This window comes from Paractinoplanes bogorensis (assembly GCF_018829635.1).
Classification (GTDB): domain Bacteria; phylum Actinomycetota; class Actinomycetes; order Mycobacteriales; family Micromonosporaceae; genus Actinoplanes; species Actinoplanes bogorensis.
Genome location: NZ_JAHKKG010000003.1, coordinates 112738 through 170253 on the forward strand (window position 1 = coordinate 112738; position 57516 = coordinate 170253).

A 57516-nucleotide genomic window follows, 5' to 3' on the forward strand; every position below is an offset into this window, starting at 1 on the left:
GCCGGCCGAGAGCAGGTTCCAGCCGCGCTCGTCCGACACCCGGGCCAGGTGCATGGTCATGAGCAGGTTGGCGAGCTTCGAACGGGCGTACGCGGCGGTCGGGTTGTAGTGGCGCTCCCAGTTCAGATCGTCGAAATCGATGCGGCCCCGGGCGGCCATGCCGCTCGACATCGTCACCACCCGGGGCGAAGACGCGGCGAGCAGCAGCGGCAACAGCCGGACGGTGAGCGCGAACGGGCCGAGGTGGTTGCTGCCGAACTGCAGTTCGAAGCCGTCGGCGGTCTCGTGGCGTACCGGCGGGAACATCACCCCAGCGTTGTTGAGCAGCAGGTCGAGCGGCCGGCCGTCGGCGATCAGCCCGTCGGCGAACTCGCGGACGGATGCCAGATCGGCCAGATCGAGGCGGCGCACCTGCACGTTCGCGTCCGGGTGGGCGGCCAGGATCTCGGCGCGGGCCTGCTCGCCCTTGGCCGGCGTGCGTACCGCCAGCACCACGTCGGCTCCGGCCGCGGCCAAGGCCTTGGCCGCCTCTTTGCCGGTGCCGCTGTTGGCCCCGGTCACCACGACGTTCATGTTTGCCCCACTCCCTAAAGACCGGCGGTCTCTTCACTTCCGACGCTAACAGACCGCCGGTCTCTTCAGCAAGAGACCTGTGGTCTATAAGATCGCGGACGTGGACTTCAAGCGTGCCAACACCGATGAGCAGCGGGCCGAGCGGCGGCAGCAGATCCTGCGCACCGCGGCGACCATGCTGACCGAGATGCCGGTGGCCCGGCTGAGCCTCAACGAGCTGAGCCGCCGCGTCGGCCTGGCCAAGTCGAACGTGCTGCGCTACTTCGAGTCCCGCGAGGCCGTCCTGCTCGACCTGCTCGACGCGGAACTGTGGGAGTGGCTCGGCGACCTCGACCGCACCCTGCAGCCCGGCGACGGTTCCGCCCGCGACCGAGGCGACCGCCTGGCTGCGGCGCTGGCCGATTCCCTCGTACGGCGTCCGGTGCTCTGCGACCTCACCAGCGCCCACGCCGGCGTCCTCGAACACAACGTGTCGGCCGAGGTGGCGCTGCAGCACAAGCGGGCCACCGCCCGGGCCATCGCCGAGCAGTCTCGCCTGATGCGCCGCTGCCTACCCGAACTCGGCCCACACGACGCAACCTCGCTGGTTGCCCTGACGACGTTGCTGACCAGCGCCTCCTGGCCGTACAGTCAGCCGCCCGAGGCGCTCCTGACCGCCTACGCCACCGACCCCGCGGTCGCCGCGATGCGGGTCGACTTCACTGCTCTGCTGACGCAGGCTTTGGCCGTGACCATCTCGGGTCTGCTGGCCCGGCAGGAGGATCGGCCATTCGGGGCGGCGCTCTGACCGCACGGCGTGCGGGCGTGCGGGCGTGCGGGCGTGCGGTCGTGCGGTCGTGCGGTCGTGCGGTCGTGCGGTCGTGCGGTCGTGCGGTCGTGCGGTCGTGCGGTCGTGCGGTCGTGCGGCGTGCGGTCGGAGGCTACCCAATTTCGTCGTTGTCGCCGTCCGGCTCCCCCAATTTTTCCGTAATCTCCTCGACCGCCCTCTGGTTCGTTTCTTGAGCATTCCTGTCTCGCGTCATGCGAGGGTGGCCCATCGAATTTCGCTGAGACGCACAGACCCCCGGTTTGATCCCGGCCGACCATTCTTGTCGAGGTTATTGATGCGACCGTTCACCGGTGCTTTGGCTGCGGCCGAACTGGCGATCGTGCCCTTCGCCTACGCCGCAGACGAGGGTCTCCGCAAGGGTCGTGTGCAGCACCTGAACGACTGGCAATCGGCACGTCCCGTCAGGGCTCGTGGTGGGTCGATCATGTTTGGTTGAGGAATTTCTTCCTGGGTTCCGGATTGGCATGATCGAATATTGGCGCGCGCTGTCCGGGGTCCAGAATAATTGTCCTCATGCGATACCAGCAGCTTTCATTCTTCACTCGGCCGGCGACTGAAGTAATGCGGGATCGCACGAAAGCGCGCAATTATTCGCCGAGCCGGCAAGAGTTTCGTCGTGACCATGCGCGTCGCCGCGACTGGGGTCTCGCCCGGCGCCATGGCTGGAAGTTGTGCCGGTCGCGGGGTTGCTCCCGGCTGTGCGGCGAGCTGGGTCTGCATGACGAGTTCGAGGCGTTCCCGCCGTTGATCTGGCCGGAGGGCACCACCAGCGAGCGGCCGTCGCCGACCTCCGACGTCGACGAGCCGACCAACGTCACACGGCCCGACTGCGGTCCGGTTCTCGCCGGCCAGGCGTTCGTTCCGGCACGGGTGGAACCGCCCGCCCTTCGATCCAACTCGGTGTCCCAGGGCGGCTCCTCGGCTCACGACGAGCCGGCGCCTCCCATGCGAGCCGGTGTCCGGGTGCTCTCTACGCGAGGCCGTGTCCCGTTGCTCCTCCTGAGAGAGGCCCGTGTGGCTGGGGTGCGAGTGGGTGTTCCGGTGTTCTCTGCGCGAGGCGGTGTGCCGTTGCTTCTCCTGAGAGAGGCCGGTGTGGCTGGCGTGCGGGTGGGTCCTCCGGTGTCCTCTGCGCGAGGCGGTGTCTCTTTGCCTCCGACGCGAGAGGTTCCCGTGACTGCCGTGCGAGTTGGTGTTCGGGTCCCTTACGCGCGTGTTGGTGTCCCGGCGCGTTCACCGCGAGACGGTGTCCCGGATCTGGTCGCGCACCGAGGGAGCCCAATGGGCCGGGCGCACAGTGTGTTTCGGCGTCGGGAGCATCCGATGGCCGGCAACCTCAGCGGTGCGACGCTGGCGCGCCGGCCGGGACTCCATCACCGCCTCGTCGGGCGGGCAGTCTGCTCGGCTCAGGCTGGCGAGCAGTCCGAAGGCCGGAGGCCGCGGACCGGGCAACGTGCTCTTGTGCGAACTCGACTGCGGCCGTCATCAGGCCTGCCATCGCCGGCGGCACCACCCTGACCGCGTCGGGCGCCTGCTCGCGGCGGGCTCCCTGCGCGACCGGTCGGAGCCTGCGTCCGAGCTAATCCGGCCCGACCGGTCGGAGTCGGCGTCCGAGCTTGTCCGGCCCGACTGGTCGGCGCCGGCGGTTGAGCTCGTCCGGCATGGCTAGCGGTGACAGCCCGTGGACCGCCGCCCGATCCTTGGTCTCTCGACAGTAAGTCGAACCGGTAAGGGCCCGCCGCCGGGACGGCTTCCCGAGTGTCGAGTCCTTTGGGTATTCCGCTGCGGGGCGTGCTGGGTGTGCCCGGCGGCGCGGGTGCGTGGTGGGCGCTGACGGCGGGGTGTGGGTGTTGGCGGTGGTGCGGCGACGGCGCGCTGCGGTGGTCACGGCTGTTTGGAGGCTGCGCGGTGCCAGGCGCGGTTGGAGAGCAGGCGCAGGCCGTTCAGGGTGACGATGATTGTGGAGCCCTCGTGGCCGGCTACGCCCAGAGGGAGTGGGAGGTGGCCCAGCAGGTCCCAGGTTGCCAGCGTGATGATGAACGTGCCGGCGATGGTCAGGTTGGCGATCACCAGGCGGTGGGCTCGGCGGGATAGAGCGATGACGGCGGGCAGCGCGGTCAGGTCGTCGCGGACCAGGACGGCGTCGGCGGTCTGCAGAGCCAGGTCGGAGCCGTGTGTGCCCATGGCTACGCCCAGGTCGGCGGTGGCCAGGGCGGGGGCGTCGTTCACGCCGTCGCCGACCAGCAGCACCCGGTGGCCGTCGGACTGTAAGGCGCGGACATGGTCGGCCTTCTCCGACGGGAGCAAGGCGGCGTGGACCTCGGTGATGCCGGCCTCGTCGGCCAGGTGGGCCGCGGCGCCGGGGTTGTCGCCGGTCAGCAGCACCGGGCGGGTGCCGGTGAGCGTGGTCAGCTCGGTGACGGTGTTTGTCGCGGCGGGGCGGATGCGGTCGGCCAGCGCCAGAATTCCAGCCGGCACGCCGTCGACCAAGACGACCACAGCCGTCTGCCCGGACGCCTGCACCTCCTCGACCAGGGCGAGGGTGCGGCCTGTGACACCTTCAGCAGCGGCGGGGACGTGACCACTGAGCGCGAGTTCCGCAGTCAGGACCTGAGGGCTTCCGACCTGAACCACGTGGCCGTCCACAGTGGCTTCGACGCCGCGGCCGGGGGTGGACCTGAAGGCGGTGGCGGCCGGTACGGGGATGACGCGCTCGCGGGCGGCGGTGACGATGGCTTTGGCGATCGGGTGCTCGCTGGCCTGTTCGGCTGCGGCGGCCCACCGCAGGAGAGAGGGCGTCGGGGAAGAGAGCAGGCGCGGTGTGCCCTCGGTCAGGGTGCCGGTCTTGTCGAAGGCGACGATCGTGGTTTCGGCCAGCTTCTCCATGACTACGGCGGATTTGATCAGGACGCCGTGGCGGCCGGCCAACGCGATCGCGGACAGCAGCGGCGGCATGGTGGCCAGGACGACCGCGCACGGTGAGGCCACGATCATGAAGGTCATCGCGCGCAGCAGGGTGGGCTGCAGGTCGGCGCCGAAAGCCAACGGGATCGTGAACAGGGCGAGCGTGGCCAGGACGACGCCGGCCGAGTAGCGCTGCTCCACCTTCTCGATGAAGAGCTGTGTCTTCGCCTTGCTGGCCGAGGCCTGCTCGACCTGGAGGACGATCCGGGCCAGCACCGAATCGGCGGGGGCGCGGTGCACGCGGGCGACCAGGGTTCCGGTGCCGTTGAGCGTGCCGGCGAAGACCTCGTCACCTTCGGTCTTGGCGGCGGGTAGCGGCTCGCCGGTGATGGTGGCCTGGTCGACATCGCTCGCCCCCTCGACGACGATCGCGTCGGCGCCGATGCGCTCGCCGGGGCGGATCCGGATCAGGTCGCCGACCTGCAACTCGGCCGTGTCGACCTCAGTCTCCGAGCCGGCGCGGGAGAGGCGGTCGGCAAGGTCGAGGCGGTCGGCCGGGGTGAGGCGGTCGGCCGGGGTGAGGCGGCCGGGAAAGGCGGGGCGAGCAGCGTCGGGGGTCAGTCGGGTGGCGCGTTCGGGGGTGACGTCGAGCAGGGCCCGTACGGAATCGGCGGTGCGGGCGGTCGCGAATGCCTCCAGCGCGCCGGACGTGGCGAAGATGACGATCAGCAGTGCGCCGTCGAAGACCTGACCGATCGAGGCGGCGCCGATCGCGGCCACGATCATCAGCAGGTCCACGTCGAGGGTGCGGTCGCGTAACGCCCGCAGCCCGGCCCGGGCCGGCTCCCAGCCACCGGCCGCGTAGCAGGCCAGATAGAGCGCCCACCACACCGGCGAGGGGGCGCCGGCCAGCTGTGTCACGCCGCCGGCGGCGAACAGTGCGGTGGCCGTAGCGGCCCAGCGGATCTCGGTGACGGCCAGCAGGCGGCGGGTCGGGCTCATGGCGAATCACCGTACCTGCGCACTAACGTAGATAAGAAGGTGCGTAGGCATATGAATAGAGTGATGACCGCTACTCTGGGGGTGTGCACACGTCGCTGCCTGATTTCCGGATGCCCGACGAGGAGCAGGTCCAGCTCGCCGCCGAGGGTTTCCGGCTGCTCGCCGACCCGACGCGCATCAAGATCCTGTGGGCGCTGCTGCAGGGCGAGACGTCGGTGGCGTGCCTGGCCGAGCTGGTCGGGGCGGCCCCGACCGCGGTGAGCCAGCATCTGGCCAAGCTGCGGCTGGCCGGCCTGGTGCGGGGGCGTCGCGAGGGGACGTTCGTGCACTACTCGGCGGCTGATCCGCATGTGCGGGCGCTGCTGACCGAGGCGCTTTTCCACACGGAGCAGGCCCGAAGCGACACGTAACAGAGCAGGCCCGAGGCGACACGAAAAAGGGCGCGTGACATACCCCCGTACGGTGGGAAGCGTGTTTTTGATTTTCGGTCTGCGCAGCAAGGACAAGTTTCTCGGATCGCGGCTCGGCCATTGCGAGGTCTGCGGGGCCACGGCCGCGCAGTCGCTGATTCGGCGGACGACCAAGTTCAGTCTGTTCTTCGTGCCGCTGTTTCCGGTTCGGCCGGCGCGCTACTTCGTTGCCTGCACGAACTGCGGGCGCCTCCGGGGCGCTGCCGCGCATGAGATGGCCGCGGCCTAGAGGCTGCCGCCGCCCGCGGCGATCACCACCACCGAGATGACCAGGGCCGACAAGCGGAAGTCGGCCGGGCGCAGCTTGTGCCGGGGCAGATGGGTGCGGGCGACCGGGCCGCCGCGGTCCAGCTCCCAGGACGTTGGTCAGCCAGACCTGCCCGGCCGCGACGAGCTGTTCGACCGCCCGGGAACTGTCGGTGGTGACCAGCCGGCGCAGCAACAGCACCAGGGCGACCAGGGTGAGCCCATCGCTGAGGGGAGCCGCGCCTTGACGTCACGGGAACGAACACCCGTTTGCACGGCGCCGCTCCGGAAACTCAGCAGACATGCCAGCCGGAGCGAGTCCCAAGCGCGAACGCCAGTACGAGCACATCAAGGAGAGCGCCGAGAAACGCGGCGTACCCGGGAAGGTCGCCACCGAGATCGCCGCGCGCACCGTGAACAAGGAACGCGCCCGCGCCGGGGAGTCGCGGACGGCGAGCCGGTCGTCGCTGGACGACGTGTCCTCCGGGCACCGGGGCGGCAAACGTTCGCACGCCGGCGCCCAGGGGCGTACGAAGGAACAGCTTTACAACGAGGCCAAGAAGCGCAACATCAAAGGGCGCTCGGCGATGACCAAGGCGCAGCTGGAGAAGGCTCTCACGAAGTCTTGAACGGGTCGTGCTCGTTGAGCAGCTTGTCGATGCGGGCCTGGTCGACGCGGCGGACGGTGGTGCCGACCTCCTGTGCGTCGCGGATGGTCTTGGCCAGCGTGAACGCCGACGTGACGACGTAGGCGAGGCCGACGCCCAGGAACGCCCGGATCCAGCCGCCCACCGGCAGGTAGAAGATGCCGGCGGCGAGGGCGATCAGCGCGATGGCGAACGAGGCCGCGGCCTGCACGTAGAAGGCGGCGGTGACTTTCGGCGAGGCAGGGATGTCCATGGCGCTCATCGTTGCCGCGACGCGGCCGGGTCCGCTTGAGTCCCGATACTCAAACCGTGCCGGTGCTCGTCGTGCAACCGGCCGTCGCCGAAACGCTTGTTCGCGGGCAGGATGGCCTCGAGCGCGAACCCCGCCTTCTGCGCGACCCGGCACGACGCCGTGTTCTCGACGGCGTGGGTCAGTTCGATCCGCTCCAGCTCCAGCGGGCCAAAGGCCCAATCCACCACCGCCCGTACGGCCTCGGCCGCCAGCCCCCGACCACGCGCCCACGGCGCGACTCGGTAGCCCACCGCCGCGCGACGCCCGGCCCGGTCGATGTCGTGCAGCGTCACCGTTCCCGCGTAGCGGCCGTCGTCGACGATGATCGAGAAGGTGACCGCCGTCTCGTCCGGGATGCGGCTGCGCGGATTCCACATCACCACGTCGGGATCCTGGACCAGCTCCCGTACGGCCTGCAGGTCCTCATCCCGGGGCGGCCGGAGGAGAGCTTTCGGCGTACGGAGCATGGCGCGAGTTTGGCAGGATCACGCGCATGCCGCTGCCCCTGGATGTGGATGCCGTGGTCTTCGACTGCGACGGCCTGCTCGTGGACACCGAGAGCGCCTGGACCCGCGCCGAGACGAGGATCTTCGCCGAGCACGGGCACGGCTTCGGCCCCGAGCAGAAGGCGATCGTCATCGGCACCACGCTGGCCGCGGCGGGCGAGGCGATGGCCGGCTGGTTCGGGCGGCCCGGCGACGGTGAGCGGCTGGCCCGGCGCCTGCACGAGCTGGTGGCGGTCGAGCTGGCCGGCGGCGCCGACGCCCGGCCCGGTGCCCGCGAGCTGGTCGAGCGGCTGCGTGGGCGGGTGCCGATCGCGGTGGCCAGCAACAGCCCGCGGGTCTTCGTCGAGGCGGCCCTGCGCACGGCCGGTGTCGACGACCTGTTCGAGCACATCGTCACCGCCGACGACGTGGTGCACGCCAAGCCGGCCCCCGACCTCTACCTGGCCGCGTGTGCCGCGTTGGGCGGTGCCGACCCGGCCCGCAGTGTCGCGTTCGAAGACTCGGCGACCGGCGCGCGGTCGGCCCGGGCGGCCGGCCTGTACGTGGTGGGCGTGCCCTCGCTGCCGGGGGTGACGCTCGAGGTGGACGTAGTCTTCGAGGCGCTTACCGACCCGGCCCTGACCGGCTGGGCGCCGGTGGTCAGCCGGACTCGGGACCGAAGCGCAGATGCTGGGTGAGGCGGTAACGGTCGCCGCGGTAGACCGACTGGGCGTGTTCGATCACCCGGCCCGCCGCGTCGTGGGTGGTGCGCTCGAACCGCAGCGCGGGGGAGTGCACCGGTACGCCCAGCAACTCGGACTGCGCGGCGTTGGTCACTGTGGGCTCGGTGGTCTGCACGGCCGAGGCGGGGACGACGCCGTGGTGCTCGCGCAGTCGTTGATAGAGCGGCTCGGCCACGAAGTCCTGCTCGGTCAGTCCCGGAGCGACGGCGAGCGGCACGACGATCTCCTCGATGGCCATCGGAGCGCCGTCGACGATGCGCAGCCGCACCGCGCGGACCAGGCCCGCCGTCGTCACGGCGTACTCCAATAATTCGCTCTGCCAATCGCCCTCGGCCGGGGGCAGGTCGGCCGACGACGGGACCTCCTGGGAGATCTTGCGGAGGTTGCGGAACGTGCCGCGGCCGTGGCGGCGCACCAGCAGGCCCTCGCGGGTCAGTTCCTCGATCGCGATCCGGACGGTCGGCCGGGACGTGCCCAGCTGGACGCTGAGATCGCGCTCGGAGGGCAGCGGATCGCCCGGCAGCACCGTGCCGACGAATGCGCGCAGCCGCTCGCTCACCTCACCCCGCCTCATCGGCCCCACTCTGCCGGGCATCGAAGGGCAAGTCACCTGTGCCACGCCTTAAATCGCGACGAGCATATTGACGTACGCCGTTGTCGTGGAGTTGCTTTACCAGTGGTAAACATCCCCCGTCAGCCTCGTCAGCAAGGAGCCCCACCCCCATGGGCCGGAAACGCAGCGCCGTCGTCGCCGTCAGTCTCGCCGTGGCCACCACCGCCGCGGGCATCGTCGCCGCCTCCACCAGCGATGCCGCCACCGCGTGCGGCGCTCTCTTCGACGACTTCAATTACTCTTCCCGTACGGATCCAGCCCTCACCAAGCGCGGTTGGAGCATCCGCACCCAGACCGGCGGCCCGGGCGTCCCCGGTGCGGGCTGGCGCGCCGACAACGTCGCGTTCCCCACCGTCGACGGCCAACGCGTGGCGCAACTGACCGCCACCACCGACGGCACCGCGGCCGGCACCACGCACGCCGAGTTCTCGCAGAGTCAGCGCCGCTTCCTGGCCGGCACCTACCTGGCCCGCGTCAAGTTCGCCGATGCCCCGGTCAGCGGCCCGGACGGCGACCACGTCAACCAGACCTTCTACGCGATCTCGCCGCTGGCCGCGCCGCGCGACCCCAGCTATTCCGAGCTCGACTTCTCCGAGTACCTGCCGAACGGCGGCTGGGGCGAGGCCGGGCCGATCAACTACCAGACCAGCTGGTACACGTACGTGCCCGAACCCTGGTACGCCGACAACCAGCACGATCAGCAGGCGCGCAGCATCGCCGGCTGGCACGACGTGCAGGCCACGGTGGGCGACGGCCACGTGAAGTACTACATCGACGGCACGCTGGTCGGCGACCACTCGGGCAAGTTCTATCCCCGGCAGGCCATGTCGATCGACTTCAACCAGTGGTTCATCGACCTGGCCGGGCGGGCGGCGGGCGCTCCGGCGGTCTGGCAGCAGTCGGTCGACTACGTCTTCCACGCCAAGAACCAGGTGCTGACCCCGGCTCAGGCGACCGCGGCGGTGGCGTCCTACCGCTCGGCCGGCACCACGCACACTGACACGGTCTCCGCCGCCGGCGACTGCACCGTGACCGCCCCGCAGCCGACGACCACGACCAGCCGGCCGGCCACCGCGCCGCCGACGACCCAGCCGGCCACGCCCGCCCCGGGTGGGACCGCCTGGGCCCCCGGTGTCGCGTACGCCCGGGGTCAGGTCGTCACCTATCAGGGCGCCCGCTACGAGTGCCGGATCGCCCACACGTCGCTGGTCAGCTGGGAGCCCCCGAACGTCCAGGCCCTCTGGCTGGCGCTGTAGGGACCCGAATTGCACCCGGTTCGCAACTGACGGGTTCGAAGACCGGGCGTTCCGCCACCGATGGGCAGTTCATGGCCCCCGTGCGTGCGCGTTCCTCCCGGCTGCTGACGGCGTCCGTCTGGGGGGCGGGTGCGCTTCTCGGGCTGATCCTCGTGCAGTTCTTCACCGGCTGGGGCAGTGCCGGCCAGGCCCAGCTGCTCAACGACCTCGCCTACATCCCGATCACGCTGCTGACCGCCGCCCTCGGGCTGCGCCTGGTGGTGCGGGGCGGGCTGGAGCGGCCGGAGCGGCGGGCCTGGATCCTGCTCGAGGTGTCGTTCGTCCTGCAGGTCGTCGCGCACGCGGTGTCGCTGGCCCAGAACTTCGTGCCCACCACGCCGGTCTACCCGGCCGTGTCCGACTACCTGTACGCGGCCGGGATCCCGTTCGTCGTCGCCGGCCTGCTGGTGATGCCGGTGGCCCGCCGCAGCGGGGCCGAGCGGGTCAAGCTGCTGATCGACTCGCTGATCGTGGTGGCCGGCGCCTGCATGGCGCTCTGGTATCTCGAGATCGGCCCGCTCATGCAGGAACGCGGCGCCGACCCGGTCGTGATCGCCTTCTCGTCGGCCGTGCCCGTGCTCGACCTGCTGCTGCTCTTCGCGCTCATCACGCTGCTGCTGCGCCGCCCGGAGGCGGGGGCGGCGATGGGGCTGCTGGCCGGCTCGATGGCGCTCAAGGTGGTCGCCGACAGCACCTACACCATCGCGGCCGTGCAGCTCGGGGTCTATTTCCGGCCCGGCGACTGGCCATTCGTGCTGTGGGCCCTAGGCGCCGCCCTGTCGCTGTTCGCCGTGCACCATCGGCTGCGCGCGGACGAGCAGACGGCCGGCCGGCAGCACTCCCGTCGTGGCCGTCTGGCCTGGCTCCCGTACGTCGCGGTCGCCCTCGCCTACGGCCTGCTCGCCTTCGCCGCCCGGGACCAGTCGCTCTACCGGCTCGGCGGGATGGTCGTCGGGGCGGTCGCGCTGACCGGCCTGGTCATCGCCCGGCAGATGTTCGCGCAGCGGGAGAACCGCCGCCTCGCCGTCACCGACCCGCTGACCGGGCTGTCCAACCGCATGCTGATCGCCGAGCGCCTGGCCGAGGTGGTCCGTCAGCCGATGCGCGAAGGACGGCACAGCGCCGTCATCCTGATCGACCTGGACCGCTTCAAGCCGATCAACGACACGTACGGGCACGAGGCCGGCGACGCCGTGCTCAAGGCGGTCGCGGTCGCCCTGCGTACGGTGATCCGCTCGGGCGACACCGCGGGCCGGCTCGGCGGTGACGAGTTCGCCGTCGTGCTGCCCGCGCTGCCCAGCCGGGCCGCCGCCGAGAGCATCGCGCAGCGGCTGGTCGACGCGCTGCGCACGCCGGTGATCTTCGGGGAGCTGGTGCTGGCGGTCGAGGCGAGCATCGGGATCGCCTTCCGCGACGAGACCACCACCGAGACGCTGCATCTGATGGTGCACGCCGACGCGGCCATGTACGCGGCCAAACGGGCCGGCCGGGGCCAGTACCGCGTCTTCACCGCCGACATGGACACCCGCGCCCAGGACGCCGAGCTGCGCCGTGCGGTCGAGAACGACGAGCTCGTCGTGCACTTCCAGCCGGTCGTCGACCTGAGCACCGGCACCATGGTGACGGTCGAGGCCCTGGTGCGCTGGAACCACCCGGCACGCGGGCTGCTCATGCCGGGCGCCTTCATCGAGGTGGCCGAGGAGACCGGCGCGGTGATCCCGCTCGGCGAGTGGGTGCTGCGCGACGCGTGCCGGCAGGCCGCCGCCTGGCGGGCCGAGTACCCGGCCGAGGCCGACGCGCTGTGGCTCAGCGTCAACCTCTCGGCCCGGCAGGTGGTGCTGGCGAGCCTGGTCGACACCATCCGCGGCATCCTGGACGAGACCGGCTTCCCGGCCGACCGGCTGGTGCTCGAGCTGACCGAGAGCGTGGTGCTGCAACCCGACGAGCCGACCGTGGCCCGGCTCAACACGCTGCGCGAGATGGGCATCGGCATCTCGGTGGACGACTTCGGCACCGGGTTCGCCGCGCTCAGCTATCTGCGTCTGCTGCCGGTCAGCGTGCTCAAGATCGACCGCTCGTTCGTCGACGGCATCGACACCGACCCGGACGCGTACGCGGTGGCCGAGGCCGTGGTGCGCCTGGCCCAGGCCTACCGGCTGCACGTGGTGGCCGAGGGCATCGAGACCGCCGAGCAGGCCCGCTGCCTGGCCGAGATGGGCTGCGGGTACGGGCAGGGCTACCACTTCGCCCGCCCGATGCCCGGCCCGGCCCTGGCGTCACTGCTGGCCGAGCGCCAGTCGTCGCCGGTGCTCACCAAGTCGTGAGCAGCAGGTGGTTGACGGCCAGGGCGACGACGGCCTGGGCGGCCAGCCAGAAGCGCCGCCGATCGGCCGGGATCAGCGCCGCGCCGGCCGTCAGCCACCACGCGAACGGCAGCCAGATGCGTTCCACCTCGGCCTTGCTGTAGCCGGACAGGTCGGCGGCCAGGATCGCCACGGCGGCGCTCAACGGCAGCAGCCAGACCGCCCGGCGGGGACCGGTGGATGCCCGTACGGCCCGGCGCACGATCACGGCGGCCACGGGACCAGCGCTGACCGCGAGCACCGCCAGATTCGCCCACACCCAGTAGGCGTACGGGCGGATCGAGGCGATGCCCTGGTAGTAGCGCCGGCCCACCAGGTGATAGCCGTCGAGCCACCAGAAGCCGTACGCGGTGAAGGTGACCACGACCGCTGCCACACCGGCCGTTGCCCACAGCGCCGGGCGCCAGGAGAAACCGGCCGCAATCACCACACCGGCCACGACAAAAACCATCAGGACCAGCCCGTACGAGAGATAGCAGCCCACGCCGAGCAGCAGGCCCCCGGCCAGCGCGATCGTGCCGGCGCGCCGGGTCAGTCCGTGGGCCAGCAACGCCACGCCGCTCGCGGTGACCCCGGCGAACAGGCCGTCGGCCGACACCCCGGCCCACACCGCACCCGGGAAGAGCACGGCGAACGGCACGGCGGCGCGGGCCGCGTCCTCGGCTCCCAGCAGGTGGAGCGTGTGCGGCACGGCGACGGCGGTGAGCGCGCCGGCCGCGATACAGACGAGCCCGGCCCAGCCGCCGCCGGACAGGCCGATCCGGTCGAGCGCCACGAAGGTGAGCAGCGCCCCGGGTGGATGGCCGGACACGTGGGTGGTCCACGAATCGGCGTTGCCGTCCAGGATCCTCGCGGTGAACCCGCGCAGCATCGCCGGGATGTCATGGACCCCGGTGACCTCGTGCAGATATTCGGGCTGGGTGGTGAGGCGGCCGGCGATGCCGCGCGTCCAGCCGTCGATCAGGGCCAGCGACAGCGACCAGGCTACGGCGGTCGCGTAGGCGAGGCCGGACAGCCGGGACCACGACAACCGAGCGGCGAGCATCGGCCCGCGCCACCACACCAGCACCGCCACCACGACCGCGAGGGGCGTGCCCGGGCCCACATGCGGGAGCCAGTGCGCGAACAGCGGCGCCGCGCTGGCCTGCACCGGCCGCCCGTTCAGGTAGAGCACCGCCGCGACAGCCGACGCGACGGCGAACAGCCCGAGGGCGACAGTGGCGGCCACCAGATCGGCCCGGGCTGTCGTGCGCGTGGCGTCCGGGCCTCTCGTGCGCGCGGTGTCGCGGGGTCTCATCCGCGTAGGGGGGCGTGGGCGAAGGCGGCGACACCCTCGGCCAGGCCGACCGCCGCCCGGAAGCCGAGTTCGGCATCGGCGCGGGCCGGGGAGGCGACCACGTGCCGGACGTCGCCCAGCCGGAACTCGCCGGTCACCACCGGGGCCGGACCGTCCGCGGCCCGGCTCAGTTCGGCCGCCATGTCCCCGATCGTCGCCGGGCGCCCGGACGCGACGTTGTAGGCCCGCCAGCCCAGGTCGCGACGGGTCGCGGCCACGGCGGCCACGTTCGCCGCCGCGACGTCGTGCACGTGGACGAAGTCGCGGCGCTGCCCGCCGTCCTCGAAGACGTGGGGCGCCCGGCCGTCCGCGAGGGCCGACCGGAAGATCGCGGCCACCCCGCTGTACGGCGTGTTCCGCGGCATCCCGGGCCCGTACACGTTGTGGTAGCGCAGGGCCACGACCGAACCGCCGGTCTGCCGCGCCCACGCCGCGCTCAGATGTTCCTGCGCGACCTTGGTTGCGGCGTACACGCTGCGCGGGTCGAGCATGGCGTCCTCGGTGATCAGTCCCGGGGTGAGGTCGGCCGAGCAGTCCGGGCAGCGGGCCTCGAACCGGCCGGCCATGAGGTCGGCCGCCGATCGGGCCGCCGGGCGCACCGAGCCGTGCCGCGCACACGTGTAGGCGCCCTCGCCGTAGACCACCATGGAACTCGCCAGCACCAGCCGCGAGACGCCCGCGCGGGCCATCGCCGCGAGAAGCACCGCGGTGCCCAGGTCGTTGCAGCCGACGTACTCGGGAAGGTCGTCCAGATCGACGCCCAGACCGACCATCGCGGCTTGGTGCACGACCACATCCACACCGGACAGCAACGCGGCCACGGCCGGGCGGTCGCGCACATCCACCCGGTGCACCGGCACGCCGTCGACGGTCGCGGGCGGGGGCGTGCGATGCGCGAAGTCGTGGCCGACGTCGAGCGCGGTGACGTCGTCACCGCCCTCCCGGAGGGCGTGCACGACGTGGGATCCGATGAAACCGGCGCCGCCGGTCACGAGTACGTGGGTCACCCGGCCGACGGTAGGGCCGGTCGGCGGGATCCGGCCGCGATCCGCCCCGGACGTCCGCGGATCGTAAGAACCAGCTGGTCACGTCACTGTTTCGTAAGATCTCGTCACCGCGCGGTAAGCCCTGGCGGGTCCGGTTCTCACTAGCGTCCGGATCATGACCGATGTCGTGCTGCCCTGCCGCAACGAAGCGCCGGCCCTGCCCGCCCTGCTGACCCTGATGCCGCCCGGCTACCGGGCGATCGTCGTCGACAACGGCTCCACCGACGGCACGGCCGGGGTCGCCCGCGAGTTCGGGGCCGAGGTCGTCACGGTGACCGAGCCCGGGTACGGCGCGGCCGTGCACGCCGGGATCCTGGCCGCCGATCCGGACGACGGCGTGGTCTGCGTGATGGACGCCGACGGCTCGTTCGACCCCCGGGAGCTTCCGCGTCTGGCTTTTCCCGTACGGGTGGGAGCAACCGACCTCGCGACGGCTCGCCGTCGTCCGGCCGGGCGCGGGGTGTGGCCGGTGCACGCCCGGCTGGGCAACGCGGTGCTGGCTCGTCGGGTTCGACGGCGCACGGGCCTCTCCGTGCACGACATCGGACCGATGCGCGCCGTACGGAAGGAAGCTCTGCTCGGTCTCGGCCTGCGGGACCGGCGCTTCGGCTATCCGCTCGAGCTGCTGCTGGCGGCCGGGCGGGCCGGTTGGCGGGTGACCGAGGTCGACGTCGGCTACCACCCGCGGGCGGCCGGCACGAAGTCCAAGGTGAGCGGCTCGGCGCTGGGCACGCTGCGCGCGGTCCGCGACATGAGCGCGGTGCTGGCCCGATGAGCGGCCGGGTGATCGTGCTGGCCAAGGCGCCGGTGCCGGGCCGGGTCAAGACGCGGCTCTGCCCGCCGTGCACCCCGCAGCAGGCGGCCCTGGTCGCGGCGGCCGCACTCGCCGACACGCTGGCCACCGTGTCTGCTACCGCAGTGGGCCGACGGGTGCTGGCGCTGGACGGCGAACTCCCGGAACCGCCCGGCTGGCAGACGATCGCGCAGCCCCCGGGAACCCTCGGCGACCGGCTGGCCGGGGCCTTCGCCTCCGGCGTCGCGCCGTCGGTGCTGGTCGGGATGGACACGCCGCAGCTGACCCAGGCGCACCTGCATGACGCGCTGGACCTGGACGAGGCCGATGCGACGCTGGGCCTGGCCGAGGACGGCGGCTGGTGGGCGCTCGGTCTGCGCGACCCGGCCCGCGCCGAGGTCCTGCGGGCGATCCCGACCTCCACCCCGGACACCGGGGCCGACACCCGGGCCGCCCTCGTACGGCTCGGCCTGACCGTGCGGATGCTGCCGGTCCTGCGCGACGTCGACACCGCGGCCGACGCCCACGCGGTCGCTGCGCAGTGCCGGCCGGACAGCCGGTTCGCGGTCGCGGTACGCCGGCACGTGCCGGCTCCGGCGGCGATGGCCCGGTGACCGGCGTGGCCCTCTTCGACGCGGCGCTGCGGCGGGCCGCGACCGGACGGTCCGCGTCCTTCGCGGTGCGCGACCCGTTCGGCGAACTGCACCCGTTCGACCCGGCCGCGTGGTGCCGGGACGAACTGCCGGGCGATACCACGCTGCTGGACCGCTGCACCGGGCCCGTGCTCGACGTCGGCTGCGGCCCCGGCCGCCTGGTCGGGGCGCTGGCCGCGGCCGGATTCAGCGCCTTCGGCATCGACGTGAGTGCGGAGGCTGTCCGCCTGACCCGCGAGCGCGGCGCCGCGGCCCTGCGGCGAGACGTGTTCGGCTCGGTACCCGGCACCGGCCGGTGGCGCGACGTGCTGCTGGCCGACGGCAACATCGGCATCGGCGGCGACCCGGCCCGCCTGCTGCGCCGGTGCCACCAGCTGATCGCCCGCACCGGCCGGGTCCACGCCGAACTGGCCCCGCCCGGTCGCCCGAGCTGGTCGGGATCGGTCGAGGTGCACACCACCGGTGGCCCCGGCGCCCGGCTGGCCTGGGCCGCCGTGTCCGCCGACGACCTGGCGCGCGTGGCCGCGGAGGCGGACCTGCGTGTGCTCGACGTGCGAACGGAGGCGGACCGATGGTTCGGGACCCTCGCCCGGCGCTGAGGCGACTGGCCCGATGGCTGCTCGCGCCGCCGGACAGCCTGCGGAAAGGCCCGTTCGAGCCGGGCGCTTTCCCGTCCCGGCTGCGGTCGGAGCGGCTGACCAGCCTGCTCGGCATCGCGCTCGGGGTGGCGTTCGCCGTCTGCTTCGGCACCGGTCTGCTCAGCCACCTGATCCAGCACCCGCCCGGCTGGTTCTGGTGGCCGTCCCGCCCGGTGGGCCTCTACCGGTTCACCCAGGGCCTGCACGTGGCGACCGGGCTGGCCTGCGTGCCGCTGCTCGGAGCCAAACTGTGGTCGGTCTACCCGCGACTGTTCACGTGGCCGCCGGTGCGGTCGCTCGCCCACGCGGCCGAACGCGGGAGCGTGGCCCTGCTGGTCGCGGCCGCGCTGTTCCAGGTGCTCAGCGGCGTGCTCAACGTCGCCCACTGGTACGCACCCATGCCGTTCTTCTTCACCACCGGCCACTACCGGGTCGCCTGGCTGGTAGCGGGAGCGATCCTGGTCCACATCGGTGTGCAGTTGCCGGTCGTGCGCGCCGCCCTGCGCCGTCCTCCACGAGCGGTGCCGGCCGGCGATCCGGCGGTGGACGGGCCTCCGATCGACCGTGCAGACTGCGTTCCGGGAGTCGGCTCGGCGGGATCCGCGGACGTCGCCGGGACGCAGCGGCGGCGGCTGCTGGTCGCGGTGGGCGCCGCGGTAGGCCTGATCACGGTGACCACGGCCGGGCAGACGATTCGGCCGCTGGACGCGCTGGCGTTGCTGGCGCCCCGACGCCCGGACCTGGGCCCGCAGGGGCTGCCGGTCAACAAGACCGCTGCGGCGGCGGGAACCTCGGTCCTGGACATGTCGGCCTACCGGCTCGTCGTGGACGGGCCGGGTGGGAGCGTCGAGCTGGATCTGGCCGCGCTCAACGGCCTGCCGCAGCACGCGGTCGACCTGCCGATCACCTGCGTCGAAGGGTGGAGCGCGGACGCCCGCTGGAGCGGTGTGCGCCTGGCCGACCTGGTCCGGCAGGTCGGCGCCGATCCGCGGCACGCCTCGGTGCTGGTCGAGTCGCTCGAGGCGGGCGGGCGCTACCGCAGCTCGACCGTCGCCGCGCCGCACACCCGCGACCCGGCGACCCTGATCGCGCTGCGGCTCAACGGGGAGGTGCTGCACCCGGACCACGGCTATCCGGCGCGGCTGATCGCTCCCAACCGGCCGGGCGTGCTGCAGACCAAGTGGGTGGGGCGTTTGACCGTACGGGCGGAATCATGACCCGGATCCGCCGTGCGTTGATCGTCGCCGGGGCGCTCGTGACGGCGTACGGGCTCGCGGGTGTGCTCTTCGATCCTGGTGTCCTGCTCTTTCTCGCGGCGGTGGTCGTCTTCCACGACCTGGTGTGGATGCCGGTCGTGCTGGCGTTCGGTGCGCTCGTGGCCCGTCCGGTCGCGCGGTTCGTGGCGATCGTCGCGGCCTCGGTGCTGGTCGTCGGCGTGCCCCTGGTCGTCGCGCAACCGCCGGCCGGCAACCCGTCGGTGCTGCCGCTCGACTACGGGCGCAACCTGTTGTTCGTGCTGGCCGCGTTGCTGGCCGCGGCCGTGCTGGTGGCCGCCTACCGCCGCCGGCGCCGCGTGCCGCCGCGAGGGAGGTGAGTGCTCACTTACCGCGGTCGAGCCGGTCGGCGAGCGGAGCGGCGCGGCCGTAAGCGAATGGAAAGAACTGCGAAGCGCGCGGATCGGTAGCGTGGGAAGCGTGGAGCATCAGGTGCTGGTCGTGGACGACGACCCGACGGTCAGCGACGTCGTGCGCCGGTATCTGGAGCAGTCGGGCTGCCGGGTCCGGCTGGCCGGCGACGGTTCGGCCGCGCTGGCCGCGGTGGCGGCGGAACGACCGGATCTCGTGGTGCTCGACGTCATGATGCCGGGGCTGGACGGTCTGGAGGTCTGCCGGCGGCTGCGCCGCGACGTGCCCGACCTGCCGGTGGTCATGCTGACCGCGCTCGGTGAGGAGGCCGACCGGGTGCTCGGGCTCGAGATCGGCGCCGACGACTACGTGACCAAGCCGTTCTCGCCGCGCGAGCTCGTGCTGCGCATCCGGTCGGTGCTGCGCCGGGCCGGGGGAACGACCGCGGAACCGGCGGCGGCCGCGATGCTGACCGACGGCGACCTGACCGCCGACACCGCCCGCCGGATCGCCTGGCGGCGGGGCGAGCCGCTGGCGCTCACGGTGCGCGAGTTCGACCTGCTCGAGTTCCTGATGCGGCATCCGGGGCAGGCCTGGTCGCGGACCCAGCTGCTGGACCAGGTGTGGGGCTGGCAGATCGGCGACCATTCCACGGTCACCGTGCACGTCCGCCGGCTGCGCGAGAAGATCGAGGACGACCCGGCGGCGCCCCGGCGCATCCTCACCGTGTGGGGCATCGGCTACCGCTACGAGGCCGAATGACCGACATGCTGCTGATCGGCCTGTACGCGCTGGCGGCGGGCGGTGTGGTCGCGGCGGCCGGGGCCGGCGCGCTGCGGTTGCTGCGTGACCGTTCGATCCTCGTGCACATCGTCGTGCTGCTGTCCGTCACCGTGACCGCCGTCGTCGCCGGGGTGGCCGCCGTCGCCCAGGCCATGTTCCTGTCGGCCCACGACCTGCGGGTGGTGCTGGTGACGGTGAGCGCCTCGGCCGCGGTCAGCCTGGTGGTCGGTGTGGCCTTCGGGCGGCGGCTGGCCGCCTCGGCGGTGTGGGCCGACCAGGCGCGGGAGCGGGAACGCCGGCTCGAGGCCGGTCGCCGCGAGCTGGTCGCGTGGGTCTCGCACGACCTGCGGACACCGCTGGCCGGCTTGCGGGCGATGGCCGAGGCGCTGGAGGACGGCGTCGTCGCCGACCCGGCCACGGTGGGCGAGTACCACCGGCGGATCCGGCTCGAGACCGACCGGCTGACCCAGCTGGTCGACGACCTGTTCGAGCTGTCCCGGATCAACGCCGGTGCCCTGCGCCTGGCCCCGACGATCGTGCCGCTGCGCGAGGTGGTGTCGGACGCCCTGGCCGGGGTCGCCCCACTCGCGGCCCGGCGCGGGATCACGCTGCGGGCGGCCGAGAGCGGCTGGCCCCGGGTGCGGGCGGGGGAGCGTGAGCTGGCCCGGGTGGTGAGCAACCTGCTGATCAACGCGGTCCGTTACACCCCCGAGGACGGCACCGTGCAGGTCGACGCGGGACTCGAGGCGGGCGACGTCTGGCTGGCCGTGTCCGACACGTGCGGCGGCATCCCCGACGACGACCTGCACCGGGTGTTCGACGTCGCGTTCCGGGGCGAGCGGGCCCGCACCCCGGACTGCGGGGCGGGCGGCGGGCTGGGCCTGGCCATTGTGCGCGGCCTGGTCGAGGCGCACGGCGGGCTGGTCGGCGTGCGCAACACGGGGGCGGGCTGCCGCTTCGAGGTGCGCCTGCCCGCGGCGTGATCGGGCGCCGGCGCCGTCCGAAGGTACGCCGGACGACGACGCGGTCAGCGAGTGTCGGACCCGATGGCTAAGATCGCCCCCGAACTACGGGGGAAAATGAACGACTTGAATGACACCCGGCGTCTGCGGCCTTCGCAGAAACCGGTGTTCGTGGATTGGCGGGGTTCGCGCCGCCGGGCCGTCGTCATCGGCGGCACGCTCATCGGGGTGGTGCTGGCCGGCTGGCTCGGGCTCATCGTGACCAGCATTGTGCTGGCGTCGTGGCCGGGGAGCGTCTGACTCAGTGCCCCGGCACCGCAACTCCGGTCGCCCCCGGGCGCACTGGTCGATCTTCGCGCTGGCTCTGACCGCGCTGGTCGTCACGCTCTTCGTCGACGACTTCGCCCGCGAGACCGGCGGCGGCACCGTCTCGCCCGGCAAGACCGAGATCGTGGACGGCGGGTCGGCCGTCGACGGCCCGATCATCCACCCTTCGACAAGGGCCGAGCGACTGCCGGCGCGTACGGTCGCCCTGACCTTCGACGACGGTCCTGACCCGGTGTGGACGCCGCGCATCCTCGACGCGCTGCGCCGGCACCACGCGCGGGCCACCTTCTTCGTGGTCGGCGCCCAGGTCAACAAGCATCCCGAGCTGGTCCGCCGGATCGTCGCCGAGGGCCACCAGCTCGGCCTGCACTCGTTCACCCACCGCGACCTGACGACCATGTCGGAGCCGCGCCGGCGCCTCGAGTTCGAGCTGACCCGCAACGCCGTCGCCCACGCCACCGGCCAGGACGTGCGGCTGTTCCGGCCGCCCTATCTGGCCTCGCCGGCCAAGGTGGACCGGACGGCGCTCGACCTGATCGAGGACGCGGGCCGCGCCGGCTACACGACCGTGCTGGCCGACCGGGACACCACCGACTGGCGCCGGCCGACCGCCGCGACCATTGCCAACCGGGCCATGCCGCCGAGCACGGCCGGGGCCATCGTGCTGATGCACGACGGCGGCGGGGACCGGTCGGCCACCGTCGACGCCCTCGATCTGCTGCTGCCCCGGCTGGCCGCGCAGGGCCGCGTCGTGACCACGATCGGTGCGCCCGAAGCCACGCCGGCCTCGGGGCAGGCCAAGGCGCAGGGGGCGGTCTTCGCCGTCGTGCAGCGGGGCGCGGGCTGGACGCGTACGGGAATGTTCTGGTTGATGATCTTTGCCACCGCCCTGGCCGGGACGCGGATGGCGATCCAGGCGGTCTCGGCCTGGCGCCACGCCCGCCGCAGGCGAAAAAACCCGCTTTCCCCGTACGCCGTACCGGTCTCGGTCATCGTCCCGGCGTTCAACGAGTCGGCCAACATCGTCGCCACCGTGCGCTCGTTGCTGGCGAGCACCCAGGCCGACGTCGAGATCATCGTGGTCGACGACGGTTCCACCGACGGCACCGCCGACCTCGTCGAAGCCCTGGACGAACCAACCGTACGGGTGCTGCGCCGCCCCAACGGTGGCAAGGCGTCCGCACTGCGGGCCGGGGTGGCCGCGGCCCGGCACGACATCCTGGTGCTGATCGACGGCGACACCATCGTCGAGCCGGACACGATCGAGATGCTGGTCCGCTCGTTCGCCGACCCGGCTGTGGGGGCGGTCGCGGGCAACGCCAAGGTGGCCAACCGGCGGGGCGTGATCGGCCGCTGGCAGCACCTCGAGTACGTGGTCGCGTTCAACCTGGACCGGCGCGTGTTCGAGATGGCCGACTGCATGACGACCGTGCCCGGCGCGCTGGGCGGCTTCCGGCGGGCGGCCCTCGAAGCGGCCGGCGGCGTACGCAGCGACACCCTGGCCGAGGACACCGACCTGACGATGGCGATCGTGCGGGCGGGCTGGCGGGTGGTCTACGACGACATGGCCTGCGCGTGGACCGAGGCGCCCGGCACCTGGTCGGGCCTGTGGCGTCAGCGGTACCGGTGGTGCTACGGGACCATGCAGGCGATGTGGAAGCACCGCCGGGCGCTGGTCGAGAAGGGCCCGGCCGGCCGGTTCGGGCGCCGCGGGCTCGGCTACGTCGGGGCGTTCCAGATCCTCCAGCCGCTGCTGGCCCCGATCATCGACGTCTACCTGGTCTACGCGCTGCTGTTCCGGCCGCCCGGCCTGGTCGCGCTGCTCTGGCTCGGCCTGCACGCGGCCCAGCTCGCCGTCGCCGCCTACGCGTTCCGGCTCGACAAGGAGCCGGCCGGGCCGCTGTGGTCGCTGCCGCTGCTGCAGATCGGCTACCGCCAGCTGATCTATCTGGTCACCATCCAGTCCGCGGTGACCGCACTGGCCGGCACCGGGTTGCGCTGGCACGCCTCGACCCGGACCGGTCATGCGGCCGCACTCGACGCGTCGGCCGCGACCTCGGACCCGAAGGCCGCCCGCACCCGGGAACTGGTCCGCCAGCTGCGGCTCGGCCTCTACCGCGACCCCCGCTGGGCCCGCTGGAGTTTCCGCGCCGGGCTGGTGCTGGTGCTGCTCAGTGGCAGTGCCTGGGTCGGCGGCACGCTGGTCACCGGCCGGTACGCGGGCGCGGTGGCCCGGGACGACCTGCTCGGCGACGCCGCGGCCTATCACGTCGCGCCGGACGGGTGGAGCCTCGACAAGGCGCTCAACATCCTGCTGATCGGCGTGGACTGGCGGAAGGGCCAGACCGGCATGATCCGCTCGGACACCGTGATGGTCCTGCACGTTCCCCGGGCCAAGGACCGCGCCTACCTGTTCTCGCTGCCCCGGGACACGATCGTCGACATCCCGCCCCTGCCCGAGACCGGTTTCCGCGGCGGCCGGGACAGACTCAACAGTTCTTTCGCGTACGGGGCGGGCCTCGACCAGGATCGGGCACAGGGCGGACGGCTGCTGGCCGCGACCGTACGGAAGCTGACCGGCCTGCCCGGGCTCGACGCCGCCGTGCTGATCGACTTCTACGGCTTCTCCGACGTGGTCAAGGCGCTCGGCGGCCTGCGGGTGTGCGTGGACGCCGACACCCGTTCGATCCACACCGGCCGGGTGTTCCCGGCCGGGTGCCGCCGGATGACCGGGGACGAGGCGATCGACTTCCTGCGCCAGCGTAAGACGGTCAAGGGCAGCGACTACGGCCGTCAGCACAATCAGCAGCAGTTCATCGCGTCGATCGCGGCCGAGGCGAAACGGCAGAACCTGGCGGCCAACCCGGTCAAGCTGGACGCCCTGCTGCGCGCGGCCGGGTCGGCGATGACCGTGACGACCGGGCCGGCCGAGCCGATCGACCTGGTTTTCGCGCTGCGCGGGATCGATCCGGGGCGGGTCACCATGCTGCGCACCCCGGGCCACGGCCGGCACGACGGGGCCCGCAACTATCTCGGGGAGGCGCTCGACCCGGCGGCCTTCGAGCTGTTCCGGGCCGTACGAGAGGAGAAGCTGCCGCAGTTCGTGGCCGCTCACCCTGACCTGGTGAGCGGGTCCTTCGCGGCGCAGTAGTCTCCACGAGTGGACAGCCGACGGACCTGGCAACCTCCCCGGCCGGCGGGCCGCGGGCGCGCCGACCACACCGCCATCGTGGGCTGCGACCTGATCGTCGACGGCACCGCCGTCGAGAGTCCCGGCCCGGCGGCCGACCTGGCCCAGCTGCACCGGGCCGCCCGCGAGCGCGAGGGCGCCTTCGTGTGGCTCGGCCTGCACGAACCGACCGAGGCCGCGCTCACCCGGGTCGCCGAGGAGTTCGGCCTGCACCCGCTCGCGATCGAAGACATCCTGCACCGCGAGCAACGGGTCAAGATCGAACGCTACGACGACGTGTTCTTCCTGGTCGTCCGGGCCGCTCAATACGTCGAGCACGAGCGGGTCACCGCCACCAGCGAGATCGTCAGCACCGGGTTCGTCCGGCTCTTCGTCGGCCCCGATTTCGTCATCACCGTGCGGCAGGGCACGGTGATGGAGCTCAGCTCGCTGCGGGCCGACCTGAGCTCCGACCCCGAGGCGCTGTCGCACGGGCCGTGGTCGGTGGTGCACGCGATCCTCGACCGGCTGGTCGACGTCTACGTCGACATCGCGGCCGCCGTGCAGACCGACATCGAGCTGACCGAGGCGGCCGTGTTCGCGCCCCGCAACCCGATCTCGGTCGAGCAGATCTATCAGCTCAAGCGCCAGCTGATGAAGTTCAAGGCAGCCGTGCTCCCGCTCCAGCGGCCGCTGGCCGCGCTGTCCGGCAAGCAGAACACCGACCTGCCCAAAGAGATCCGGCGCTACTTCAGCGACGTCGCCGACCACCACACCGCCGCTGTGGAGCAGGTGCTGTCGTTCGACGACATGCTCAACGCCCTGCTCCAGGCCCGGCTCACCCAGCTGACCGTCGAGCAGAACAACGACATGCGCAAGATCGCGTCGTGGGCCGCCATCGCCGCGCTGACCACCGCGATCGCCGGCGTCTACGGCATGAACTTCGCCCACATGCCCGAGCTGACCTGGCGTTACGGCTATCCCAGCGTCCTGCTGCTCCTGCTGGTGAGCGCCTTCGTGCTGCACCGGGTGCTGCGCCGCGCCGGGTGGCTCTGAACACGCCCGGGGGAGTGGCTCGCATGAACATACGGAGTAGTGCATAATCACATGTGTGACCAAGGTTCTCTCCTCCCTCCCCGTCGGCGAGCGGGTCGGCATCGCCTTCTCCGGTGGCCTCGACACGTCGGTCGCGGTCGCGTGGATGCGTGACAAGGGCGCCGTGCCCTGCGCCTACACCGCCGAGATCGGCCAATACGACGAGCCCGACATGTCGTCCGTGCCCGCCCGCGCGATCGCCTACGGCGCCGAGATCGCCCGGGTCGTCGACTGCCGCGACGCCCTGGTCGAGGAGGGACTGGCCGCGCTCGCCTGCGGCGCGTTCCACATCCGCTCCGGCGGCCGCACCTACTTCAACACCACGCCGCTGGGCCGGGCCGTCACCGGCACCCTGCTCGTGCGGGCGATGCTGGAGGACCAGGTGCAGATCTGGGGCGACGGCTCGACGTTCAAGGGCAACGACATCGAGCGGTTCTACCGCTACGGCCTGCTGGCCAACCCGTCGCTGCGCATCTACAAGCCGTGGCTCGACAAGACGTTCGTCACCGAGCTCGGCGGGCGCAAGGAGATGAGCGAGTGGCTGCTCGCCCACGACCTGCCCTACCGTGACTCGACCGAGAAGGCGTATTCGACCGACGCCAACATCTGGGGCGCCACCCACGAGGCCAAGTCGCTCGAGCACCTCGACGCCGGCATCGAGATCGTCGACCCGATCATGGGCGTGCGGTTCTGGGACCCCGAGGTCGCCATCGCCACCGAAGACGTGACGATCGGATTCGTCGAGGGCCGCCCGGTCACCATCAACGGCAAGGAGTTCGGCTCCGCGGTCGACCTCGTGCTCGAGGCCAACGCGGTCGGCGGCCGGCACGGCCTGGGCATGTCCGACCAGATCGAGAACCGGATCATCGAGGCCAAGAGCCGCGGCATCTACGAGGCGCCCGGCATGGCGCTGCTGCACATCGCGTACGAGCGGCTGGTCAGCGCGATCCACAACGAAGACACCCTGTCCAGCTACCACACCGAGGGCCGCAAGCTGGGCCGGCTCATGTACGAGGGCCGCTGGCTCGACCCGCAGGCGCTCATGGTGCGCGAGTCGCTGCAGCGCTGGGTCGGCAACGCGATCACCGGCGAGGTCACCCTGCGGCTGCGCCGCGGCGACGACTACACGGTGCTCAACACGACCGGGCCCGCGTTCAGCTACCACCCCGACAAGCTGTCGATGGAGCGCACCGAGACCCCGGCGTTCGCCCCGGCCGACCGCATCGGCCAGCTGACCATGCGCAACCTCGACATCGCCGACTCCCGGGCCAAGCTCGAGCAGTACGCCCGGCTCGGCATGGTCGGCAGCCCCCAGGGCCTGGTCGGCGCCCTGCCCGCGGGCGGGGCCGAAGAGATCGCCTCCCGCGGCGCCGTTCCGGCCGAGGTCGACCTGCTCGACCAGGCCGCCATGGAGTCCGGCACCGACTGAGTCACCCGGCCTTGTGCGGCAAGGTGAGCGACGGCTAACGTACGCACCGCCATCGATCTCCTGATTTCACGGAGTTCGATGGCGTTGCTGCGTTACTGACTCACCAACGGGGACAACTTCATGACATCGATGCACCGTGCCCGCTGGGCACGGCCGGTCCTGGCCGCCGCCATCGCGGTGACCGCGCTGACCGCCACCACCTCCAGCACCGTCTACGCCGCTCCCGCACCCGTCTCGGCCGCACTGGCCGCCGACGCCGGCGCGAGCATGGCCTCGTACGAGCAGAAGCTCGCCGTCGCGGTGAAGTTCGGCCGCGGCGACGACTCCGCGCTGATCGAGCGGGCCGACCGCGACTTCGTGATCGAGCTGTGGAAGCTGGTCAAGGACAACAGCGACTACCTCGAGGTGCGGGCCGCCGCCGAGGAGGCGTTCGGCACCGTGTCCGACGCCACCAACCCGGCCGCCACCGACCTGGCCTGCTACGACTTCATCACCACCGGAGTGTTCGCCGCGTTCGACCGCGACGTCGCCCGCGAGCGGTCCGAGGCCGAGGCCAAACGCCTGTCCGACCAGGCCCGCGCCGCCGCGGCGGCCAGCATCGACATCGTGGCCGGGGCCGACCTGCTCAACGGCACCGACGCCGACTTCATCCGGCTGATCTGGGAGCGCGTCGCCGAGGACCCGAAGTGGACCGAGGTCAAGACTGCCGCGGCCGCCGCCCGCGCCGGCACCGCGGCCGAGCAGGCCCAGTTCATCGCGTCCGGCATGGCCGCCGCGGCCAAGGAGGCGGTCGACCGCCGGATCTCCGAGGACGAGACCCGCACCGAGGCCGAGAAGCAGGCCGCGCTGGCCCGCTCGGCCAAGCAGCTGGCCGCCAACCGGATCGGCCTGCCGGTCACCGAGCAGCTGCTGAGCCTGCCCGACCGCGACTTCGTCACCGAGGTCTGGAACTTCGCCGCCGAGGGCAGCGAGGTCGAGGCCGCGGCCATCGCGGCCGCCCGCAGCAATGACCCGGCGGTGTGGAAGACGTTCATCGACGCCGGCATCCACGCGGCCAAGAACCGCGACATCGAGAAGGCCCTGGCCGCCGCCGAGGCCGCCGACCGGGTGTCGGCCACCGACGTGCTCAACCGGGCCGAGGCCGCCGCCAACCGCAACCTGGCCCTGGCCGCGCGCAACGCCCTGGCCGGCAACGCCCAGGCGGTCGCCGACTTCGTCCGCACCGGCCAGTACGCGGTGCGCCCCGACCTGCCGCAGCGTCTGCAGGCCGGCCACACCGGTCAGTGCCTGGCCGTCCCGTCCGGCTCGCTCGAGACCAACACGCAGCTCATCCAGTGGCCGTGCGGCGCGGGCAAGGAGCAGGCCTGGGTCTTCTTCCCCAAGGCCGGCGGCAACTACGTGCTGCGCAACCTCAACAGCAACCAGTGCCTGGCCGTCGGCGGTGGCTCCAAGGACGACAAGGCCCGCGTCATCCAGTGGACCTGCAACAACGGCAACGAGCAGCTCTGGGCGCCGCAGCAGGACAGCAGCGGCCTGACCCGGTGGAAGAACGTCAACAGCGCCAAGTGTCTGGCCGTCCTCGACGCGTCCACCACGAACGGCGCCAAGATCACGCAGCTGCCCTGTTCGGCCACCGTGCCGTCGACCGGCTGGAACGTCCGGGCCCGCGGCCTGGTCAACCTCGAGTCGGCCTCGTTCAACGGTGACGCCTACCAGGACCTGATCGCGGCCGAGGTCTCGACCGGGCGTTTGTACCTCTACCCCGGCACGGCCACCCGCGATGCCTTCGGGGCCCGCGTGATGATCGGCTCGGGCGGCTGGAACGGCATGGACAAGCTGGTCACCGGCCGGTTCAACGCCGACGCGCTCGACGACGTGGTCGCGGTCGAGAAGAACACCGGCAAGCTGTGGCTCTACCCCGGCGTCGCCGGCGGCACCCTCGGCACCCGCCAGGAGATCGGCACCAGCGGCTGGAACTCGATGGACCGGCTGGCCGCGGGCAAGTTCAACGCCGACGACTACACCGACCTCGTCACCATCGACACCCGCGACGGGAAGCTCTACCTCTACCCCGGCACGGCGAGCGGTGGCCTGGGCGCCCGGGTGCTGCTCAACGGCGGTGGCTGGAGCGGCAACGCCAAGAACACGGTCGGCAAGTTCAACCGGGACGAGTTCGACGACATCGTCTCGGTCGAGGTCTCGACCGGCAAGCTGTGGCTCTACCCGGGCACCGGCAACGGCACCCTCGGCGCCCGCATCCAGATCGGCACCAGCGGCTGGAACGGCATGAGCGAGCTCACCGCGGGCAGGTTCAACGGCGACGAGTACGACGACATCGTCGCCACCGAGAACGGCTCCGGCAAGCTGTGGCTCTACCCCGGCACCGCCGCGGGCAGCGCGCTCGGCAACCGGGTCGAGCTCGGCATCGGCGGCTGATCCGGCGAGAGGTCCGCTCCGGCGTCACCCCGCCATCAGGCGGCGACGGACGTCGGGGCGGACCTCCTCGGTCACGGCCCGGTCGCGGGCCGCGGTGAGCACGTCTTCGAGGCGTACGGGAAAACCTCTTTCCGCCGACAGCACCGCGGCCTCCACCATCGCCAGGCTCATCAGGTTCTCGTGCACCTCGCCCGAGGGCGGCTCGCCGGTGCGCAACGCCTCGACGAAGGCGTGCAGAGAGGCTTCGATTCCCCCGTACGGGTCGTCCGGCGCGTTGCCCGGCAGGAGCGGTTCGTCGTGGCCGTCCCACAGCGCCGTCCCGTGCTCGCCGCTGATCCGCCAGGCGCCGTTCCACGACGTGATCTCGCCCGGACTGCACCAGGTGCCGTTGTAGACGTACCGGGTGCCGCCGGTCATCTCGAACACCGCGACCGCGTTGGCGTCGCCGTCGAACCAGCTCCACGGCGGGTTCCAGCTCTGGCACCAGACCGAGACCGGGTCGGCGCCGAGCAGATAGCGGGCCGCGTCGAACGCGTGGATCGCCATGTCGACCAGCAGCGGCTGCGCCATCCGATCGCGGAAGCCACCGAACCGCTCGCTGCGGGCGAAGGTCGTGGTCACCGTGCCGATCCGGCCCAGCCCGTCGACCAGCGCACGTAGCCGGGCCAGCTGCGGGTTGCGCCGCCGGGACTGGCTGACCATGAACAGTTCGCCGGTGAGTTCGGCCGCGGCCCGCAGCGAGAGCGCCTGGCTGACGCTCTCGGCGAGGGGCTTCTCACCCAGCACCGGCAGCCCCGCGAACAGGGCGGCCGTGGTGACCGGATGATGCGCGGCCGGGACGGTCACGTTGATCAGGGCCTTCGCGCCGGTGCGGCGGGCCAGCTCGACCGGGTCCGATCCCACCGGCAGCCCGGGTGGGGCGGCGGCGCGGGCCGCCTCCAGATCGAGGTCGGCGACGCCGCGGAGCTCGACCATGTTCTTGTCGGCGGCGAGAAGCATCGCCAGCCACTGCCGCCCGAAGCCGCCGGCGCCGACCAGGACCACCGGCAGCGGGCTCTCGTCGATGGTCCGGAAGCTCATCCGAGCGGTCCGGCCCAGCGGCGCAGCTCGGGGAGCGCGCGTTCCGGCCGGTCGGTGCGGGCCCAGGCGACCCCGTTGGCGATCACCCGCCGTACGTCCGGATGGTGGTAGGTCGGATAGGCCTGGTCACCGGGCCGGAAGTAGAAGATCCGCCCGTGCCCGCGGCGGAACGTGCAGCCGCTGCGGAACACCTCGCCGCCGCTGAACGAGCTGACGAAGACCAGCTCGTCCGGTGCCGGGATGTCGAAGAACTCGCCGTACATCTCGTCCTCGTCGATCACGATCGGATGCGGCACGCCCCGGGCGATCGGGTGGGTCGGGTCGACCGTCCAGATCAGCTCGCGGTCGTGCTCGTCGCGCCAGCGCAGCGTGCAGCTGGTGCCCATCAGCTTGACGAAGATCTTGGACCAGTGCCCCGAGTGGAGCACGACCAGGCCCATCCCGGAGAGCACGTGCCGGTGGACCCGGTCGACGACCTCGTCGGCCACCTCGCCGTGGGCCTGATGCCCCCACCAGGTGAGCACGTCGGTCTCGGCCAGGACCTCCTCGGTGAGGCCGTGCCCGGGGTCGTCGAGAGTCGCCGTACGCACCACGCAGTCGTCGCCGAGGTTCTCCTCGATGCCCTCGGCGATCGCCGTGTGCATGCCCTTCGGATACCGGCGGGCGACGTCTTCCTCGGTCTGCTCGTGGCGGTTCTCGCCCCAGACGGTGACACGGATGGGCATGGACGTCCTTTCCGTCGATGCGCTTCGACGCTACGGATCCGGCCCCGGGAAGACAAGGGCGGCGTCCGTAGAGTGGGCTCGTGCCGAACCCCGCTCTCGAGGCCGCCGCCCAGCTCGGGCCCTACTTCGCGTGGGAGCCGCGTGTCGCCGGCGACGGGTGGCGTCCGCTGGCCGAGCTGCTCGATCCGGCCGTGGTGGCCGAGCGGGTGACCGCCGGGCAGCGCGTGCTCATGCGCATGTCCGGCCTCGGCGCCGACGAGATCGGCGAGCGCGTGGTCGCGTCCACGATCTTCCTCGGCCTGGCCTCGCGGCTGGTGTCGCCGTTGCTGGCCGCGGCCGCGCTGACCGGCGAGCTGCCCGCGGCCGATCCGGCGCGGCTGTGGTGGCGTCCGGTCGAGGGCGGCCCGATGCCGATCGCCTACGACCCGCTCGAAACGTCCACTTCCTTCTCCCGTACGGCGATAGACCAGCTCACCGCCCCGATCCTGGAGACCTTCCAGGCCCGGTACACGTTGTCGCCCCAGGTGCTGTGGGGCAACGTGGCGTCGGCCCTGGGCGGCGCCGCCGGCATGATCGCCGACAACGCCTCCGCGCCGGCCGCCGAGCGGGCCGCCGCTCTGGTCGACGCGGCACTCGCCCGGCCGCCGCTGCTCGGAAGGGCCACCCTGACGCGGCCCGACCCGGCCCGGCCGCGCTGGTTCCTGACCCGTCGGAACTGCTGCCTCTACTACCGAATCCCGGGCGGCGGAACCTGCGGCGACTGCGTGCTGGTCCCCGACCACGAGCGGCGCCAACACTGGCAGCGGGTCCTGAGCCGTTTCACCTGACCGCTTTCCAAGCGGTCGCTTCCTCGCTCGTCGCTTTCCTCACGAGCACTGGGTAACGAACGCTGCAGCTTCGAATCGCTGGGCGGCGATGTCCGCGGGCCGCATCACCCAGTAGAGGCTGCCGCAGTCGCCCCACATCATGTCGGCGTCGTCATCGGAGTCGATCTGCATGAGGGATGTCCACCGCCGGGCTTCGTCGTGCAGGGCTGGTTCGGAGCGTCCACCGAGGCGTCGCTGCGCCACGTCGACTTCGACGGAGCCCTGCACCGGACGGGCGTATCCGCCGACGTAGTGCCGTGGTTGATCGAGCTGCTCCGCCATCTCGATGCGAAAGTCGTCGCACCGGTAGAGATCGGCCATGAACTCCTGGTCGGCGGCCGACAGCTCCGCCACGGCCCGCTTCAGGGCGGGGTGGTCCCAGCCCGGTTCGGTCGCGACGAGTTCAGCGGCCAGGTCGACTGCGGGGTAGGCCGGGGCCTCGGGTTCGGCTCGCTCACTCGTCGCCGTCCCCGTCGGCACCGACACGACGGCAGCCGCCGACGAGGACGGCTCCCGATAGAAGAACAACAGGGTGCCGTGAGCCGGCAACGGTATGTCCAAGCTGGTCACGGGAAGCCGGCTCAGGTCGATACCCGCGACGAAGCCGAGCGGTAGTCCCGCCGGCGATTGTGGCCAAGGCATGCTGTCCGGCAGCGACGGCGATCCGCCCAGCTGCCCGACAACCTGTTCGCCTGGTCGGGCCAGCCGCAACCGGACCGCGGGCCGAAGCAGTCCGATCCAGACATCCACTACGGCCGGCGGCAGCGTCGCACGCGCCACCGCAATCAGCGCCGCCGCATTCGACATCGATTCCGAGATCCCCACGGCGGCATTTTGTCAGCCGCGGCACCTGCGTGCGGATCCCCGGCCACGAACGGCCGTCGGCACTGGCAACGCGTTCTGCACCGCTGATTCGGTTCTGGCAGCACAGCCGGCAACTCGGATGTTCAGACTGCGGAGTTCGAACTCACACGATTTCCGGGGTTGAGGCCAGGAGCCAGGCGAGCGGCTGAGGTCCAGCCGGGTCAGGCTCGTATCCCGTGGTTTCATTGAGGACGTAGCGGTCCACTGTCGCTCCACCGTCACGCTCGACGATCCAATACCGCGGAATGCCGGCCTTCGCGTACTCGGCCTTCTTGGTGATCCGGTCGACGACCTCGGACCCGCTCGAGACCACTTCGACGGCGAGAAGAAGCCCCGACGTGCCGGCATAACTGGACCGGGCACGACGAGGCGGCATGCCTCTGGCCCACACCGTCAGGTCAGGCACACGGCCGCCGCCGACGTCGATGCCGCAGTCGGCAGCGATCTGTTCGGCTTCGTAGCCGTGGCTCGCGAGCCAGAGAATCATGCGCATCACCAACAGCGCGTGTTCGGGGTCTGCGGGGGGCATGATCGACAGCACTCCCTCAGGACTCAGCTCGTATCGGTGATTCTCGTCGGCGGCGGCCATTCTTGCGACGTCGTTCAGGGTCACGTGCGTCGGCATGCTCGCGCCAAAGGCTTGAGCGCTCACCTTTGCCCCCTCGGCGATTCCGAAAGCTGTGCGCGGACCGGCTGTCGCCTCCAAGGTACCTGCCGACCAGCCGGATCGGTGGGGTGCGGTGTCGGCGGCGAAGGTGCGTGTCGACGCGGACTCGAGGCCGCTCCGCGATGCCGTGAACAAAAAGGCCTAAACGAACACCACGACCGTAAGGGTGACGTACGCCACTGTCGGCGGCAGCATCGGCGCAACACACGCGTAACGGTGCGGCAACGCGCCGATCTGAGGAGGACCGCTCGTGCGGACCAGGATTCTCACCGCGACCGCCGTCGCGGCTCTCATAGCTACCACGGCCACCGGCTGTCAAAAAGATACGGCCGGGGGCGGAAGCGCGTCGGGGACCTACCCGACCAAGACCCTGCAGCTCATGGTGCCGGCGGCTCCCGGTGGAGGCTGGGATCTGACCGCCCGCACGATGCAGAAGACGATGACCGACGGCAAGTTGCTCGACCAGGCCGTCGAGGTCTACAACGTGACCGGCGCGGCGGGAACCATCGGGCTGGCCCAGCTCGTCTCCAAGAACCGGGGCGACGCCCACCACCTGATGGTCATGGGCCTGGTCATGGTCGGCGGGGTGGTGGCCAACAAGTCGCCGGTCAAGCTCGACCAGGTCACCCCGATCGCCACGCTGACCGCCGAGCAGGAGGTCGTCGTGGTGCCGGCGAACTCCAAGTACACGTCGCTCAAGCAGCTCATGGACGACGCCAAGAGCAACCCGGCCTCGATCAACTGGGGCGGCGGCTCGGCCGGTGGCACCGACCAGATCCTGGTCGGGCTGCTGGCCAAGGCGGCCGGGGCCGACCCCAAGGCCATGAAGTACGTCGCCTACTCCGGAGGCGGCGAGGCGAAAGCGGCCCTGCTCGCCGGTGATCTGACCGCGGCGGTGTCCGGTCAGAGCGAGTTCAAGGACCTGGTGTCCGCGGGCAAGGTACGCGCCCTCGCCGTCTCCGGCGCCACCGGTGTGGACGTGGGTGAGGGTAAGCCCGCGCCGACCATCAAGGAGCAGGGTCTGGACGTCGAGCTGATGAACTGGCGCGGCGTGGTCGCCCCGCCCGGCATCAGCGACGGCGACAAGACCGCGGTCACCGCGTTCGTCGACAAGCTGCACTCGTCGGCGGGCTGGACCGAGGCGCTCAAGACGCAGGGCTGGGAGGACTTCTACAAGAGCGGGGACGAGGCGGCGGCGTACTTCACCGCCGAGAACCAGCGCATCACGACCGTCCTGACTGAGATCGGCCTCGGCTAGATGTCGTCAGGAACCGAGCCGGTGCGGCAGGCTTCCCAGGGCCGCCGCACCGGCGTGGTGCTCGCCGCCGGCCTGCTGGTCGTCGGCGTTCTGCTGCTGTGGTCGGCCGCGACGGCCGAGGGCGACTTCGGTCTGCAGGGGCCGCGCCTGGCCCCGGTCGTGGTGACCGTCGCGTGGGTCGTGGCCGCCGCGTACTACTTGTTCACCGAGCTGCGACCGCGAGCCGACGCGCCCGGAACAGGGATCGCCGCGGAAGCGCCGGCCGACTCGACCGAGGAGGACGACCGCGAAGAGCCGGGCGAGCATGACCCCGAGGGCCACGAGCCCGGCGAGGCCGAGATCAAACCGGGCTGGCGAGCGCCTGCCGGCGTACTGGGAACGCTTGTCGGTTTTGCCATTGCTCTGGAATATGCCGGTTTCGTGGTCAGCGCCGCCCTCTTCATCGTGCTCACCGCGCGGGTGCTCGGCAGCCGCCACCTGGTGCGTGACGTGATCGTGGCGATCGTCCTGCCGATCGCGATCTACCTGAGCTTCACCCGGCTGCTCGACATCTTCCTGCCGGCGGGGGTGTTCCCGCTGTGAGCGAACTTCTCGGCGGATTCGCTACCGTCCTGCAGCCGGAATACCTGCTGTACGCGGCGATCGGCGTCACCCTCGGCACGTTCGTCGGTGTGCTGCCCGGCATCGGACCGGCGCTCACCATCGCGCTGCTGTTGCCGGTCACGTTCAGCCTGGACGACCCGATCGGCACGTTCATCATGTTCGCCGGCATCTACTACGGCGCCATGTACGGCGGTTCCACCACGTCGATCCTGCTCAACACGCCGGGGGAGTCGGCCTCGGTCGCGACCGCCATCGAGGGCTATCAGATGGCCCGGCGGGGACGGGCCAAGGCGGCGCTGGCCACCGCGGCGATCGGGTCGTTCGTGGCCGGCACCATCTCGACGTTGCTGCTCAGCCTGTTCGCCCAGCCGGTGGCGAAACTGGCCACCACCTTCCGGGCCGCCGACTATTTCGCTCTGGCGCTGCTCGCGATGGTGGCGGTCACGGCGTTGGTCGGGCGTTCGCTCGTACGGGGAATGCTGTCCCTGATCTTCGGTCTGTTCCTCGGTGTCATCGGCATCGACGGGCTGACCGGGCAGGCGCGCTTCACGTTCGGCACGATGGAGCTGCTCGAGGGCATCGACGTCGTGGTGGTGATCGTCGGGTTGTTCGCGATCGGCGAGACGCTGTACATCGCCAGTCGCATGCACAGCCTGCCCGAACATGTGACGCCGATCGACACGGGTTCCTCGAAAACATGGCTCAGCAAGGATGACTGGCGCCGCTCGTGGGGTCCGTGGCTGCGCGGTACGGCGGTCGGCTTCCCGTTCGGGGCGCTGCCGTCCGGGGGCGCCGACGTGCCGACGTTCCTGTCGTACACGTACGAGAAGCACCGCTCGAAGAACCGCGCCCAGTTCGGCAAGGGTGCGATCGAGGGTGTGGCCGGTCCCGAGGCGGCGAACAACGCGGCGTTCTCCGGCGTGCTGGTGCCGCTGCTGACCCTGGGCATCCCGACCTCGGCCACGGCGGCGGTGATGCTGGCCGCGTTCCAGATCTTCAACCTGCAGCCCGGCCCGCAGCTGTTCGACCGTTCGCCCGAGCTGGTGTGGGCGCTGATCGCGTCGCTCTACGTCGGTAACGTGCTGCTGCTGGCACTGAACCTGCCGCTCATCCGGGTGTGGGTCAAGGTCCTGCAGATCCCCCGGCCGATCCTGTACGCGGGCATCCTGGTCTTCGCCACACTCGGCGTCTACGCGGCGACGGGCAGCGTCAACCAGGTCTTCATCGCGTACGTCATCGGGGTCATCGGTTTCGGCATGCGCCACTTCGACTTCCCGATCGCACCGGTGATCCTGGGTCTGATCCTGGGCCCGATGATGGAGTTGCAGTTCCGCCGGGCGTTGCTGGTCTCGAACGGCGACCTGACCGTCTTCGTGTCGCGGCCGCTGACCGCGATCCTGCTGGCGTTGGTCGTGGTGGCGCTGGTCGTGCCCTACCTGCCGCGCATCGTCGCCCGCCTGCGTGGCCGCCCCGCCGAGACGAAGCGGCTGACCTTTGCGGAGGACGACTGAGACCTTTGCTCCCGTACGCGGCACGGCCGTCCTCGAGGCGGCCGTGCCTGCTCGGTCTAAGTGACGCCGAGGCGGTTCAGCACCCGGGCGACGCGCCGGCTCTCGTCGGCGATGAACGTCGCGAACGCGTCTCCGGCCAGATAAGCGTCGGTCCAGCCGAAGCGCTCGCGGGCGGCGGCCCAGTCCGGCGAAGCGGCCAGCTTGTCCGCCATCGACCGGAGCGCCCCCGCATCCGCCGCCGACAGCCCGGGCGGGGCGATGATCCCGCGCCAGTTGTTGACGACGATGTCGAAACCGGCTTCCCGGACGGTCGGCACCGCCACCCGCCCCACCGGATGCTCACTGGTCACGGCCAGGGCGCGGAGCTGGCCCGACTCGATCTGGTCGGCGTATTCGCTCAGCCCCGACATCGCGAACGCCACCTCCCGGCTCAGGATCGCGGCCAGCAGATCGCCGCCGCCGTCGTGCCGGGTGTAGGCGACCCGGGCCGGCGCGAGGCCGACCGCTTCGGCGAACAACATCGCGGCCAGATGATCGGGACCGCCCACGGCCGAGCCGCCGCCCACCCGGAGGCCGGGATCGGCGCGCCAGCCTTCGACGAGTTCGGCCAGGGATCCGTACGGCGAATCGCGATGGACCACGACGATGGCCGGCTCCTGCACCAGGCGGCTGACCGGCGTGGTCTCGCCGAGCCGGGCGACCTGGCCGGAGGCGAGCTCGGCGCCGACCAGCCCGAGACCCATCAACATGACGAGCCGGCCGTTGCCGTGCTCGTAGGCCAGCCGCCGCAGCCCGACCACACCGCTGGCGCCGGGCAGATTGAACACCTCGACCCCGCGGGCGATGCGCGACGCATCGAGGGCGCGGGCCAGCACCCGGGCGGTGATGTCGTAGCCGCTGCCGGGCGGGTTGGGGACCATCAGGCGCAGGCCGTCGTCGCTCTCGGCGCACCCGGCGAGAGTGGCCGCGAGGGCGCCGCCGAGCAGGGTCCGTCGTCGCACCGCCCGCCCCTCCCTCTTGCGTTCACCGACCGGAAACATTTTGCTGTGGGACGCTACCCCTTCCCCTGGAGGTCTGCCGTGCGGCATCGCCTGTCGTTCGCCGGTCAGCTGCTGCTCCTGCAACTGGCGATCGTGCTGCTCGTCGTGGGCGCGGTCGCCGCGGTGTCGATCGCCGAGGCCGACGCGAGTTTCCGGCGCGTCGAGGGGGAGCGCCTGCGCTCGGTCGGCGAGAACACCGCGATCAACCGGACCGTACGGCTGGGCCTGGGGAATCCTCTCGGTCGCGAGGCTCTGGAAACCGTCGCCGAGAGCGCCCGCGCCGTGTCCGGGGCCTCCTACGTGCTGGTCACCGACGCGGCCGGCACGATCGTGACCGGGCCCGACGCCGGTCGCAGCGCCCCGCTCGGCACCAGCACCGGGCTGACCGGCCGGTCGTGGGTCGGCGTGATCTCCGACGGCGGCAAATCCCTCGCGGCCCACGTGCCCGTGCTCGACGAGCAGACCGGTAGCTTCATCGGCCTGATCATCGTGGGCCGCGTCTATCCCACGCTGATCGACCAGCTCGGCACGGCCGTCGCCAACCTGCTGACGTACCTGGTCCTGGGTCTGGCCCTGGGCGCCGGGGGCTCGCTGCTGCTGGCCCGCCGGGTCAAGCGGCAGACCCTGGGTCTGGAACCGCGCGAGATCGCCGGCCTGGTCGAGCACCGCGAGGCGATGCTGCACGGCATCAAGGAGGGCGTGATCGGCACCGACCCGGCGCACCGCGTGACGCTGGCCAACGACGAGGCCATCCGGCTGCTCGGCATGCCCACCGACCTGGTCGGCCGTTCCCTCGAGGAGCAACGCCTCGAACCGGCCCTGCTCGACGTGCTGACCGGCCGCTCGTCCGGCGTCGACCAGGTGGTGCTCAGCGACGACCGCGTGGTCGTGCTCAACCGGCAGCCGGTGGTGCTGCGGGACCGTACGGTCGGCTCGGTGACCACGCTCCGCGACCGCACCGAGCTCACCGCGCTGCGCCGCGAACTCGACGTCAGCCGGCACACCACCGACACGCTCCGGGCGCAGGCCCACGAGTTCGTCAACCGGCTGCACACCATCGCCGGCCTGGTCGAACTGGGCGAGCATGAGGAGGTGGTCCGCTACATCACGCGTACGAGCGAACTGCATGAAAGCCTCGACCGCGAGGTCACCGAAGTGGTCGGCGACACCGCGCTGGCCGCCCTGCTGATCGCCAAGGCCAGCCTGGCCGGCGAGCAGGGCGTGACCCTGTCGATCGGCGACGGCACCGACCTGCCCGCGGTGAGCGACCGCCTGTCGGCCGACCTGGTCACGGTGGTCGGCAACCTGGTCGACAACGCGTTCGACGCGGTGCAGCCTGGTGGTGCGATTTCCGTTACCGTACGGGCCGACGAGCGCGAGGTGATCGTGACCGTCACCGACAGCGGGCCCGGCGTGCCGCCCGCCCTCGCGCAGCGGATCTTCCAGCAGGGCTATTCGACCAAGGACGAGAAGCAGGGCCACCACGGTCTGGGGCTGGCGATGATCCGCCTGATCTGCGCTCACCGGGGCGGCTCGGTCGAGGTGTCCGGTTCGACGTTCACCGCCCGCCTGGGCATCTCATGATCCGCGTCCTGGTCGTCGACGACGACTTCATGGTGGCCCGGGTGCATCGCGGCTTCGTCGACCGGATCCCCGGCTTCACCACGGTCGGCGTGGTGCACACCGGCGCCGACGCCCTCACCCGGATCGAGGAGCTGCGCCCCGACCTGGTGCTGCTGGACATCTACCTACCGGATCTGAGCGGCCTCGAGGTGCTGCGCCGCCTGCGCGAGACCGGCGACGGCGAGGGCCCCGACGTCCTCGCGGTGACCGCCGCGCGCGACGTCTCCACCGTGCGGACGGCCCTGCACGGGGGAGTGGTCCACTACGTCCTGAAGCCGTTCACCTTCGACGTCCTGCGCGACCGTCTCGAGCGTTACGCCGCCGCGTACGGCCGCCTGGCCGGCTCGACCGACGTCGACCAGGCCGGGGTCGACGACTTGTTCGTGGCCCTGCGCACGACGAACGCCCCGTTGCCGAAGGGCCTGACCGCCGACACGTCCGCCCTGATCGCCGAAGCCATGCGAGCCAGCGACGCCGACCTCTCCGCCTCGGAGTGCGCCGAGCGCATCGGCCTGTCGCGGGTCAGCACCCGCCGCTACCTGGAGCACTTCGTCACGGCGGGCAAGGCCGAGGTGCGTTTACGGTACGGGTCGGCGGGGCGCCCGCAACGCCGCTACCGCTGGATCGGCTGATGACCCTCATCGACCTCGATCATGCGGGGTCAGCTTCCGATGAAGCGGCCGCGCCGGTCAACCTGCCTCGGCTGCGCCGGATCGCGCTGGTCGTCCTGACCGTGGTGGGCGTGGCCGCGTTGACCGCCTCGGCACCGCCGGCGCCGTCCCGGGTGCGGCCGCTCTGGACGACGGCGTTGCAGCCGAGCGACACCGTCGCCCTGGACGGCCGGACGGTCTACCTGAACCGCAGCAGCCCGTCCGGACCGGCCGAGGTCGTCGCCTATGACCTGCCGACCGGGCGCCTGCGATGGGCAACGCCGACCGGTGACGCGTACGGGATCAGGCCGGTCGGTGATGTCGTCCTGGTGACCACCGGCCCGCTGCCGCGCACGTTGGGACCCCGCACGATCGCGCTCGACGCCGCCACCGGTGCACGACTCTGGCAGACCACCGGGGCCTCGGCCGACCGCGGCGTGCTGCTCACCGAGACCGGCCGGGCCGGGGCGACCACCGGCCTGCGCCTGGTCGGGCTCCGCGACGGCCGCCAGGTGTGGCGGCGGGCGATCACCCCGTCCGAGGAATGGGCGACGATCACCGAGAACGGCCGGCCCACCTCGATCGTCACGGTGACCGCCACCGGCGACGCCACCGTCTACAACTACGACGACGGTTCCGTACGCCACCGCGGCCGCATCCCGTGGAGCGGCGTGTACTCGGCGACGTCCTTCCCGGCCGGCGCCCAGCTGGTGGTGGTCCGGACGGCGTCCGCCCAGACCGTGGCCACCATCTACCGTGCGGCCGACCTGCGCCAGCTGTGGCAGTCCGACGAGCTGATCGGGTACGTCACCACGTGCGGCCCGCTGATCTGCACGGCGGGCGTGCGCGGGGTGGCCGGCCGCGACCCGGTCACGGGCGACGAGCTCTGGCGGCGCGACGACATGAAGTTCGTCTGGGACGTCGGCGCCGGCCGTCTGCTGCTCTCGGCCGGCGCCAACCTGGCCTCGGCCTCGACGGTCCTGGCCGACGCCGCCACCGGCCGCACGATCGGCCGTCCGCTCGGCGGCCAGGAGGCGTTCGTGGCCGGCGAGCCCGGCTCACTGATCCTGCTGCGCGCCACCGGAACCCGTTCCGATCGCACCGCGGTCACCCGCCTCGACCTGGCCGACGGCCGGCAGACCCCGCTGGGCACAGTCGACCGCCTGGCCGAGCAGGACTGCCAGGGCGTTGCGGGCTACCTGCTCTGCTCGCGCGGCAACACCCTGACCGTCACCGCCATCAGCTGACCCACTTCTGGTTGGCGACGCCCACGCAGTCCCACATCTGGACCGGGGTGCCGTTGTCCGTGCTCGGGCCGCGGACGTCGAGGCACTTGCCCGCGTAGCCGTGGATCTCGCCGTCGGTGAAGACCCAGGACTGGTTGGGCACGCCGACGCAGTCCCACATCTGCACCGGGGTGCCATTCGCGGTGCTGGGACCGCGGACGTCGAGGCACTTGCCGCCGTAGCCGACGAGCCGGCCGTCGTTGGTGAGAGTCCAGCGCTGGTTGGCGACGCCGACGCAGTCCCACATCTGCACCGGGGTGCCGTTGTCCGTGCTCGGCCCCCGGACATCCAGGCACTTGCCCGCGTAGCCGCGGATCTCGTTGCCGGCCGGGAGCGCTGACACCGTGTACTGGCGGTGCAGCCACTCGCGGTACATCGGGTCGCAGCCGGCGTCGTCGGGGCAGGTCACGTTCTCGTCATGCTCGGCGTAGGCGGACAGGGCCGCGGCCTTGGCGGCCAGCGCGTCGCCGGTCACGTTCTCGGGCTGCTCCGAGACCGGATAGCCGCGATAGCCGGTGACGCGATGGTCGGTGGCGGCGGCCTTCTGGGCCTCGAAACCGAAACGAGCCGCGGCGTGATGGTCGCTGTGGTCGCCGTCCCCGAAGTCGTTGACGTAGTCCTGGACCCGGACGTGCCGCGGCCGGAACGCGTTCATCAGACCGGTCAAAACCCCGATCAACTGTGTTTTCGTGTACGAGGCCCGGCCGTCGACCGAGGTGATCGTGCCGAGTTCGCCGTTCCACAGCTTCTGCAGGCTCTGCTGTCCGTAGGTGTCGGACCCCTGCCCGTCCGGGATCCCGTCGGGCAGACGCAGGAAGATCAGCCGGAGGTCGTCGTGGCCGCGCAGCGCCGACACCTCGACCGACCGGTTCCCGACCGGGATCGTGCTGCGGGTCCACGCGTCCGCGGCGCCGGCCATCGTGGCGTACGCGGCCTTCGCCCCGGCCTCCCGCCTCTCCCAGTAGTCCCGGTTCCCGCCGGCCTCACCCGCCGTGAGATAGACCGTCGTGACGCATCCGTTCCCGGCGACGTCGGGAAGCAGGTCGGGGCTCATGAAGATGAGGTCGTCGTCCTCATGGGCCACCACGTTCATGACCGGCTCGACACAGAACGGCGCCGCGTCCGCGGTCAGCGCCGGCAGCGCGAGCGACGCCACCCCCAGCGTCAGCACGCTCCCTATGACCATCCACCGCCGCATGACCCACCTCCCGATCGCCCGCCTCACCCACTCCTGGCGGACAGGCGTCGAGGCGGCCTGTATATCGAACCCGCGTCATGTATGCGAACTCGTGGCCCGGCATGCGTTGCCAGGCCGAACGGGATCACGGTAGGTTCGTTCACGCTAGTGAACTGAGGTCCAGTTCGTGGACGACCCGAGAAAGTGGGGCCCCATGCCTAACATCACCGTCGAGTTGCTTGCGGGCCGGTCCGTGGAGCAGCGGAAGGCCTTTGCCCGCGCCGTCACCGAGCACGCCGTGGAGATTCTCGGGGCCCGGCCGCAGGACGTCCGGATGGTGTTCACCGAGATCACGCCGGACACCGTGGCCAACGGCGGGGTGCTGGCCAGCGAGGACGACAGCCGCGCCGGCGTGGTGGCCAAGTTCGCGAACTGACGGACACGTCGCGGGGCCGGGCCGAAACCCGGCCCCGGCAACCCCCGTACGGGAAAAGAAGGAAGTCAGCGCACCAGACGGTTGTCGCGCATGGCGGACAGGCGCGCCTTCACGCTCAGCAGCGTCTCGATGATGAAGTCTTCGCGGCCCTTGTCGAGGCGGCTGATCGGCACCGCGACGCTCAGCGCGTCGTTCGACCGGTGGGAGAACGGCAGCGCCACACCGAAGCAGCGGACACCCAGGCAGGACTCCTCGCTCTCCTCGGCGTAGCCGACCTGGGTGGCCTTGTCGATGATCGCGAGCAGCGCGTCCCGGTCGGTGATCGTCTGCGTGGTGAGCGCCTTGATCTCGTGCGGGACGAGTTCGCCGCGCGCCTCCTCGGGCATCTCGGCCAGCATCGCCCGGCCGAGCGCCGTGGTGTAGGCCGGCAGACGGCGGCCGACCGCGGAGTACATGCGCAGCGGGTGCTTGGATTCGCGCTTGGCCGTGTAGATGACCGACGCGCCCTCCATCCGGCCCAGGTGCACCGTCTCTTCGGTGGCGGTGGCGATCTCGTCCATCACGGCGCCGGCCCGCGAGAGCACCGGATCGCCGTCGAGGTAGGCGGAACTGACGGTCAGAGTGTGCACGCCGAGCCGGTAGACGCTGCCGGTCTGGTCGGTGTCGAGCCATCCGCGGGCGCACATGGTGCGCAGCAGCGCGTGCAGGCTGCTCTTCGGGATGCCGAGGCGTTTGGCCAGCTGCAGCTGGGTCCCGGGCCCGTTGGCGGCGATGTCGTCGAGGACGTCGAGGACGCGCGCAGCGGATTTCACCTGTGAGGTAGCGGGGCTGCCGTTGTCCACCGAGGCCTCCGGGATGTCGTCGGGATCGGCTCACAGTACATCACGGTTCACATACAGGGACCGGCTTCCACCCCTTGACCTGTGATCGGAGCCATATGTATGGTCGCCCTCAGTTCACGTAGCTGAACGTGGTTCACAAGCGAGGAGAAAGTTTTGATCGAGGTTAGGTACTCCGCATCGCCGTCAAGCGTGGAGACGGCGACCACCGCGGACCTGCGTAAGAACTTCCTCGCGGAGGACCTGTTTCACGCCGGCGAGGTCCGCGGCGTCTACACCCACGACGACCGGCTGGTCGTCGGCGGTGCGGTTCCCGGGGCCGGTCAGCTCGAGCTGCCCGCCTGGGAGGTGCTCGGCACCGAGTCGCACCTGGCCCGCCGGGAACTCGGCATCATCAACGTCGGGCAGGCCGGTCACGTGCTCGTCGACAACGAGAAGTTCGAGCTCGACCACCTCGACGGACTGTTCGTCGGCCGGGGGAGCGAGGTGGTCTTCGCGGGCGAGGACGCGGCGTTCTACTTCGTCTCCGCCCCGGCGCACGCGACCTACCCCACCACCCTGCTGACCCACGCGGAGATCGAGCCGGTCAAGCTCGGTACTCCGGCCGGTGCGAACGAGCGCAGCCTCTACCGCTACGCCTGGGGTCAGGAGCTGCAGACCTCGGTGCTCCAGTTCGGCGTGACCGTCATCGCCGACGGCTCGGTCTGGAACACCTTCCCGCCGCACCTGCACGACCGGCGCACCGAGGTGTACCTGTACGTCGACCTGGACGAGAACGACCGGGTCTTCCACCTGATGGGCCGGCCGGGCGCCGCCCGCCACCTGACGGTGCGCAACCGCGAGGCCGTCATCTCGCCGCCGTGGTCGATCCACTCGGGCGTCGGCACCGGCCCGTACGCCTTCATCTGGGCCATGGGCGGCGAGAACAACGACTACACGGACCTGAGCCCGGTGGCGCTGGAGGACCTGTGACCCCCTTCGACCTGCACGGTCGCCGCGCTGTGGTGACCGGCGCGGGCCGGGGTCTGGGGCAGGCCATCGCTCTCGGACTGGCTCAGGCGGGCGCCGACCTCGTCCTCCTGGGGCGGCCGGGAGCCCAGAAGACCACCCGGGACCAGGTAGTTCATCTCGGCCGTGAGGTGGAGGTCGTCGACCTCGACGTCAGCGATCATGAGGCGCTCGAGCGGGTTGTCGCCGAGGTGAACCGCAACTGGCAGGTGGACATCCTGGTGAACAACGCCGGCATCATCGAGCGCGAGGACTCGGTGGATGTGAGCCGCGAGTCGTGGAACCGCGTGGTCGACATCAACCTGAACGGCTTGTTCCTCCTCTGCCAGGCGTTCGGGCGCCCGATGACCGAACGCGGGCACGGCAAGATCGTCAACATCGCCAGCCTGCTCTCCTTCCAGGGCGGCATCCGGGTGGCCTCGTACGCCGCCGCCAAGCACGGCGTCGCCGGAGTCACCAAGGCCCTGGCCAACGAGTGGGGTCCGCACGGCGTGCAGGTCAACGCCATCGCGCCCGGCTACATCGCCACCGACAACACCACCGCGCTCCGGGCCGATCCCGACCGTTCCCGGTCGATCCTCGAACGCATCCCGGCCGGCCGCTGGGGGGACGCCTCCGACATCGCCGGATCCGCCGTATTCCTGAGCTCCGCCGCCTCCGACTACGTCAACGGCCATGTCCTGGTCGTCGACGGGGGGTGGATGGCCCGCTGAACCGGGCCCGATCGAAAGAACCAGCCACCGAAGAACTGAGTGAGGGCCGATAAATGAAGAAAATGGCAGTCATAGTGAGCCTGTCCCTGACCGCCGCCGTCCTGGCCGGTTGTTCCGAGCAGCAGGCCGGCGGAGGTAGCGACACCGCCGCGGCCGACGGTGCCTGCGACCCGTCGAAGGTCCGGCTGGTCGGCCAGGTCCGCAACGAGTCGAACCCGTACGAGGCCTCGTGGCTGACCGGCGGCGACACCTTCGCCAAGTCGGTCGGTCTCACCCAGGAGCGCCTCACCTACGGCGGCGACTCGACGAAGCAGCAGGAGCAGATCAGCCAGATCCTGGCCGGCGACACCAAGTGCCTGGTGATGAACGTGCTGCCGAACGGCGACTCGGACACCGCGCCGATCGTCAAGGGCGCCGACCAGGCCGGTGCCTTCCTGGTCACGCAGTGGAACAAGCCGGCCGACCTCAAGCCGGCCGACTACAAGACCTGGCTCAGCCACATCACCTACAACGGCGAGGAGTCGGGCCAGCAGATCGGTGACGCCCTGGCCGAGAAGATCGGCTCCGGCGGCATCATCGCGCTGCAGGGTGTCCTCGACACGGCGGCGGCCAAGGACCGGTTCAAGGGTCTCCAGGCCTCGCTGGCCAAGAACCCGGACATGAAGCTGCTGGACCAGCAGGCGGCCAACTTCTCGCGGGCCGAGGCGCTGACCGTCACCAAGACGCTGCTGGCCAAGCACGGCGACAAGGTCAAGGGCATCTGGGCCGCCAACGACGACATGGCGCTCGGCGCTCTGGAGGCCCTGCAGCAGGCCGGCAAGACGGGCAAGGTCGCGGTCGCCGGCATCGACGCCGTCCCGGACGCCGTCGCCGCCATCCAGAAGGGCGACATGACCGCCACCGTCTCCAGCGACGGTGCCTGGCAGGGCGGAATCGGCCTCGCCATCGGCTTCTGCTACGCCACCGGCAAGCTGAAGGTGGCCGACACCCCGGCCGACGACCGGGCGTTCTTCGCCAAGCAGTTCCTCATCACGAAGGACAACGCGGCCGAGTTCGCTCAGCCCAAGACCGACCCGGCCGACTTCGAGTGCGGCAACGTCTTCAACCGTAAGGTCGGTCCCCTGACGTGACCGTGACAACCGAGGTCGCCCCAGCGCCTCGCCGTAGCTCTCGGCGAGGCGCGTCGTTCCGGGACGCCGGCCCACCGGTCGCGCTGATCGTCATCTTCGGCGTGTTCGCGGCGTTGAGCCCGCAGTTCCGCAGCTTCGGCAACGTTCAGAACATCGTCGACTCGGCTGCCGTGCTCGCCGTCGTGACCTGCGGAATCACCTTCGTGCTGATGATGGGGTCGATCGACCTCTCGGCAGCCGGGGTGATGGGTGCATCAGCGTTGACCGTCTCCCTCCTGGTGGCCAACAACCGCAACGGCAACGACTTCGGTTTTTTCGGCATCCTGGCCGCCGTCCTGCTGGGCTGCGCGTTCGGTTGCCTGAGCGGGCTCGCGCTGGTCCTGCTCAAGGTGCCGTCGTTCATGGCCACGCTCGGGGTGTCGGCCGTCGGGCTGGGCGTCGCGACCCTGATGTTCGCCGGCGTCCAGCCCAACATCTCCGACGCCGCGCTCAAGGGCTGGGCCGTCGAGCGCTTCCTGGGCTTCTCCTATCTCACCTGGATCGCCGTCGCCTGCATCCTGCTCGGCTGGCTGATCCAGCGGTACACCCGGCTCGGCCGGTACGCCTACGCGATCGGCGGCGCCGAGGAGGTGCTCACCCTCTCCGGGGTGCAGGTACGGCCGTACAAGGTCGCGGTCTTCGCCCTGGCCGGTGCCTTCTACGGGCTGGGCGGGGTGATGGTGACCAGCCAGCTCGGCGCCGGTCTGGTCCAGGCCGGCAACGGCTACGACTTCTCGGCCATCACCGCCGCGGTCGTCGGCGGCACCCTGCTCACCGGGGGCCGGGGCGGCGTCCTGCACTCCGCCGTCGGTGTCCTGCTGGTCATGGTGCTCACGAACGGCCTGGTGCAGGTCGGCGTCAGCCCGTACTGGCAGGGCGGTGTCGAGGGCGTCATCGTCGTGGCCGCGGTCGCCGCCGCGGTCATCCCGCAGCGTCGAAGGAACCAGGTGGTCAAGTGAACGCGCTGGAGGTCCGCGGTCTCGTCAAGCACTACCCGGGCGTGAAGGCCCTCGACGGCGTCGACCTGGTGGTCCGGCCGAACGAGGTGCTGGGCCTGGCCGGCGAGAACGGCGCGGGCAAGTCCACGCTGCTCAAGGCGCTGGTCGGCCTGGTTTCCCCGGATCAAGGCCAGATTTTCGTACGCGGTCAGGCCGTCAAACTGCGCAACGTGGTCGACGCCGCCAACCACGGCATCGGGATGGTCTTCCAGGAGCAGTCCCTGGTGCCCAACCTGACCGCGGCCGAGAACATCGTGCTGGGCAGCGAGGGGGCGGGTGTCCGCCGGGGCATCTACCGCTGGAACGAGATGCGCCGCCTGGCCCAGGAACAGCTCGACAAGATCGGTTCGCCGATCGACCCGCTGGCCCGCACGGACACCCTCACCTTCGCCGAGCGGCAGATGGTCGAGATCGCCAAGGTGCTGCGGATCGAGCAGCGCAGCCAGCATCCGCCGGTGATCATCCTGGACGAGCCGACCTCGGTGCTGGAGTCCAAGGAGATCGAGACGCTGTTCGCGCAGATCCGCCGGCTCCGCGAGTTCGCCTCGGTCGTCTTCGTCTCGCACCGTCTCGACGAGGTGCTGGACGTCTGCGATCGGGTGACCGTGCTGCGCAGCGGGCAGTCGGTCGGTGAGGTCGCCACGGCCGGTGCCGTCCCGCGCGAACTGCACCGGATGATGATCGGCTCGACCGGCTCCGACGACCACTATCACGAGAACGCCGCCACGCCGGTCACTGCGGATCAACCCCGGCTTTCCGTACGCGGTCTGTCCGGCAAGTCGTTCCACGACGTCGACCTGGACGTCGCGGCCGGCGAGATCCTCGCGATCGTCGGCGTGCACGGGTCCGGCCGGGAGGACGTCTGCCGCGCGCTGTTCGGCGCCGAGCCGACCACCGCCGGCGAGATCCGGATGGACGGCACGAAGGTCGACCTGCCCAGCACCCGGGCCGCGTGCGCCGCCGGCATCGGCTACGTGCCGGCCGAACGCAAGATCGAGGGCATGGTCGGCTCGATGTCGGTGGCCGACAACATGACCCTGGCCAAGCAGAAGCCCCGCCTGACCGGGCCGTTCGTGGCCCCGAAGAAGCAGGCCGCCCTGGTCGACAGCTGGATCAAACGGCTTTCCATCCGTACGCCGCGTCGCGACACCGCCATCGGGCGGCTGTCCGGCGGCAACCAGCAGAAGGTCGTCCTGGCCCGCTGGCTGATCGGCGGCGACGTCAAGCTGCTCCTGCTCGACCACCCGACCCGCGGCCTGGACATCGGCGCCCGCTCCGAGGTGTACCGGCTGATGCGCGAGCTCGCCTCCAGCGGGGTCGCCACCGTGCTGCTGGCCGACAGCCTCGAGGAGGCCATCGGCATGGCCGACCGCATCCTGGTGATGAACGACGGACGGGTGGCGGCCGAGGTCGCCTGCCCCAGCGGCGGCAAGCCGAGCCCTCTGGACCTCGTGAAAGAGATGGTATGAGCACCTCCGCCGCCACCGCCGCCGCTCCCGTCGCCGTCAAGGAGCGCCCGCGCCTGAGTGGCTTCATGCCGATCATCGCCCTGGTCGCGCTGATCGCCGCCCTGACCGTCGCCGACCCGGACTTCCTGACGCAGCGCAGCCTGACCGCGGTCTCGCGCACCGCCGCGCCGCTCATCCTGCTCGCCGCCGGGGCGACGATCGTCGTCCTCTGCGGCGGCATCGACCTGTCCATCGCGGCGCTGGCCTCGCTGTCGACCGTCTTCCTGGCCCTGTGGATACCGAACCTCGGCGGCCTGGCCACACTCGCGGTCATCGGAGTCGCGACGCTGATCGGCGCACTGCAGGGCACGGCGCACGTGTTACTGCGGATTCCGTCGTTCATCGTGACCCTCGGCGGGATGAGCATCCTGTCCGCGGTCGCCCTGGTCGTCTCCGGCGCCGGCACCGTACGCGTCGTGGACGACTCGACGGTCAAGTGGCTCGACCTCTACGTCGCCGGCTACGTGCCGATGTCGTTCATGGTCGCGGTCCTCGTGGTCGCGCTGATCGCCCTGCTCCTCAAGGTCACCCCGCTGCAGAGCTGGGTCTCGGCCACCGGGTACGCCGAGTCGGCCGCCCGGCTCGCCGGCACGCCGGTCGACCTGGTCAAGATCGGTGCGTTCGCGGTCTCCGGTGCCTGTGCCGGGCTCGCCGCGGTCATGCTGGTCTCCCGCCAGTTCAGCGGCGGGCCCACGATGGCCGACAACCTGCTGCTGCCCGCGGTCGCTGCGATCGTCGTCGGCGGCACCGCCATCACCGGCGGTCACGGCAGCGTGTGGCGGAGCCTGGCCGGCGCGCTGGTCGTGACGCTGCTGCGGGTGGGCCTGCCGATCGTCGGTGTTCCGTCCGCGTACGAGCAGATCCTCTACGGCGCGATCATCGTCGTCGCCGTCGCTCTCACCCTCGACAAGTCGAAAGTGTCGATCATCAAGTGATTGGAAACGCCGCTATGTCCGCACTGCTGCCCGCCGTCCGCTCGTTCCTGTCCGCGCCCAAGCAGCTGCTCATCGACGGCGAATGGGTGGACGCGAAGGACGGCCGCACGTTCGCCACCATCAACCCGTCGACCGAGGAGGTGCTGGTCCAGGTCGCCCAGGCGTCGTCCGTCGACGTGGACCGCGCGGTCGTGGCGGCCCGTACGGCGTTCGAGGCCGGATCGCCGTGGTCGAAGATGACGCCGCGGGACCGGTCCCACCTGCTGTGGCGCATCGGCGACCTGATCGAGGCCCACGCCGACGAGTTCGCCCAGCTGGAGGCGCTCGACAACGGCAAGCGCGTCGAGGCGGCCCGGGACGGCGACATCGCCACCGCGGCCGAGCTGTTCCGCTACTTCGCGGGCTGGGCGACCAAGATGGAGGGCACCTCGATCCCGATGTCGGTGCCGGGCCGCGAGTTCCACGCGTACACCCGCCGCGAGCCGGTCGGCGTCGTCGCGGGAATCGTGCCGTGGAACTTCCCGCTGCTGATGGCCTGCTTCAAGATCGTTCCGGCGATCACCGCGGGCAACACGGTCATCCTCAAGCCGGCCGAGCAGACCCCGCTGACCGCGCTGCGCCTCGGCCAGCTTCTGCTCGACGCCGGCCTGCCCGCCGGCGTGGTCAACGTCCTGCCCGGCTTCGGTGACACCGGGGCCGCCCTGGTCGACCACCCGGGCGTCGACAAGGTCGCCTTCACCGGCAGCACCGAGGTCGGCAAGAAGATCGCCGCGGGCGCCTCGGCCAACCTCAAGAAGGTCTCGCTCGAGCTGGGCGGCAAGGCCCCGAACATCATCTTCGACGACGCCGACATCGACGCCGCGATCGCCGGGGCCGTGCTGGGTGGCTACTTCAACGAGGGGCAGTGCTGCGTCAACGGCTCGCGCCTGTACGTCCAGCGCGGTGTCTTCGACCAGGTCGTCGAGGGTGTCGCCGCAGCCGCCCGCGCGATCAAGGTGGGCGACGGCTTCGACCCGGCCTCGAACATGGGCCCGCTGGTCTCCCAGGAGCAGTTCGACAAGGTGCTGGGCTACATCCGGGGTGCCGTGGCGGACGGCGCGACGCTGAACGCGGGCAGCGCCGACGCGGCCGGCGAGCGTGGATTCTTCGTGGCGCCGACGCTCATCACCGGCGTCACCGAGCAGATGGCGGTGCAGACCGACGAGATCTTCGGCCCGGTCGTGACCGCGATCCCGTTCGACACCGAGGACGAGGTCGTCGCGGCGGCCAACAACACGGTGTACGGGCTCGCCGCCGGTGTCTGGACGAACAACATCGGCCGGGCGCACCGCGTCGGCGCCCGTCTGCGGGCCGGCACGGTGTGGCTCAACACGTGGCACGCCGACGACGTCACGCTGCCGCGCGGTGGCTTCAAGCAGTCCGGCTGGGGCCGCGAGCTCGGGTCGTTCGGTCTGGACGACTACACCGAGCTCAAGACCGTCATCGCCGAGCTGCGATGAGCGTCGCCGACGTGCTGCGCGGGCACCGGGTGGTGCCGGTCGTCGTCCTGGACGATCCCGGAGCCGCCGATGACCTGGGCGCCGCCCTGGTCGCCGGCGGCCTGCCGGTCGCCGAGGCCACCTTCCGTACGCCCCAGGCGGCGGCCGTCCTCCGCCGCCTGGCCCAGCGCAGCGATCTGGTGGTCGGGGCGGGCACCGTCCTGACCACCCGGCAGGTCGACCAGGCCTACGAGGCGGGCGCCCGGTTCGTGGTCTCGCCCGGCCTGAGCGCCGAGGTCGTCCGCCGCTGTCAGACGCTCGGCCTGCCGGTGATCCCCGGAGTCAGCACCGCCACCGAGATCATGGCGGCGCTGGACCTGGGCCTCGACACCGTCAAGTTCTTCCCGGCCGAGGCCTCCGGCGGGCTGCCCACGGTCAAGGCCCTCGCTGCGGCGTTCCCGCAGGTCCGGTTCGTGCCTACGGGCGGCATCACGGCGCAGAGCGCGCCGATTTATCTCGGCCATCCGTCCGTGGCGGCGATCGGCGCGAGCTGGATGGTGGCGCCCGACCTGCTGGCGGCCGGGAAGTGGGACGAGGTCACCGCGAGGTGCACGGCCACGGTCGCCGCCACCTCCTCCGGCGCCGCCCGATCCGGCGCCTCCACCGACGTACAGGGAAAGGTTTCATGATCGAAATACGGTCAGCCGCCGATTGCGAGTTCGACATCGTCGCGCTCGGCGAGGTGATGCTGCGGCTCGACCCGGGGGAGGGCCGGATCCGTACCGGGCGCCGGTTCGAGGCCTGGGAAGGCGGCGGCGAGTACAACGTCGCGCGCGGGATGCGCAAGGTGTTCGGGCTGCGGGCCGGGGTGGTGACCGCGTTCGCCGACAACGAGATCGGCCGGCTGATCGAGAACCTGATCATGCAGGGCGGTGTCGACACCTCACTGATCCGGTGGGAGAAGTACGACGGCATCGGCCGTACGGTCCGTAACGGGCTCAACTTCACCGAGCGTGGCTTCGGGGTACGCGGTGCGGTCGGGGTGTCCGATCGGGCCCACACGGCGATCGCGAACCTCCGTCCCGGCACGATCGACTGGGACGACCTGTTCGGCCGGCGTGGTGTCCGCTGGCTCCACTGTGGCGGCATCTTCGCGGCCCTGTCCGGGAACGCCGCCGCCGTGGCCGAGGAGGCGATGGCCGCCGCGCAGCGCCACGGCACGGTCGTCTCGTTCGACCTCAACTACCGGCCCAGCCTGTGGGCCGGCATCGGCGGCACGGACGTGGCCCGCGAGGTCAACACCAGGCTGGCCCGGCACGTCGACGTGATGATCGGCAACGAGGAGGACTTCACCGCCGCCCTCGGGTTCGACGTCGAGCACGTGGACGAGAACCTGCGGGCGCTGCCGATCGACAGCTTCGCGGCGATGGTCGGCACGGTGGCCGAGAAGATGCCGTGGCTGTCGGTCGTGGCGACGACGTTGCGGACGGTCCACTCGGCCTCGGACAACGACTGGCAGGCGATCGCCTGGTCACCCGAGACCGGCGTGCTCACGTCGGTGGCACGTGACCACCTGGCCGTCTTCGACCGGGTCGGCGGCGGCGACGGGTTCGCCTCCGGGCTGGTCTACGGGCTGCTCGAGGGCGAGGAGCTGCAGACCTGTCTGGAACTCGGGGCGGCGCACGGCGCGCTGGCCATGACGACACCGGGGGACACCTCGATGGCGACCCGGGAGGAGGTCCGGGCGCTGGCCGCCGGCGGCAACGCCCGCGTACGCCGGTAAAGGCTTGACGGGAGTAGGCCCGGGGGACTTTTCCCTTCGGGCCTACCTCTTTATCCGGAGATGATTCGCATACATGAACTCAGAATATATTTGTTCATGTATATAGACACAGTTCTTCACAATGTCTTACGTTCAGGCCACTCGGTGGCGGCTCCGTCCTCGCCGCCACCCTCAGCCCGAACCGCGAGGGATCTCTCATGAAAGTGCCCCGCAGGTCTGTCCGCTCCCTTCTTGCCGCATTGACCTTTTTCGTTGCTGCCGTTGCCGCCCCGGCGCCGGCCGCCGCTGTCCCGGATGGACAGTTGAACGTCCTGCTCTTCTACAAGCCCAACTTCCACGCCTCGAACGTCCAGGCCCGCACCGCCGTCCGGAACCTGGCCACCCAGCTCGGCACGCAGTACAACCAGCCGGTCACCATCCAGGAGACCGACGACCCCGCGGCGTTCACCACCGCGAACCTGGCCAACAAGGACACTGTGGTCTTCGCCCAGACCGGCGGTGTGCTGTTCAACGCGTCGCAGCGCTCGGCGCTCGAGGCCTATATCCGCGGTGGCGGCGGCTACATGGGAATGCACTACGCCGCCTGGTCGGTCGGTGAGAGCGAGCACGACGTCAACCCGTTCTACGCCCGGCTGGTCGGCGCCGTCTCCGAAGGACACCCGGAGAACCCTGGCGTCCGCCCCGGCCGCGTGTTCGTGAAGGACACCGCCCACCCGCTCACCCAGGGCGTGACCGGTTCGATCACCCGCAGCGACGAGTGGTACGACTGGGTGGTCAACCCGGCGCCCAACGTCCGTACGCTGATCGAGGCGGACGAGTCCTCGTACGGCGGCGGCCACAATGGAACGTCGCACCCGGTCACCTGGTGCCAGACGATCGACTCGGGCCGCTCCTGGTACACGTCGATGGGCCACGAGGGCACGGCGTACTCCGAGTCCTACATGCTGGCCCAGATGAAGAACGGTCTCGCGTACGCCGCGGGGCTGCTCAACGCCGACTGCTCGCCCCCGGTGAAGGACCGGGCCGGCGCGTGGAGCCCGATCACCCCGTGGCCTCTGGTGCCGATCAACATGGCACTCACCTCGGACGGCAAGGTGCAGTCGTTCGGCAGCGTCGGCGGCTGGGGCACCGACACCAACCCGTACGACTGGTCGGGCAACAGTGCGGTCACCCAGGGCGGCCACATGGAGATCGACATCTGGGATCCCGCGGTGCCGCGCAATCTGTCCAATGTGACCGCCGGCATCCTCCCGAACGTCACCTACACCGACCTGTTCTGCTCCATGCAGGTGCAGAACGCGCACGACCACTCCACCATGACGGTCGGCGGTGACGACGGCATGGGCGGCAACGCCCCCAACGACGGCTCGGTCGGCGTCACCAGCTACTCGACCAACAACGGGCTGCAGACCAAGGCGCCGCTGAACATCCCGCGCTGGTACCCGACCGGCACCACCATGCCCAACGGCGACATCGTCGTGCAGGGCGGCAGCCTCAAGGGCGGGCCGGGCGGACCCGGGGTGCTGACCCCGGAGATCTACACCCCGCAGTCCGGTTCGGGCTGGAAGCTGCTCGACGGCGCGCGCAGCCCCGCCGCGTACGGGGACGGCGGCTCGGACCACGCCGGCGCCGACGAGAACCGCTGGTGGTACCCCCGGGCGTTCGTGACGCCGGGCAGCGGCACCCTGTTCAACATCACCGGCACCCAGATGTACGAACTCAACCCGGCCGGCAACAACGGCACCGGACAGATCGTCCTGCGCGGCACGCTGCCCACCGGCGTCGCCAACCAGGGCGCCAACGGCAACCCGGTCGGCGCCACCTCCACCGCCACCATGTACCGCCCCGGCAAGATCCTGCAGGTCGGCGGCGGCTGGTGGGGCAACGGCGGCGGCCCGGACGGCGCCCGCGCCGGCTTCACCGTCGACATCACCGGTGGCGCGGCCAACCCGGTCATCGCGTCGACCCCGCCGATGAAGTACCAGCGGCACTGGGCGACCTCGACCGTTCTCCCCGACGGCGACGTGCTCGTGACCGGCGGCGGCCGCGAGAACAACGGCAACGGCGGCTACGTCACCAACGCCGAGATCTGGGACCCGGACACCCGGGCCTGGACCGAGGTCGCCTCGCCCTACCAGCACGCCCGGCTCTACCACTCGGCGGCGCTGCTGCTGCCCGACGGCCGCGTGATGATGGGCGGCGGCGGCACGCCCGGCCCGCGCAACTACACCGACGTCGAGTACTACTCGCCGTCCTACCTGTTCAACGGCGACCAGCTCGCCCCGCGCCCGACGATCAGCACCGCCCCCGCGAAGATCGGCTACAACGGCAGCTTCGCGATCACCGCGTCCAGCACCGTCTCGCGGGTCACGCTGGTCCGCAACGGGTCGGTGACGCACGGCTTCAACAACGACCAGAACTTCCAGGACCTGCAGTTCACGCAGTCCGGCGGGACGGTCAATATCACCGCCCCGGTCAACGGCACGTACGCGCCTCCCGGCTCGTACATGCTGTTCGTCTGGGACGCGTCCGGCACCCCGTCGGTCGCGAAGATCGTCAAGATCGACCCGACGGTGCAGATGACCCAGCTGAACCCGCGGGTCGTCGACCAGTTCGAGTACCCCCGCGTGCCGGTCGAGTGGCGCACCAACGTCGCCCCGGCCACCGTGGACGTCGCTCCCGGCAACAGCCGGATGTCGCCGTGGACGGTCGCGAGCCAGGTTCAGCTCGTCCGGGGAACCGCCACCGGCCAGGGTGGGCTCGGCCTCACCGGCTATCAGCTCAGCCTGGGCACCTCGGGCAACATCAACCGCACCCTCACAAGTCTGACCCCCGGTTCCACCTATCGGGTTTCGCTGCGTTATGCCCGTGACAGCCGGTCTTCCGGCTCTTCCGCGGCCACGGCGGCCCTGACAGTTTCCGGGTTGAGCGCCACGTTGACCGCCACCCAACCCTCAACCGCAAACTATGCGACCTATGCCGGAACCTTCACCGCCGCGTCCAGCACTGCGACGCTGACCCTTCGCAGCACCGGCGGCGCCGGAATGATGGTCGACGACCTCGTGGTCGTGGGCGACGATCCGCCGGTAGCCACCGGTGTTCCCGTCCGCTACGAGTTCGAAGAGGGCACGGGCACCTCGGCGGCCAACACCGGCGCGGCCGGCGGGCCCGGAGCCGCCGTCCTGACCGGCACCACCGGCTGGTCGGCCAACGGCATCATCGGCAAGGCCGTCAACCTGCCCGGCGGCAGCAACACCAACGCCGTCGACCTGCCCGACAACCTGCTGCAGAACGCGGCCAACTTCACCACCGGCTTCTGGGTGCGCCCCGACACCAAGAGCAACTGGACCGGCCTGTTCCACATCGGTGACGGGCTCGGCTCGGCCGGCAGCTACTTCCAGATCCAGATGCAGACCCAGGCGAGCGGCAGTACGGGTCTGGCCGCCACCTTCAAGGCGAAAACCGGCCCCGAGGAACGGGTCTACGCCACACCGGCCCAGGACGTGGTGGCCGGCCAGTGGAACCACGTCGCCTTCACCCGCCAGGGTGCGGTCGGCACGCTCTACCTCAACGGGGCGGCGATCGCCAGCCGTACGAACCTGACCGTCGACATGAGCGCGATCGGCCCGACCACCAACAACTGGCTGGGCCGCAACGGTTACGGCGACGCCCCGTTCGACGGCCTGATGGACGACGTACGCCTGTACACGTCCACCCTGAGCGCGGCCGACGTGGCCGCGATGTACGCCGAGGGCTCGTCGGTGCGCTACACCTTCGACGAGGGCCAGGGCACGACTGCCTCCAATGGTGGAACCAAGACGTCGATCGGCGCCGCCACCCTGCAGGGCACGACGGCCTGGACCACCACGGGCCGGTTCGGCAACGCGGTGTCACTGCCCGGCGGCGCCGCCACGTCGGGCAACGAGGTCCGGCTCCCCGACAACATCGAGGCCGGCCTGACCAACCAGTTCACCGTCTCCTTCTGGGCCCGGCCCGACATGTTGCCGAGCTGGGTGCCGTTGCTGCAGATCGGAAGCAGCACCGACACATTCTTCCTGCTCCAATCAGCGACGAACGGAGGAACAACCGGCTTCGGCGCCACCTTCAAGGCCCCCGGAGTGGCCGCACAGGAGCGGCTCCTGCTGGGCGCAGGTCGCGACCTGCCACTGAACCAGTGGACACACGTGGTCTTCACCCAGAACGGCTCCAGCGGAAAGATCTACTTCAACGGCGTCCAGCAGGCCGTCCGCAACGATCTCCCCATCACCATCGGTGACGTCGGCGTGGGCGGCAACACCACAGCCAACTTCCTCGGCGGGACGAGCTGGGGCGACTCGCGGTTCGACGGCTCCATCGACGACTTCCGTCTCTACAGCTACGAACTGACCGCCGACCAGGTGACCCAGCTGAACTCGGGTCGCCGATAAGCGGACGGCCCCCGGGGATCCGTCCTCCCCGGGGGCCGTTTGCGGGCGGTCGCCATGATGGCCGATATGCGACGCATATTGATTGCCATGATTGCTGCGGTGGTGGGCCTGCTGGCCGCCG

At 71.0% G+C, this 57516-nt stretch carries 52 protein-coding genes (2 of these 52 cut by a window edge); 38 read left to right on the plus strand and 14 right to left on the minus strand.

Translation table 11 applies throughout. The features are described 5' to 3' along the window. On the minus strand, positions 1-573 hold the 5' portion of the coding sequence (locus KOI35_RS09165; protein ID WP_215785656.1) for an SDR family oxidoreductase. 333 nt of this gene lie to the left of the window's left edge; the window shows 573 of its 906 coding nt (coding positions 1-573); it begins with the start codon at positions 571-573; its stop codon lies off the left edge, out of view. Between the two features lie 100 nt (positions 574-673). Here KOI35_RS09165 and KOI35_RS09170 point away from each other — a divergent pair, with 100 nt between their 5' ends. Then, positions 674-1360: a TetR/AcrR family transcriptional regulator gene (locus KOI35_RS09170; RefSeq protein ID WP_215785657.1), complete on the plus strand. Its 687-nt coding sequence runs from the start codon at positions 674-676 to the stop codon at positions 1358-1360. Between the two features lie 1923 nt (positions 1361-3283). On the opposite strand, the gene KOI35_RS09175 is transcribed toward KOI35_RS09170, so the two are convergent. After that, positions 3284-5305: a heavy metal translocating P-type ATPase gene (locus KOI35_RS09175; protein WP_215785658.1), complete on the minus strand. Its 2022-nt coding sequence runs from the start codon at positions 5303-5305 to the stop codon at positions 3284-3286. 83 nt (positions 5306-5388) lie between these two features. Between KOI35_RS09175 and KOI35_RS09180 the strand changes: the two genes are divergently transcribed. The 3 genes from KOI35_RS09180 (at position 5389) to KOI35_RS09190 (ending at position 6650) form a co-directional block, all read left to right on the plus strand. After that, entirely contained in the window at positions 5389-5715 is a 327-nt protein-coding gene (locus KOI35_RS09180) for an ArsR/SmtB family transcription factor (protein WP_308120877.1), read from the plus strand. A gap of 61 nt (positions 5716-5776) precedes the next feature. Continuing rightward, positions 5777-6004: a zinc-ribbon domain-containing protein gene (locus KOI35_RS09185; protein ID WP_215785659.1), complete on the plus strand. Its 228-nt coding sequence runs from the start codon at positions 5777-5779 to the stop codon at positions 6002-6004. A gap of 319 nt (positions 6005-6323) precedes the next feature. Further along, entirely contained in the window at positions 6324-6650 is a 327-nt protein-coding gene (locus KOI35_RS09190; protein ID WP_215785660.1) for a plasmid stabilization protein, read from the plus strand. Here the strand turns inward: KOI35_RS09190 and KOI35_RS09195 are convergent. Together KOI35_RS09195 and KOI35_RS09200 are read right to left on the minus strand one after the other, a co-directional pair. After that, a complete protein-coding gene (locus KOI35_RS09195) occupies positions 6637-6921 on the minus strand; it encodes a YiaA/YiaB family inner membrane protein (protein WP_215785661.1) in 285 nt (94 codons plus the stop codon). The genes KOI35_RS09190 and KOI35_RS09195 overlap by 14 nt on opposite strands. 5 nt (positions 6922-6926) lie before the next feature. Then, positions 6927-7427, minus strand: coding sequence for a GNAT family N-acetyltransferase (locus KOI35_RS09200; protein ID WP_215785662.1), 501 nt, complete (start codon positions 7425-7427; stop codon positions 6927-6929). Positions 7428-7453: 26 nt separating this feature from the next. Here KOI35_RS09200 and KOI35_RS09205 point away from each other — a divergent pair, with 26 nt between their 5' ends. Further along, complete coding sequence (locus KOI35_RS09205; protein ID WP_215785663.1) at positions 7454-8143, plus strand: HAD family hydrolase; 690 nt, start codon at positions 7454-7456, stop codon at positions 8141-8143. Here the strand turns inward: KOI35_RS09205 and KOI35_RS09210 are convergent. Then, complete coding sequence (locus KOI35_RS09210) at positions 8106-8762, minus strand: GntR family transcriptional regulator (RefSeq protein WP_215785664.1); 657 nt, start codon at positions 8760-8762, stop codon at positions 8106-8108. The genes KOI35_RS09205 and KOI35_RS09210 overlap by 38 nt on opposite strands. Before the next feature lie 149 nt (positions 8763-8911). Between KOI35_RS09210 and KOI35_RS09215 the strand changes: the two genes are divergently transcribed. Both KOI35_RS09215 and KOI35_RS09220 read left to right on the plus strand, forming a co-directional pair. After that, positions 8912-10057, plus strand: a complete 1146-nt coding sequence (locus KOI35_RS09215; RefSeq protein ID WP_215785665.1) for a carbohydrate-binding protein — start codon at positions 8912-8914, stop codon at positions 10055-10057. Positions 10058-10128: 71 nt separating this feature from the next. Next, positions 10129-12420: a putative bifunctional diguanylate cyclase/phosphodiesterase gene (locus tag KOI35_RS09220; RefSeq protein WP_215785666.1), complete on the plus strand. Its 2292-nt coding sequence runs from the start codon at positions 10129-10131 to the stop codon at positions 12418-12420. Here the strand turns inward: KOI35_RS09220 and KOI35_RS09225 are convergent. Both KOI35_RS09225 and KOI35_RS09230 read right to left on the minus strand, forming a co-directional pair. Further along, positions 12407-13756, minus strand: coding sequence for a hypothetical protein (locus KOI35_RS09225; protein WP_215785667.1), 1350 nt, complete (start codon positions 13754-13756; stop codon positions 12407-12409). The two genes, KOI35_RS09220 and KOI35_RS09225, sit on opposite strands and share 14 nt — an antisense overlap. Next, positions 13753-14802, minus strand: coding sequence for an NAD-dependent epimerase/dehydratase family protein (locus tag KOI35_RS09230; protein ID WP_308120878.1), 1050 nt, complete (start codon positions 14800-14802; stop codon positions 13753-13755). The genes KOI35_RS09225 and KOI35_RS09230 overlap by 4 nt, the downstream gene beginning before the upstream one ends. Before the next feature lie 154 nt (positions 14803-14956). Here KOI35_RS09230 and KOI35_RS09235 point away from each other — a divergent pair, with 154 nt between their 5' ends. The 12 genes from KOI35_RS09235 (at position 14957) to KOI35_RS09290 (ending at position 28751) form a co-directional block, all read left to right on the plus strand. Beyond that, the gene (locus KOI35_RS09235) at positions 14957-15616 is read left to right on the plus strand and encodes a glycosyltransferase family 2 protein (protein ID WP_215785668.1); all 660 of its coding nucleotides are present in this window, start codon (positions 14957-14959) and stop codon (positions 15614-15616) included. Next, entirely contained in the window at positions 15613-16248 is a 636-nt protein-coding gene (locus tag KOI35_RS09240) for a TIGR04282 family arsenosugar biosynthesis glycosyltransferase (protein ID WP_215785669.1), read from the plus strand. Before KOI35_RS09235 ends, KOI35_RS09240 begins: the two co-directional genes overlap by 4 nt. Continuing rightward, positions 16245-16886 carry a class I SAM-dependent methyltransferase gene (locus tag KOI35_RS09245; protein ID WP_438870592.1) on the plus strand — a complete coding sequence of 214 codons (642 nt, stop codon included), beginning with the start codon at positions 16245-16247 and terminating at the stop codon, positions 16884-16886. Before KOI35_RS09240 ends, KOI35_RS09245 begins: the two co-directional genes overlap by 4 nt. Continuing rightward, positions 16859-18142, plus strand: coding sequence for a molybdopterin-dependent oxidoreductase (locus tag KOI35_RS09250; protein ID WP_215785671.1), 1284 nt, complete (start codon positions 16859-16861; stop codon positions 18140-18142). The genes KOI35_RS09245 and KOI35_RS09250 overlap by 28 nt, the downstream gene beginning before the upstream one ends. Further along, the gene (locus KOI35_RS09255) at positions 18139-18519 is read left to right on the plus strand and encodes a hypothetical protein (RefSeq protein WP_215785672.1); all 381 of its coding nucleotides are present in this window, start codon (positions 18139-18141) and stop codon (positions 18517-18519) included. The genes KOI35_RS09250 and KOI35_RS09255 overlap by 4 nt, the downstream gene beginning before the upstream one ends. Positions 18520-18586: 67 nt before the next feature. Then, a complete protein-coding gene (locus KOI35_RS09260) occupies positions 18587-19312 on the plus strand; it encodes a response regulator transcription factor (RefSeq protein ID WP_246612917.1) in 726 nt (241 codons plus the stop codon). Then, positions 19309-20316: a sensor histidine kinase gene (locus KOI35_RS09265; RefSeq protein WP_215785674.1), complete on the plus strand. Its 1008-nt coding sequence runs from the start codon at positions 19309-19311 to the stop codon at positions 20314-20316. Before KOI35_RS09260 ends, KOI35_RS09265 begins: the two co-directional genes overlap by 4 nt. Positions 20317-20421: 105 nt before the next feature. Continuing rightward, the gene (locus tag KOI35_RS09270) at positions 20422-20595 is read left to right on the plus strand and encodes a hypothetical protein (protein ID WP_215785675.1); all 174 of its coding nucleotides are present in this window, start codon (positions 20422-20424) and stop codon (positions 20593-20595) included. Positions 20596-20599: 4 nt separating this feature from the next. Further along, entirely contained in the window at positions 20600-23773 is a 3174-nt protein-coding gene (locus KOI35_RS09275; protein ID WP_215785676.1) for an LCP family glycopolymer transferase, read from the plus strand. A 9-nt stretch (positions 23774-23782) separates the two neighbouring features. Further along, positions 23783-24847, plus strand: a complete 1065-nt coding sequence (locus KOI35_RS09280) for a magnesium and cobalt transport protein CorA (protein ID WP_215785677.1) — start codon at positions 23783-23785, stop codon at positions 24845-24847. A 55-nt stretch (positions 24848-24902) separates the two neighbouring features. Beyond that, positions 24903-26315 (plus strand): argininosuccinate synthase, encoded by a 1413-nt coding sequence (gene argG / locus KOI35_RS09285; RefSeq protein WP_215785678.1) that lies wholly within the window; start codon positions 24903-24905, stop codon positions 26313-26315. Between the two features lie 120 nt (positions 26316-26435). Further along, entirely contained in the window at positions 26436-28751 is a 2316-nt protein-coding gene (locus KOI35_RS09290; RefSeq protein ID WP_215785679.1) for an RICIN domain-containing protein, read from the plus strand. Positions 28752-28775: 24 nt separating this feature from the next. Here the strand turns inward: KOI35_RS09290 and KOI35_RS09295 are convergent, their stop codons facing one another. Together KOI35_RS09295 and KOI35_RS09300 are read right to left on the minus strand one after the other, a co-directional pair. Then, positions 28776-29831, minus strand: a complete 1056-nt coding sequence (locus tag KOI35_RS09295; RefSeq protein ID WP_215785680.1) for a Gfo/Idh/MocA family protein — start codon at positions 29829-29831, stop codon at positions 28776-28778. Then, the gene (locus KOI35_RS09300) at positions 29828-30556 is read right to left on the minus strand and encodes a ThuA domain-containing protein (RefSeq protein ID WP_215785681.1); all 729 of its coding nucleotides are present in this window, start codon (positions 30554-30556) and stop codon (positions 29828-29830) included. Before KOI35_RS09300 ends, KOI35_RS09295 begins: the two co-directional genes overlap by 4 nt. Positions 30557-30636: 80 nt before the next feature. Between KOI35_RS09300 and KOI35_RS48815 the strand changes: the two genes are divergently transcribed. After that, positions 30637-31383 carry a (2Fe-2S)-binding protein gene (locus tag KOI35_RS48815; protein WP_215785682.1) on the plus strand — a complete coding sequence of 249 codons (747 nt, stop codon included), beginning with the start codon at positions 30637-30639 and terminating at the stop codon, positions 31381-31383. 39 nt (positions 31384-31422) lie between these two features. On the opposite strand, the gene KOI35_RS09310 is transcribed toward KOI35_RS48815, so the two are convergent. After that, positions 31423-32247 (minus strand): YwqG family protein, encoded by an 825-nt coding sequence (locus tag KOI35_RS09310; protein ID WP_215785683.1) that lies wholly within the window; start codon positions 32245-32247, stop codon positions 31423-31425. A 142-nt stretch (positions 32248-32389) separates the two neighbouring features. After that, positions 32390-32938: a Uma2 family endonuclease gene (locus KOI35_RS09315; RefSeq protein ID WP_215785684.1), complete on the minus strand. Its 549-nt coding sequence runs from the start codon at positions 32936-32938 to the stop codon at positions 32390-32392. Positions 32939-33203: 265 nt separating this feature from the next. Between KOI35_RS09315 and KOI35_RS09320 the strand changes: the two genes are divergently transcribed. From KOI35_RS09320 to KOI35_RS09330, 3 genes are read left to right on the plus strand one after another with little or no spacing between them, the layout of a single operon-like run. Next, positions 33204-34211 carry a Bug family tripartite tricarboxylate transporter substrate binding protein gene (locus tag KOI35_RS09320; RefSeq protein WP_215785685.1) on the plus strand — a complete coding sequence of 336 codons (1008 nt, stop codon included), beginning with the start codon at positions 33204-33206 and terminating at the stop codon, positions 34209-34211. Next, on the plus strand, positions 34212-34793 hold the full coding sequence (locus KOI35_RS09325) for a tripartite tricarboxylate transporter TctB family protein (RefSeq protein WP_215785686.1): 582 nt from the start codon (positions 34212-34214) through the stop codon (positions 34791-34793). Beyond that, positions 34790-36325: a tripartite tricarboxylate transporter permease gene (locus tag KOI35_RS09330; protein ID WP_215785687.1), complete on the plus strand. Its 1536-nt coding sequence runs from the start codon at positions 34790-34792 to the stop codon at positions 36323-36325. Before KOI35_RS09325 ends, KOI35_RS09330 begins: the two co-directional genes overlap by 4 nt. A 56-nt stretch (positions 36326-36381) precedes the next feature. Here KOI35_RS09330 and KOI35_RS09335 read toward each other — a convergent pair whose 3' ends face one another. Then, a complete protein-coding gene (locus KOI35_RS09335; protein ID WP_308120879.1) occupies positions 36382-37326 on the minus strand; it encodes a Bug family tripartite tricarboxylate transporter substrate binding protein in 945 nt (314 codons plus the stop codon). A gap of 78 nt (positions 37327-37404) precedes the next feature. Here KOI35_RS09335 and KOI35_RS09340 point away from each other — a divergent pair, with 78 nt between their 5' ends. From KOI35_RS09340 to KOI35_RS09350, 3 genes are read left to right on the plus strand one after another with little or no spacing between them, the layout of a single operon-like run. Continuing rightward, positions 37405-38949, plus strand: coding sequence for a sensor histidine kinase (locus KOI35_RS09340; RefSeq protein WP_215785688.1), 1545 nt, complete (start codon positions 37405-37407; stop codon positions 38947-38949). Beyond that, positions 38946-39620 (plus strand): response regulator, encoded by a 675-nt coding sequence (locus KOI35_RS09345; protein WP_215785689.1) that lies wholly within the window; start codon positions 38946-38948, stop codon positions 39618-39620. The genes KOI35_RS09340 and KOI35_RS09345 overlap by 4 nt, the downstream gene beginning before the upstream one ends. Beyond that, positions 39620-40885 (plus strand): outer membrane protein assembly factor BamB family protein, encoded by a 1266-nt coding sequence (locus tag KOI35_RS09350; protein ID WP_215785690.1) that lies wholly within the window; start codon positions 39620-39622, stop codon positions 40883-40885. Before KOI35_RS09345 ends, KOI35_RS09350 begins: the two co-directional genes overlap by 1 nt. Here the strand turns inward: KOI35_RS09350 and KOI35_RS09355 are convergent. Continuing rightward, a complete protein-coding gene (locus KOI35_RS09355) occupies positions 40878-42122 on the minus strand; it encodes a lectin (protein ID WP_215785691.1) in 1245 nt (414 codons plus the stop codon). The two genes, KOI35_RS09350 and KOI35_RS09355, sit on opposite strands and share 8 nt — an antisense overlap. A 193-nt stretch (positions 42123-42315) precedes the next feature. Here KOI35_RS09355 and KOI35_RS09360 point away from each other — a divergent pair, with 193 nt between their 5' ends. Further along, positions 42316-42537, plus strand: a complete 222-nt coding sequence (locus KOI35_RS09360; RefSeq protein ID WP_215785692.1) for a tautomerase family protein — start codon at positions 42316-42318, stop codon at positions 42535-42537. Between the two features lie 65 nt (positions 42538-42602). On the opposite strand, the gene KOI35_RS48820 is transcribed toward KOI35_RS09360, so the two are convergent. Beyond that, positions 42603-43379: an IclR family transcriptional regulator gene (locus KOI35_RS48820; protein ID WP_215785693.1), complete on the minus strand. Its 777-nt coding sequence runs from the start codon at positions 43377-43379 to the stop codon at positions 42603-42605. A gap of 189 nt (positions 43380-43568) precedes the next feature. Between KOI35_RS48820 and kduI the strand changes: the two genes are divergently transcribed. The 11 genes from kduI to KOI35_RS09420 form a co-directional block, all read left to right on the plus strand. Further along, the gene (gene kduI, locus KOI35_RS09370) at positions 43569-44348 is read left to right on the plus strand and encodes a 5-dehydro-4-deoxy-D-glucuronate isomerase (RefSeq protein WP_215785694.1); all 780 of its coding nucleotides are present in this window, start codon (positions 43569-43571) and stop codon (positions 44346-44348) included. Beyond that, entirely contained in the window at positions 44345-45097 is a 753-nt protein-coding gene (gene kduD / locus KOI35_RS09375; protein WP_215785695.1) for a 2-dehydro-3-deoxy-D-gluconate 5-dehydrogenase KduD, read from the plus strand. Before kduI ends, kduD begins: the two co-directional genes overlap by 4 nt. Positions 45098-45159: 62 nt before the next feature. Beyond that, on the plus strand, positions 45160-46227 hold the full coding sequence (locus KOI35_RS09380; RefSeq protein WP_215785696.1) for a sugar ABC transporter substrate-binding protein: 1068 nt from the start codon (positions 45160-45162) through the stop codon (positions 46225-46227). Beyond that, positions 46224-47225, plus strand: a complete 1002-nt coding sequence (locus KOI35_RS09385; RefSeq protein WP_215785697.1) for an ABC transporter permease — start codon at positions 46224-46226, stop codon at positions 47223-47225. Before KOI35_RS09380 ends, KOI35_RS09385 begins: the two co-directional genes overlap by 4 nt. Then, positions 47222-48733, plus strand: coding sequence for a sugar ABC transporter ATP-binding protein (locus KOI35_RS09390; RefSeq protein ID WP_215785698.1), 1512 nt, complete (start codon positions 47222-47224; stop codon positions 48731-48733). Before KOI35_RS09385 ends, KOI35_RS09390 begins: the two co-directional genes overlap by 4 nt. Beyond that, entirely contained in the window at positions 48730-49707 is a 978-nt protein-coding gene (locus KOI35_RS09395; RefSeq protein WP_215785699.1) for an ABC transporter permease, read from the plus strand. Before KOI35_RS09390 ends, KOI35_RS09395 begins: the two co-directional genes overlap by 4 nt. 14 nt (positions 49708-49721) lie before the next feature. Continuing rightward, complete coding sequence (locus KOI35_RS09400; RefSeq protein ID WP_215785700.1) at positions 49722-51206, plus strand: aldehyde dehydrogenase family protein; 1485 nt, start codon at positions 49722-49724, stop codon at positions 51204-51206. Then, the gene (eda, locus tag KOI35_RS09405; protein ID WP_215785701.1) at positions 51203-51874 is read left to right on the plus strand and encodes a bifunctional 4-hydroxy-2-oxoglutarate aldolase/2-dehydro-3-deoxy-phosphogluconate aldolase; all 672 of its coding nucleotides are present in this window, start codon (positions 51203-51205) and stop codon (positions 51872-51874) included. Before KOI35_RS09400 ends, eda begins: the two co-directional genes overlap by 4 nt. Beyond that, positions 51871-52968, plus strand: a complete 1098-nt coding sequence (locus tag KOI35_RS09410) for a sugar kinase (RefSeq protein WP_215785702.1) — start codon at positions 51871-51873, stop codon at positions 52966-52968. The genes eda and KOI35_RS09410 overlap by 4 nt, the downstream gene beginning before the upstream one ends. Positions 52969-53270: 302 nt before the next feature. After that, positions 53271-57395 carry a LamG-like jellyroll fold domain-containing protein gene (locus KOI35_RS09415; RefSeq protein ID WP_215785703.1) on the plus strand — a complete coding sequence of 1375 codons (4125 nt, stop codon included), beginning with the start codon at positions 53271-53273 and terminating at the stop codon, positions 57393-57395. An 87-nt stretch (positions 57396-57482) separates the two neighbouring features. After that, on the plus strand, positions 57483-57516 hold the 5' portion of the coding sequence (locus KOI35_RS09420) for a hypothetical protein (RefSeq protein WP_215785704.1). It continues 509 nt past the right edge of the window; only the first 34 of its 543 coding nucleotides appear in the window; it begins with the start codon at positions 57483-57485; its stop codon lies off the right edge, out of view.

What these genes read in the sequence shown, in the direction of transcription:
- KOI35_RS09350 (WP_215785690.1), top strand. Translation starts at nt 39,620, where the DNA reads ATGACCCTCATCGACCTCGATCATGCGGGGTCAGCTTCCGATGAAGCG.
- KOI35_RS09345 (WP_215785689.1), top strand. Translation starts at nt 38,946, where the DNA reads ATGATCCGCGTCCTGGTCGTCGACGACGACTTCATGGTGGCCCGGGTG.
- KOI35_RS09325 (WP_215785686.1), top strand. Translation starts at nt 34,212, where the DNA reads ATGTCGTCAGGAACCGAGCCGGTGCGGCAGGCTTCCCAGGGCCGCCGC.
- KOI35_RS09225 (WP_215785667.1), bottom strand. Translation starts at nt 13,756, where the DNA reads ATGAGACCCCGCGACACCGCGCGCACGAGAGGCCCGGACGCCACGCGC.
- KOI35_RS09175 (WP_215785658.1), bottom strand. Translation starts at nt 5,305, where the DNA reads ATGAGCCCGACCCGCCGCCTGCTGGCCGTCACCGAGATCCGCTGGGCC.
- KOI35_RS09235 (WP_215785668.1), top strand. Translation starts at nt 14,957, where the DNA reads ATGACCGATGTCGTGCTGCCCTGCCGCAACGAAGCGCCGGCCCTGCCC.
- KOI35_RS09195 (WP_215785661.1), bottom strand. Translation starts at nt 6,921, where the DNA reads ATGGACATCCCTGCCTCGCCGAAAGTCACCGCCGCCTTCTACGTGCAG.
- KOI35_RS09200 (WP_215785662.1), bottom strand. Translation starts at nt 7,427, where the DNA reads ATGCTCCGTACGCCGAAAGCTCTCCTCCGGCCGCCCCGGGATGAGGAC.
- KOI35_RS09300 (WP_215785681.1), bottom strand. Translation starts at nt 30,556, where the DNA reads ATGCCCATCCGTGTCACCGTCTGGGGCGAGAACCGCCACGAGCAGACC.
- KOI35_RS09290 (WP_215785679.1), top strand. Translation starts at nt 26,436, where the DNA reads ATGACATCGATGCACCGTGCCCGCTGGGCACGGCCGGTCCTGGCCGCC.
- KOI35_RS09400 (WP_215785700.1), top strand. Translation starts at nt 49,722, where the DNA reads ATGTCCGCACTGCTGCCCGCCGTCCGCTCGTTCCTGTCCGCGCCCAAG.
- KOI35_RS09220 (WP_215785666.1), top strand. Translation starts at nt 10,129, where the DNA reads ATGGCCCCCGTGCGTGCGCGTTCCTCCCGGCTGCTGACGGCGTCCGTC.
- KOI35_RS09395 (WP_215785699.1), top strand. Translation starts at nt 48,730, where the DNA reads ATGAGCACCTCCGCCGCCACCGCCGCCGCTCCCGTCGCCGTCAAGGAG.
- KOI35_RS09360 (WP_215785692.1), top strand. Translation starts at nt 42,316, where the DNA reads ATGCCTAACATCACCGTCGAGTTGCTTGCGGGCCGGTCCGTGGAGCAG.
- eda (WP_215785701.1), top strand. Translation starts at nt 51,203, where the DNA reads ATGAGCGTCGCCGACGTGCTGCGCGGGCACCGGGTGGTGCCGGTCGTC.
- KOI35_RS09255 (WP_215785672.1), top strand. Translation starts at nt 18,139, where the DNA reads ATGACCCGGATCCGCCGTGCGTTGATCGTCGCCGGGGCGCTCGTGACG.
- KOI35_RS09215 (WP_215785665.1), top strand. Translation starts at nt 8,912, where the DNA reads ATGGGCCGGAAACGCAGCGCCGTCGTCGCCGTCAGTCTCGCCGTGGCC.
- KOI35_RS09190 (WP_215785660.1), top strand. Translation starts at nt 6,324, where the DNA reads ATGCCAGCCGGAGCGAGTCCCAAGCGCGAACGCCAGTACGAGCACATC.
- KOI35_RS09295 (WP_215785680.1), bottom strand. Translation starts at nt 29,831, where the DNA reads ATGAGCTTCCGGACCATCGACGAGAGCCCGCTGCCGGTGGTCCTGGTC.
- KOI35_RS09355 (WP_215785691.1), bottom strand. Translation starts at nt 42,122, where the DNA reads ATGCGGCGGTGGATGGTCATAGGGAGCGTGCTGACGCTGGGGGTGGCG.
- KOI35_RS09205 (WP_215785663.1), top strand. Translation starts at nt 7,454, where the DNA reads ATGCCGCTGCCCCTGGATGTGGATGCCGTGGTCTTCGACTGCGACGGC.
- KOI35_RS09210 (WP_215785664.1), bottom strand. Translation starts at nt 8,762, where the DNA reads ATGAGGCGGGGTGAGGTGAGCGAGCGGCTGCGCGCATTCGTCGGCACG.
- KOI35_RS09240 (WP_215785669.1), top strand. Translation starts at nt 15,613, where the DNA reads ATGAGCGGCCGGGTGATCGTGCTGGCCAAGGCGCCGGTGCCGGGCCGG.
- KOI35_RS09410 (WP_215785702.1), top strand. Translation starts at nt 51,871, where the DNA reads ATGATCGAAATACGGTCAGCCGCCGATTGCGAGTTCGACATCGTCGCG.
- KOI35_RS09380 (WP_215785696.1), top strand. Translation starts at nt 45,160, where the DNA reads ATGGCAGTCATAGTGAGCCTGTCCCTGACCGCCGCCGTCCTGGCCGGT.
- KOI35_RS09265 (WP_215785674.1), top strand. Translation starts at nt 19,309, where the DNA reads ATGACCGACATGCTGCTGATCGGCCTGTACGCGCTGGCGGCGGGCGGT.
- KOI35_RS09250 (WP_215785671.1), top strand. Translation starts at nt 16,859, where the DNA reads ATGGTTCGGGACCCTCGCCCGGCGCTGAGGCGACTGGCCCGATGGCTG.